This is a genomic window from Desulfosporosinus acididurans (assembly GCF_001029285.1).
In the GTDB taxonomy this organism is placed as follows: domain Bacteria; phylum Bacillota; class Desulfitobacteriia; order Desulfitobacteriales; family Desulfitobacteriaceae; genus Desulfosporosinus; species Desulfosporosinus acididurans.
Window position 1 is genome coordinate 1 of sequence record NZ_LDZY01000019.1, and the last position, 57,671, is coordinate 57,671.

General features: G+C 42.6%; 43 protein-coding genes, 3 pseudogenes and 1 riboswitch (1 of these 47 running past the window's edge). Of the genes and pseudogenes, 15 read left to right on the forward strand and 31 right to left on the reverse strand.

What is annotated here, in order from left to right; all coding sequences use genetic code 11:
- Positions 1 to 453, reverse strand: a pseudogene (locus DEAC_RS23005) (transposase); the annotation flags it as partial.
- Positions 454 to 584: 131 nt separating this feature from the next.
- On the opposite strand from DEAC_RS23005, the pseudogene DEAC_RS19950 reads away from it, so the two are divergent.
- The 5 genes and pseudogenes from DEAC_RS19950 to DEAC_RS22435 all read left to right on the forward strand — a co-directional run.
- Positions 585 to 1,238: pseudogene (locus DEAC_RS19950) on the forward strand (substrate-binding domain-containing protein); the annotation flags it as partial.
- 176 nt (positions 1,239 to 1,414) lie between these two features.
- The gene (locus tag DEAC_RS19955) at positions 1,415 to 2,584 is read left to right on the forward strand and encodes a cache domain-containing protein (protein WP_047811858.1); all 1,170 of its coding nucleotides are present in this window, start codon (positions 1,415 to 1,417) and stop codon (positions 2,582 to 2,584) included.
- Between the two features lie 207 nt (positions 2,585 to 2,791).
- Positions 2,792 to 3,691 carry a formate/nitrite transporter family protein gene (locus DEAC_RS19960; protein ID WP_047811859.1) on the forward strand — a complete coding sequence of 300 codons (900 nt, stop codon included), beginning with the start codon at positions 2,792 to 2,794 and terminating at the stop codon, positions 3,689 to 3,691.
- A 190-nt stretch (positions 3,692 to 3,881) separates the two neighbouring features.
- Positions 3,882 to 4,514 carry a sporulation membrane protein YtaF gene (ytaF, locus tag DEAC_RS19965; protein ID WP_047811860.1) on the forward strand — a complete coding sequence of 211 codons (633 nt, stop codon included), beginning with the start codon at positions 3,882 to 3,884 and terminating at the stop codon, positions 4,512 to 4,514.
- Between the two features lie 150 nt (positions 4,515 to 4,664).
- Positions 4,665 to 5,270 (forward strand): methyltransferase family protein, encoded by a 606-nt coding sequence (locus DEAC_RS22435; RefSeq protein ID WP_053006540.1) that lies wholly within the window; start codon positions 4,665 to 4,667, stop codon positions 5,268 to 5,270.
- 92 nt (positions 5,271 to 5,362) lie between these two features.
- On the opposite strand, the gene DEAC_RS19975 is transcribed toward DEAC_RS22435, so the two are convergent.
- Positions 5,363 to 7,417 (reverse strand): LTA synthase family protein, encoded by a 2,055-nt coding sequence (locus tag DEAC_RS19975; RefSeq protein WP_083996357.1) that lies wholly within the window; start codon positions 7,415 to 7,417, stop codon positions 5,363 to 5,365.
- 343 nt (positions 7,418 to 7,760) lie between these two features.
- The gene (locus tag DEAC_RS19980; protein WP_047811895.1) at positions 7,761 to 8,381 is read right to left on the reverse strand and encodes a GNAT family N-acetyltransferase; all 621 of its coding nucleotides are present in this window, start codon (positions 8,379 to 8,381) and stop codon (positions 7,761 to 7,763) included.
- A gap of 266 nt (positions 8,382 to 8,647) precedes the next feature.
- On the opposite strand from DEAC_RS19980, the gene DEAC_RS19985 reads away from it, so the two are divergent.
- Entirely contained in the window at positions 8,648 to 10,504 is a 1,857-nt protein-coding gene (locus DEAC_RS19985) for an ABC transporter ATP-binding protein (protein ID WP_083996360.1), read from the forward strand.
- 144 nt (positions 10,505 to 10,648) lie between these two features.
- Here the strand turns inward: DEAC_RS19985 and DEAC_RS19990 are convergent, their stop codons facing one another.
- Positions 10,649 to 10,972 carry a response regulator gene (locus tag DEAC_RS19990; RefSeq protein ID WP_047811861.1) on the reverse strand — a complete coding sequence of 108 codons (324 nt, stop codon included), beginning with the start codon at positions 10,970 to 10,972 and terminating at the stop codon, positions 10,649 to 10,651.
- Between the two features lie 243 nt (positions 10,973 to 11,215).
- On the opposite strand from DEAC_RS19990, the gene DEAC_RS19995 reads away from it, so the two are divergent.
- From DEAC_RS19995 to DEAC_RS20015, 5 genes are all read left to right on the forward strand, one after another.
- Entirely contained in the window at positions 11,216 to 11,599 is a 384-nt protein-coding gene (locus DEAC_RS19995) for a hypothetical protein (protein ID WP_047811862.1), read from the forward strand.
- A 256-nt stretch (positions 11,600 to 11,855) separates the two neighbouring features.
- Positions 11,856 to 12,128 (forward strand): citrate lyase acyl carrier protein, encoded by a 273-nt coding sequence (gene citD / locus DEAC_RS20000; RefSeq protein WP_047811863.1) that lies wholly within the window; start codon positions 11,856 to 11,858, stop codon positions 12,126 to 12,128.
- Positions 12,129 to 12,171: 43 nt separating this feature from the next.
- On the forward strand, positions 12,172 to 12,876 hold the full coding sequence (locus DEAC_RS20005) for an HpcH/HpaI aldolase/citrate lyase family protein (protein ID WP_053006541.1): 705 nt from the start codon (positions 12,172 to 12,174) through the stop codon (positions 12,874 to 12,876).
- Between the two features lie 31 nt (positions 12,877 to 12,907).
- Positions 12,908 to 14,449, forward strand: a complete 1,542-nt coding sequence (gene citF / locus DEAC_RS20010; protein WP_047811865.1) for a citrate lyase subunit alpha — start codon at positions 12,908 to 12,910, stop codon at positions 14,447 to 14,449.
- 1,054 nt (positions 14,450 to 15,503) lie between these two features.
- The gene (locus tag DEAC_RS20015; protein WP_047811866.1) at positions 15,504 to 17,003 is read left to right on the forward strand and encodes an Lsa family ABC-F type ribosomal protection protein; all 1,500 of its coding nucleotides are present in this window, start codon (positions 15,504 to 15,506) and stop codon (positions 17,001 to 17,003) included.
- Positions 17,004 to 17,089: 86 nt separating this feature from the next.
- On the opposite strand, the gene DEAC_RS20020 is transcribed toward DEAC_RS20015, so the two are convergent.
- The 4 genes from DEAC_RS20020 to DEAC_RS20035 all read right to left on the reverse strand — a co-directional run bounded on the left by DEAC_RS20020 (position 17,090) and on the right by DEAC_RS20035 (position 21,369).
- Positions 17,090 to 18,151, reverse strand: coding sequence for a DUF3231 family protein (locus DEAC_RS20020; RefSeq protein WP_047811867.1), 1,062 nt, complete (start codon positions 18,149 to 18,151; stop codon positions 17,090 to 17,092).
- A 157-nt stretch (positions 18,152 to 18,308) separates the two neighbouring features.
- Entirely contained in the window at positions 18,309 to 18,518 is a 210-nt protein-coding gene (locus DEAC_RS20025; protein WP_047811868.1) for a hypothetical protein, read from the reverse strand.
- 349 nt (positions 18,519 to 18,867) lie between these two features.
- Positions 18,868 to 20,112 (reverse strand): Nramp family divalent metal transporter, encoded by a 1,245-nt coding sequence (locus DEAC_RS20030; RefSeq protein ID WP_047811869.1) that lies wholly within the window; start codon positions 20,110 to 20,112, stop codon positions 18,868 to 18,870.
- Between the two features lie 15 nt (positions 20,113 to 20,127).
- Positions 20,128 to 21,369, reverse strand: a complete 1,242-nt coding sequence (locus tag DEAC_RS20035; protein WP_345788186.1) for a magnesium transporter — start codon at positions 21,367 to 21,369, stop codon at positions 20,128 to 20,130.
- A 252-nt stretch (positions 21,370 to 21,621) separates the two neighbouring features.
- Positions 21,622 to 21,780, reverse strand: a riboswitch (M-box (ykoK) riboswitch).
- Between the two features lie 454 nt (positions 21,781 to 22,234).
- On the opposite strand from DEAC_RS20035, the gene DEAC_RS20040 reads away from it, so the two are divergent.
- Positions 22,235 to 23,884 (forward strand): nitrite/sulfite reductase, encoded by a 1,650-nt coding sequence (locus DEAC_RS20040; protein WP_047811870.1) that lies wholly within the window; start codon positions 22,235 to 22,237, stop codon positions 23,882 to 23,884.
- Between the two features lie 59 nt (positions 23,885 to 23,943).
- Here DEAC_RS20040 and DEAC_RS20045 read toward each other — a convergent pair whose 3' ends face one another.
- A complete protein-coding gene (locus DEAC_RS20045; protein WP_047811871.1) occupies positions 23,944 to 24,912 on the reverse strand; it encodes a LysR family transcriptional regulator in 969 nt (322 codons plus the stop codon).
- A gap of 704 nt (positions 24,913 to 25,616) precedes the next feature.
- Between DEAC_RS20045 and DEAC_RS24965 the strand changes: the two genes are divergently transcribed.
- Entirely contained in the window at positions 25,617 to 25,727 is a 111-nt protein-coding gene (locus DEAC_RS24965) for a hypothetical protein (protein ID WP_486598913.1), read from the forward strand.
- A 16-nt stretch (positions 25,728 to 25,743) separates the two neighbouring features.
- Here the strand turns inward: DEAC_RS24965 and DEAC_RS20050 are convergent, their stop codons facing one another.
- The 13 genes from DEAC_RS20050 to DEAC_RS20110 all read right to left on the reverse strand — a co-directional run bounded on the left by DEAC_RS20050 (position 25,744) and on the right by DEAC_RS20110 (position 46,236).
- Positions 25,744 to 28,857, reverse strand: coding sequence for a molybdopterin-dependent oxidoreductase (locus DEAC_RS20050; protein ID WP_047811872.1), 3,114 nt, complete (start codon positions 28,855 to 28,857; stop codon positions 25,744 to 25,746).
- 3 nt (positions 28,858 to 28,860) lie between these two features.
- A complete protein-coding gene (nrfD, locus tag DEAC_RS20055) occupies positions 28,861 to 30,183 on the reverse strand; it encodes an NrfD/PsrC family molybdoenzyme membrane anchor subunit (protein WP_083996363.1) in 1,323 nt (440 codons plus the stop codon).
- Positions 30,184 to 30,219: 36 nt separating this feature from the next.
- On the reverse strand, positions 30,220 to 30,888 hold the full coding sequence (locus DEAC_RS20060) for a 4Fe-4S dicluster domain-containing protein (protein WP_053006542.1): 669 nt from the start codon (positions 30,886 to 30,888) through the stop codon (positions 30,220 to 30,222).
- A gap of 149 nt (positions 30,889 to 31,037) precedes the next feature.
- Positions 31,038 to 32,441, reverse strand: a complete 1,404-nt coding sequence (locus DEAC_RS20065) for a sigma-54-dependent transcriptional regulator (RefSeq protein ID WP_083996366.1) — start codon at positions 32,439 to 32,441, stop codon at positions 31,038 to 31,040.
- 18 nt (positions 32,442 to 32,459) lie between these two features.
- Positions 32,460 to 34,730, reverse strand: coding sequence for a PAS domain-containing sensor histidine kinase (locus DEAC_RS20070; protein ID WP_047811874.1), 2,271 nt, complete (start codon positions 34,728 to 34,730; stop codon positions 32,460 to 32,462).
- An 18-nt stretch (positions 34,731 to 34,748) separates the two neighbouring features.
- Positions 34,749 to 35,738, reverse strand: a complete 990-nt coding sequence (locus tag DEAC_RS20075) for an ABC transporter substrate-binding protein (RefSeq protein WP_047811875.1) — start codon at positions 35,736 to 35,738, stop codon at positions 34,749 to 34,751.
- Positions 35,739 to 36,231: 493 nt separating this feature from the next.
- Positions 36,232 to 38,055 (reverse strand): glutamine--fructose-6-phosphate transaminase (isomerizing), encoded by a 1,824-nt coding sequence (glmS, locus tag DEAC_RS20080; RefSeq protein ID WP_047811876.1) that lies wholly within the window; start codon positions 38,053 to 38,055, stop codon positions 36,232 to 36,234.
- A gap of 655 nt (positions 38,056 to 38,710) precedes the next feature.
- On the reverse strand, positions 38,711 to 40,048 hold the full coding sequence (glmM, locus tag DEAC_RS20085; RefSeq protein WP_047811877.1) for a phosphoglucosamine mutase: 1,338 nt from the start codon (positions 40,046 to 40,048) through the stop codon (positions 38,711 to 38,713).
- Positions 40,049 to 40,206: 158 nt separating this feature from the next.
- Positions 40,207 to 41,808, reverse strand: coding sequence for an NAD(P)/FAD-dependent oxidoreductase (locus tag DEAC_RS20090; protein WP_047811878.1), 1,602 nt, complete (start codon positions 41,806 to 41,808; stop codon positions 40,207 to 40,209).
- 15 nt (positions 41,809 to 41,823) lie between these two features.
- Positions 41,824 to 43,050 carry a CdaR family protein gene (locus DEAC_RS20095; RefSeq protein WP_047811879.1) on the reverse strand — a complete coding sequence of 409 codons (1,227 nt, stop codon included), beginning with the start codon at positions 43,048 to 43,050 and terminating at the stop codon, positions 41,824 to 41,826.
- 3 nt (positions 43,051 to 43,053) lie between these two features.
- Positions 43,054 to 43,866, reverse strand: a complete 813-nt coding sequence (gene cdaA, locus DEAC_RS20100; RefSeq protein WP_047811880.1) for a diadenylate cyclase CdaA — start codon at positions 43,864 to 43,866, stop codon at positions 43,054 to 43,056.
- Between the two features lie 97 nt (positions 43,867 to 43,963).
- Positions 43,964 to 44,986 carry a DUF1786 domain-containing protein gene (locus tag DEAC_RS20105; RefSeq protein WP_047811881.1) on the reverse strand — a complete coding sequence of 341 codons (1,023 nt, stop codon included), beginning with the start codon at positions 44,984 to 44,986 and terminating at the stop codon, positions 43,964 to 43,966.
- Between the two features lie 95 nt (positions 44,987 to 45,081).
- Positions 45,082 to 46,236: a DUF362 domain-containing protein gene (locus tag DEAC_RS20110; RefSeq protein WP_047811882.1), complete on the reverse strand. Its 1,155-nt coding sequence runs from the start codon at positions 46,234 to 46,236 to the stop codon at positions 45,082 to 45,084.
- Between the two features lie 285 nt (positions 46,237 to 46,521).
- Here DEAC_RS20110 and DEAC_RS20115 point away from each other — a divergent pair, with 285 nt between their 5' ends.
- The gene (locus tag DEAC_RS20115; RefSeq protein ID WP_047811883.1) at positions 46,522 to 47,517 is read left to right on the forward strand and encodes a CAP domain-containing protein; all 996 of its coding nucleotides are present in this window, start codon (positions 46,522 to 46,524) and stop codon (positions 47,515 to 47,517) included.
- A 159-nt stretch (positions 47,518 to 47,676) separates the two neighbouring features.
- On the opposite strand, the gene wecB is transcribed toward DEAC_RS20115, so the two are convergent.
- From wecB to DEAC_RS20130, 3 genes are all read right to left on the reverse strand, one after another.
- Entirely contained in the window at positions 47,677 to 48,759 is a 1,083-nt protein-coding gene (gene wecB, locus DEAC_RS20120) for a non-hydrolyzing UDP-N-acetylglucosamine 2-epimerase (RefSeq protein ID WP_047811884.1), read from the reverse strand.
- 22 nt (positions 48,760 to 48,781) lie between these two features.
- The gene (locus tag DEAC_RS20125; RefSeq protein ID WP_047811885.1) at positions 48,782 to 49,702 is read right to left on the reverse strand and encodes an NAD-dependent epimerase/dehydratase family protein; all 921 of its coding nucleotides are present in this window, start codon (positions 49,700 to 49,702) and stop codon (positions 48,782 to 48,784) included.
- A gap of 66 nt (positions 49,703 to 49,768) precedes the next feature.
- Positions 49,769 to 50,848: an NAD-binding protein gene (locus DEAC_RS20130; RefSeq protein WP_047811886.1), complete on the reverse strand. Its 1,080-nt coding sequence runs from the start codon at positions 50,846 to 50,848 to the stop codon at positions 49,769 to 49,771.
- Between the two features lie 227 nt (positions 50,849 to 51,075).
- On the opposite strand from DEAC_RS20130, the gene DEAC_RS20135 reads away from it, so the two are divergent.
- On the forward strand, positions 51,076 to 52,065 hold the full coding sequence (locus DEAC_RS20135) for a glycosyltransferase family 4 protein (protein WP_047811887.1): 990 nt from the start codon (positions 51,076 to 51,078) through the stop codon (positions 52,063 to 52,065).
- Positions 52,066 to 52,203: 138 nt separating this feature from the next.
- Here DEAC_RS20135 and DEAC_RS20140 read toward each other — a convergent pair whose 3' ends face one another.
- From DEAC_RS20140 to DEAC_RS20160, 6 genes and pseudogenes are all read right to left on the reverse strand, one after another.
- Positions 52,204 to 52,917, reverse strand: coding sequence for a glycosyltransferase family 2 protein (locus DEAC_RS20140; RefSeq protein WP_047811888.1), 714 nt, complete (start codon positions 52,915 to 52,917; stop codon positions 52,204 to 52,206).
- Positions 52,918 to 53,027: 110 nt separating this feature from the next.
- A complete protein-coding gene (locus DEAC_RS20145; protein WP_047811889.1) occupies positions 53,028 to 53,627 on the reverse strand; it encodes a class I SAM-dependent methyltransferase in 600 nt (199 codons plus the stop codon).
- Between the two features lie 45 nt (positions 53,628 to 53,672).
- On the reverse strand, positions 53,673 to 54,236 hold the full coding sequence (locus DEAC_RS24640) for a class I SAM-dependent methyltransferase (RefSeq protein ID WP_282434469.1): 564 nt from the start codon (positions 54,234 to 54,236) through the stop codon (positions 53,673 to 53,675).
- A gap of 66 nt (positions 54,237 to 54,302) precedes the next feature.
- A pseudogene (locus DEAC_RS24345) lies at positions 54,303 to 55,382 on the reverse strand (tetratricopeptide repeat-containing glycosyltransferase family 2 protein); the annotation flags it as partial.
- Between the two features lie 139 nt (positions 55,383 to 55,521).
- The gene (locus DEAC_RS20155; protein WP_047811890.1) at positions 55,522 to 56,619 is read right to left on the reverse strand and encodes a tetratricopeptide repeat-containing glycosyltransferase family 2 protein; all 1,098 of its coding nucleotides are present in this window, start codon (positions 56,617 to 56,619) and stop codon (positions 55,522 to 55,524) included.
- 138 nt (positions 56,620 to 56,757) lie between these two features.
- Positions 56,758 to 57,671: the 3' portion of a tetratricopeptide repeat-containing glycosyltransferase family 2 protein gene (locus DEAC_RS20160; RefSeq protein WP_152671454.1), read on the reverse strand. Its footprint extends 172 nt past the window's final position; 914 of the gene's 1,086 nt are visible here — the last part of the coding sequence; its start codon lies off the right edge, out of view; it ends in the stop codon at positions 56,758 to 56,760.

Genomic DNA, 57,671 nt, shown 5'->3' on the forward strand with positions numbered 1-57,671 from the left:
TTACGATCTCTCGCTTCAATATGAGTAGCATCGATGGCGATAACATCCCCATCGATGAAGCCTTCTTGAAACGCCTGAGAGACTAGTTCATTTTGAATGTTTCCTAAAGCAGAAGAGACATGGATTTTTTGAATCATCCGAGTATAAGAGGACTCACTAGGGACTGAATCTGCCATCGTAAAACCGCAGTTGAAACGGAATTCCAAGCTAATTTTTTAATCGTTTTCGTAAGTCTTTAATCGTAGGAATTCGTTCGATGACTCGAATGAATAAGGAGTAGATCATGGCAGAATAGTTAAGTCTTGTTGGAGCTCCGAGTATTGCTCTTTTGGAAACAACTCTCAACAACGAGGTGATGTCAAGTGTATCGAAAATGAGGGGATATGATTTTTTGGGAGACATTTCTAAAATTTCCTCCAAGGAAAATAGCCTTTCTTGGCGAATACTAAACATTGGGAGTACTCCTATCTACCTCTCGGTGTTGGTTTGGTCGCTTACACTTTTTCGAGGTTTTGGGGAGGTACTCCTCTTTTTGTCCTTAAAAAGATTAGTAATATCAATGGGTTCAAGTTATGAAACTAATTCATTTAGAAAAACAATTTCCCCACGTGCGCTTCTTACGCCGTTATGTGGGAAGTATTGACGGTTTAATGTCCCTTTACCGCGGGTTAGCCAATGCTGTCGCAGTCCATTTATGGGACAGCGACAGCAATGATTATAATCTTCCTTATGTGCGCAGGATTCTGCCAGGTCAACCGACTTACATCATTAACTTACTTTATCGGGTTGAAGGCTTTTATGTTGTTAAAGGAAATCCTAAAAATATCTTAACCTGGACTGACTTAACGAAACCCGGAGTTCGTTTTGTTAATCGGGAAGTAGGATCAGGGGCAAGGGTATTATTAGATGAGCAGTTAAGACTTCTAAAAATTCGCCGTCAGGATATTTGTGGGTATGGAGATGAGGAAATGACTCACCTGGCCATTGCCAGTAAAGTCGCCCGATCAGAAGCAGATGTTGGTTTAGGGATCGAGAAAGTTGCCATGCAAGTTAATGGTCTCGATTTTATCCCCTTACAGAAAGAGCGCTATGATCTTGTAATCCGCCAAGAAGATTTGGAACGTCCACATTTTCAGGCCTTAATGAGCATCCTAAAGTCACCGGCCTTTCAAAACGAAGTTTCGGGGATTGGAGGATATGATTTGTCTCTCATGGGACAAATTATTGCTGAAGTTTAAACATACCCTGTACTTATAATACCCTTTAGAAGAACTATCGTGGAATCACGATGGTTCAATTTTTTAGTCACTCTTTTTCGCCGAAACACTGCGTATTCTTGATCCGGTTGAAAGGTATTTCCATATTAATCGCGAATTTATTCTTAATTATTAGTTATCAGCGAAGAGGTGATTATTTGCGTTCACTAAAACAACAAATTCTTATCTTGCTGCTGGGTTCCCTCGTTTTATTAGCAGCATGCTTTATCGTTGTCCTCGGCTGGTATATGAAAGATAAAGCTGAAGCAGCTGCTTTTATAAAGGCCCAAACAGATTTAGCAACTTGTGAAGAAATAATTGATAAAACCTACCCCGGTACTTGGGCTGTCCAAAATGGAGAGCTTTACAAAGGGTCTGTAAAAATTAACCTAAATAATCAATTAGTTGATCATTTATCATCCCTTACCGGAGATACTGTTACTATTTTCTTGGGTAACACGAGAGTAGCTACGACAGTTCGTGGTTCGAACGACGAGCGAGCCATCGGGACCAAAGTCTCGGCCAGCGTGGCCCAAACCGTCTTGCAGGATGGCCAAACATTTATCGGCAAGGCTAACGTCCTTGGGCAGTGGTATGAAACCGGATACATGCCCCTGCGAGCCGAAAACGGTATTATTATAGGAATGTTTTATGTTGGAATTTCCCACGCCTACGATCAAAAAACCATTACCGGATCGCTGCTGACTCTCGCAGTCTTAGGATTGGCTTTAACATTCTTGGTATCCCTTATAGCCTGGTTCTTCCTGCAAAAATTTGTTATCAATCCCTTGCACGATATTACACTGGGAACCAGAGATGTGGCAACGGGACACTTAACCGAAAAAATTAAAGTCTCCGGAGCAAAGGAAATCGAAGAATTAGAAGACGCATTTAATCAAATGGTTGAGAAAATCCAATCATTAACGGATGAATTGAATCGGACATCAGATACCTTCGAAAATAATTTTGGGTCTAAGAGTAATCCCCCCGAAATTGACTTGGAAGCAGACGATGAATTCTATGCCCCCCCTACTGGCTTTACTGACGTCTCTAATCCGACCTCAATGGCAAACTCCCCGCCGACGTCTGATTCTCTTTGTGAAGAGGAGTTACCCAAAGGATTAAATCAGGCGACCCTTGAACATATCGTACAGTTCATTCAAACTACTCACCGGCCTCTTTCTGCCGAAGAAGTGGCCGAAAAGGTTAAGTTGACAAGAGTTACCGTCCGTCGTTATCTTGAATATCTTGAACAACAAGGTGTAGTAAAGTCTGAACAGAAATATGGCCGAGTCGGCCGCCCAGTTAAACTATTTATCTCGCTATAAAGCCCGATTGGGCTTTTTTTCTTTATTTACATAATTAAATTAGAATATTTTCCTTACTTACAATATTCATAAAAACACTTTTTAAATTTTCACAAACAAGACAATTCTGATAATTAGCTCTAAACTAAAAATATCTTAATCAGCTCTCTACTCTCCCCCTGAGTGCTGAGAAAGTTTATTGGAGATTAAGTAAAGGAGTGGCTAATTATGGAGACAAAGGGATTTTTAACACCGGCGGAAATCACCGAATCCACAATCCAGACAGGTATGAAAAAAGTTGCACTGCCTATACCGAAACAGATCCTCTTAGGCATTTTAGCAGGAGTATTTATAGCTTTTGCTGCAGAAGGCTCAAACATGGCAGCTTTTAATCTATTTGCCAAACCAGAGACCTATGGGCTCGGTAAAACTTTAGCCGGCGCTATCTTCGGAACTGGACTTATGCTCGTTATCCTAGCCGGAGGAGAACTATTCACCGGTAATACCCTAATCTCGGCTGGTGTTTTTGATGGTAAAATCAAAATTATGGAAATGCTTAAAAACTGGTTTTTCGTCTATATCGGCAATTTCATTGGTTCCGTATTTATTGCTTACCTTATGGTTCAATCCGGATTATTTAGCAGCAGTGCCGGTCTCCTGGGAGGAATTACGATTAAAATCGCCTCCTATAAAGTTGGACTCTCTTTTACCTCAGCCTTTTATCTGGGACTAATGTGCAACTGGCTGGTTTGTTTAGCAGTCTGGATGGCCTATGGGGCCAAAGATATGCTGGGAAAAATGTTTGCTATCTTCTTTCCAATATGGCTGTTTGTAACTTCCGGCTTTGAACATAGTGTAGCCAATATGTACTATATTCCTGCCGGAATCTTAGCAAAGTCAAACCCCAGCTGGGCAGCAGCCTCTCACCTCAACCCACAGGCCCTCGCAGGATTAAACTGGGAGACCTTCGTTATTAATAACTTAGTTCCGGTGACTCTCGGCAACATTGTCGGAGGGTGCGTATTTGTAGCAGGGATTTACTGGTTTATCTACAGAAAATCGGCGGCCGAAAAGGCTTCCCTATCGTCCTTAACAAGTCATGAGTTAGAAATGAACCCCGGGAAATAGTAATTAGCAACCTATCATAATTTCCATAATAGGATATTAGAAAAAACGAAATTAATCTGTTACGAATAAGCCGAGATTTCCCTCAATAAGAAATCTCGGCTTATTAATTTTGGGTTCAATAGCTATCTGGCACCACAGCTTTTCCCCTTGAATATTCTATCCATGGATTCAGGAGAAGGGGGAAAGTCCGATGCACATAGTATCTGCCTTATTAGTAGGTCTCGCGGCAAACCTTGATAATTTTGGAGTAGGTATAAGCTACGGAGTTCAAAAAATCCGAATTCCATTTCTCTCCAACTTTTTTATTGCCTTATTATCAGGAGCCATAACATTTATTGCCGTCTTTACCGGCCACTTCTTGAGTCACTTTATTGCCGTCGCAAATATGCTGGGTGCTGTCTTAATCATCCTTATCGGAATTTGGGTTACAGTACATAAGCCGGCTGTAGAACAGGCCTTACCGGCTGCTGTGCCCGTCATGAAGACCTATTCTATTTCTATTAAACCACTCAGTACCATTGTCAAAATCACAAAAAATCCTTCCATGGCAGACATTGATGCTAATGGGTTTATCTCGGCCAGAGAAGCCATAGCCCTTGGATTAACCCTGTCCTTTAATTGTATAGCTACCGGAATTGGGGCCGGCTTAACCGGGCTTGCTCCTTTGCCGTTAGCAATTTCAGTCTGCCTGTTCAGTCTGCTGACAATTAGTTCAGGCTATTGGGCTGGATGGAAAACGGCCTCAGACCGTCTCGAAGGTTACTCCCAATTCCTTTCCGGAGCAATGCTGATACTTATCGGGCTCTATGAATTATTAAATTAGCACGTAACACGCAAATCACTCAACGATGTCTGATTTCATAATATATGTAAGAGTACTCCTTACCTTTATCAGCGAACTGGTTCAGCTATAGCTGAACATCAGGACCCCCCCCACTTATATTTACCAATCAAAGGAGGTCTCTTGCCAAATATGTTCTGGAGATTCGTTTTCTTGATTATCTATTTAGCCTTTTTTCTTGTCCGCTCACGTTCTGGAATCAAGTTCCAAAATGCTGAAGAAGCAAACGATCAATTGAAGGACCTGGATCTTGCCGCCCAACGTGAGGGAAAAGTAAGCATGACCCTGCGTTCAATCCTTTCTTTAGTCATGCTGCTGAGTATCGTAATTTATGTCCTTAGCCCCTCCTGGCTGCAAGTTTTTAGCTTGTCCCTTCCCCTTTGGTTACGGCTTACAGGGTTAGCCTTATCCTTCACCACACTGCCTTGGCTTTATTGGTCGCATCTTGCTTTAGGCCGCCAATATTCGCCGGATCTTGATCTAAAACAGGATCACAAGCTTATTACGAAAGGTCCCTATAGCGTAATAAGGCATCCTATGTATACGATTCTCATCGTCTTTATGATCAGCATTTCACTCTTCTCAGCAAGTACTTTAATCCTCGTGCCTCATCTGGCAGCCATTATCCTGCTCCTATTACGCTTAGGCAAAGAAGAAGCTATGCTCATTGAAAAATTTGGTGAAGACTATCGGGAGTATATGTTAAAAACGGGACGCCTTCTGCCAAAATTAAATTAAGCTTGCATCCTTAGGATATGCAAGCTTAATTTAACATCTTCTTTCTCTGCCGCTTTCATTTGAGTAAGCAGTGAAGCGGCAGACTTACTTAGTCAATTTTTATAAACATTAGATTTAGAGATAACCTTGTTTCTGCTATCAGACAGTTTAACCTGGAAAGTTGCCTTTGCCATGCTTTGAGGCAGATCAATCGTTAAGGAATTAGGGGCGCAATAGGTAGTTTTGACAGCTTTACCGTTTAAATATACTTGATCATTTTCCACAAAGTTATTTCCTTCAATCATCAAAGAGCTTTCAGACGGCGTAACATTCGTAATTACCGGCAAAGCATCACCTTGGATATAACTAGTGTTCGACGGCGGCTTATGGTCTGGTTTAAGGTCATAACCATACTCTTTGCCAAATAATAAATCATATTGCAGCAATTCATAATCCTTAAAGGTATCTTCGGATATATTAGCTGCATTCCAATAATCCTTATTAATAATCACATCATTACCTTTTTGCATCAAATTCGCGAGCAGATCTGTCATAGGGCTGCCCGACTTTTGAGCAAGCTGAAGAGCAAAGGTTCCCATGAAATTTGATGACAATTTAAGGTTGTGATTTACGGTTGTCGAAAAGTTATTCCAAGTTACAAAGGGAACGCTGTGAAGGTTTAAATAATCTTGATAAGAATTGCCGTCTTTGATAAAACCAGCCTCTTTGTATACACTATAATTGTCACCAAGCATTGGCAGATGGTCACCATAAAATATGACCATTGTCGGTTGATTTATTTGTTTTAAGCCATCAATAAGCTGCTTCAGGGACTGGTCAACATCAGAAATTCTATTGGCATAGTTATCCAGAATCGCTTGAGACTGAGGACCTAGATTAGCACCGCTGGCTTTTATGGTATTTCCGGGATCCTCCGTAGAATCATAAGGGCCGTGGTCTTCCATGGAAACCGCATAGATAAAATCAGGTTTATCTGTTTCTTTTACCTCGTTCAGAATTTGTTGCGTAAGTACCGTATCGCGAATGTAGGGACCTTTGTATTCGGGATTGTTTAAAAATTCCTTCGTGATAAATTTATTAAAGCCCTCAAGTTGATAAACTTTATCCCTGCTATAGAACCAATCATCATAAGTATGGATGGCGGAGGTAGCGTAACCCTGCCGATTGAGAATTGTAGGCAAAGCCTCAATAGGCCGATTAACATATTGATCATAGGCGATAGAACCATTAGGCAAAAACTGCGTCGAAAAACCCGTCATGGCTTCAAACTCGGTATTAGCCGTGCCACCGCCGTAAACAGGCGAAACCATCGTCCCGCTTGTTTGGGATTTTTGCAGTGAGTGGAAGAAGGGTATAGGGTCCTGGTTAAAAGAAACATTTTTCATCAGAGTCGGATCCCAAAAAGCTTCGCTCATAACAAAAATAATATTAGGCTTAAAATCAGCATTCACGGGATAAGAGGACGTATTATTTTGGATAATAGTATTAATTGCATTCTCTTGATAGTTTTCTGGTTTAGTGACCTTTAAATATTCCGTATCCATAAGAAAACCAAGCATAGTTCCGTTTTGTTCATAATTCAGAGACTGACTATACGTAATCAGTTGTAAAGCAAAGACATTCTGAATGGAGTTAAAGAAAGAATAAAAAATAAATACGACAAAGAAAGAACAAAGAAATACGATAGACCGATAGCGTTGTTTTCTTTCTTTAGCAATATGTTTAAGTATGAAACGAATCAAAGCAACGGTAACAATAAGTAAGATTCCAAGGACAACAAAAACATTACGAAAATGATCAGAAATGCCCATCGCTTCTTTAGCCAAAAGAAAATCTGAGGGAAGCAGAGGGTCCCCTTTGAGTTTTAATTTTTGTTGGCTGATAAATCCCAAGGCTGAAAATAAAGCCAAAAAAATTGTTGCCGTTACTAAATATGCTCGTTTGGGTAAAATATAAAATATATTGATAATGCCAAACATCAGCAAATAGCTTAAGAAAAATTCGGAAGGATAACTCTTAATCCAAGTTATGGCCTTCATAATGCTTCCATTAGAAAAACTTTCCAAGGCCAGCAAGACAATTAAAGGAACAGTAAGAATAAATAAGATCTTGTTTTTAGTTATAATCTTCAAACCCCGGCTAAACACAAAAATCGTTCCTCCATTAATAAAAGTAAACACCAAACATTATAACAAATATAGTTCAAAAATAAGTGACAAATATTTGTAGAATTTGTGAAATATACGCTGCCAGTATTAATTATCTGCCAAAAGGGAAAACAATATGCCAATTTATTAAATTTATCAAAAAGCCTTAAAAAGCCTCAAAGGCTCACTTCTTAGTGTGCCTTTGTATTTAAAGGAGTATGTTAACATTTTATCCAGTTCACTATCTAAGTATTAAACAAACAAACCTGTTAAGCAAGCTATGTATAACGTTCAAATCTCATGAGTTTCATACATAATAGCCAATTTTCGTGTCTTAATTTATCTAAAGCAAGCGAGAAAAGGAAATTGACGCCTCAGAGGCTCCTTCCTTTTTCCACCCATCTTTGATGTAAAAACTTATAGCTCTTTGATTCCAAGGCAAGGCCGATAATCCAACTTTTTTAAAGCCTAGTTCTTTCATCTCTTTACAAAACTCAGCTGTTAATTCATTGGCTATGCCTAATCCCCGATAGCTTCTATCAACTGCCAGAGCCAATAGCCTTGGTTGTTGGGATAAGCAAACTTCCCGTTTTTCTCCAGAATTATTATCCTTCACAGAAAAGGAAAACAGCGCCTTCAGCGCCACATGTACGTGTCCAAGTCTCTTTGTTATATGCCTCCGAATAAAAGAGTCCTTAAGGAATCTGGAAATAGTAAGGTAAACTAGCATCATAAAGTTGTCTCGATAAAATTCCCGAAAAGGGTTATCGGAAGTCGTAGCTAAAATGAAGCCGATTACCTCATTCTTATACTTTGCTGCATAGCCAAAATTCGCGTCGGACTTAACGAATTCTGAAATAAAAAGCTCTAAAAATTTATATCCCATATGCCCTAGAAAGTGATTTTGAAAGGAGCGTTTATATAATCGAGCGACTAAAGGTATATCCTGACTTTGCAGATGCATAACGTCTATATTACATTTACAATTATGGTAATTAAGGCTATTATTTGGCACGTAAGCATATACCTCTCTTTTGAAAATTTCCGCTGATTCTTTATTCACTGGAAAAATAAAAGGATATGCTTTTAGGATAATTTATAAGTTTTAAGATATTGTCAAGTCACTATGGGATTTCTATGGAGATCCCTTTAAGATTCCAGAGTCATTCTCCATTATTGCCTTAATTTTTATATCAAAAATTGCTTAATGCAAGAGAGGTGTTGTTTCCTATGAGTATGGATTTTCGTGGTCTGGGGTTTGGCGCCGGTTCAGGGAACACGGGTTCAGGAGGAAAGCGCTGGCAGTTAAGAGAACTGGCGAAAAACGAACATCTCGACTGGTCTATCATCAAACGAGTTGTTAAAGCATTTATCCCTTATTGGCCTAAAGCCATCCTCGTGACAATCATCATTTTTATTACCGCTATAGGTGGTGTTCTGCCTGCTTGGTTAACCCAAAAGATCATAGATGATGGTATCCAGAAAGGGCAACTCCCTACCGTTATTTATTTAACTATGGAACTTATCGCGGCAGCAGTTATCACAGGATTACTTGGAGTTTGGCAAAACTGGCTTAGCAATCAAATTGCTCAAAACGTTATGGCAGATTATCGATTGGCTTTATTTCGCAACCTTCAGCGACAAACAGTAAATTTCTTTGCATCCCGTCAGTCCGGAGATCTTGTGTCTCGGATCATCAATGATGTTACAGCAATTCAAAATGTCATTACTTCAACCTTAGTAGGATTTATCAGCAATCTTCTTACCATCACAGTAACCTTGTTGTTGATGTTTAAAATGAATTGGCGGATGTCTGTATTGGCTGTTATTGTTGTACCTGGCTTTGTTATTCCAACGCAAAAGGTTGGCAGAATAAGGCAGAAAATTCAAGCGGAAATTCAGCAGTGGCTATCCGCGCTGACAGTTCAACTCAGTGAAGCCCTCGGAGTAAGCGGAGCGCTTCTGATTAGAATATTTAACCGTGAACCAAGAGAAGAAACGAAATTTCGTCTCGCCAATGAAAAATTACGAGATTTGCAAATACGCCAGGGACTAATTGGCCGCTGGCTGTTCATGTGGTTAGGTATGTTTTCTTCAATAGGTCCTGCCTTGTTGTGGGGTTATGGGGGCTGGTTAGTAATACACCAGGAAATGAATCTTGGTGTCATTGTCGCTTTCACAACGTTATTATCTAAATTGTATGGACCGTTAAGTCAGTTAGCCCAAATCCACGTTAATGTTCTCTCATCGATTGCTTTATTCCGAAGAATTTATTCAATTTTGGATATTGAACCAGAAGTTCAAGACGGCCCAAGAACTATTCCGCCTAACAGTGTTAAGGGACATCTTGAACTAAAAGATGTTTCCTTCTCTTATCAGCACGAACCTAAAGATGGGGAAACAAGGCTGGCTCTCTGCAACATTAACTTAACGGTAGAGCCCGGACAAACCGTTGCCCTTGTTGGCCCAAGCGGAGCTGGAAAAACTACACTCTTAAATTTGATACCTCGGTTCAGCGATCCAGTATCAGGCTGTCTCTTTTTAGATGGTATAGAATGTCATAGTCTATCCTTAGAATCTTTAAGAGCACAAATGGGCTTAGTACCCCAAGACCCTTTCTTTTTCCATGATACGGTCTACCATAACCTTCTTCTCGCCAACGAAAACGCTAGTCAAGAGGATATGGAAACGGCTTGCCAAGCAGCCCAAATTCATGACACCATTGCCAATTTACCTCAAGGTTATCATACTGTCGTCGGGGAACGAGGATATCGTCTCTCCGGGGGAGAACGACAGCGTTTAGCTATTGCGAGAGTACTGCTTCAAAGCCCCCGTATCGTTCTTTTAGATGAAGCAACGAGCGCTTTAGACACGGTTGTTGAACGAAAAATACAGGATGCATTGGCATTTTTATTAAAAGGAAGAACCGCAATCGTCATTGCCCACCGTCTATCGACGATACTGGCGGCTGACAAAATAATTGTTTTAGATAAAGGTGAGATAATCGCTTCTGGTACCCATCAGGAACTTGTAGAGAAAAACCCTTTGTACAAAAGGCTTTATGAAACTCAATTTTCCCTTCCCTAAATCCCCCCATTCTTGGCTACTTGATAACGTCCAATCCCTTTCGAGAATTCAACTGTCGTCTCATATACTTTACAATTTCCACATCAAGTTCTTGACTAATGGGTTAATAACTCATCTGCAGAACACGTTTTTCTCCTATCTCTATTATTCTGGAAAGTTTTCCATGATAAACCCAACCGCACCCAGTGAAATGGCATCTTTAACCTGGTGTTCATGCCCCAGAGAAGTAATAATGATAATTCTGGCGCTGTTATCAATTTCTTTAATCATTTTAATAACCTTAATTCCATCTAATTTGGGCACTGTAATATCCATAGTTACCATATCAGGCTTAAGCTCATTATAAAGCTGTACAGCAGACAACCCATTATCGGCTTCACCTACAACTTCAAAGCCACTAGTTTCTAAGAGGTTTTTAATAGAACGTCTCTTTAATGCCGAGTCGTCAACAATTAATGCTCTCTTCAATTACTTTACACCTCATGTTCTTCTTGTGAACAACATTTATTTCATATATTTTATTGTAACAATTTATCAACTGGTCGATAGTACACAAGGTCATTGATTTTAATGCCAAAAGCACTTCCCTTATCCTAATAGTGCTATTAGCACTCAAGATTATTTTAAATTTTCGCAATAAATCGTAAAGTTCATTTTTATATTATCTCGTTGTATAATATTCAATAAGATAGTTTTAGAGGTGTTCGTAATATGTCTTTTAATGACGACAAAAACAAGATGATCGAAACTTGCCAAGCCATCTTAGACTCTTGTGATAAGCCCTTTGTTTGGGAAGAAGAAGATTCTTATAAATATGGTAACTTTAAAAAGCCTTTTAATTTGTTTTTCCCTCACCCGCAAATTGATGGGGAGTTACAAAAGTTGTTTGAGAAATTTTCCAATTCTTCTTATTTATACGATCAGATTAAATCAACCTGTACCCTTGAGGCTGAATGGTCTGAGTCTGGAACATACGGTTTAGATAGGGATTTTACTTGTTACTTTAGCAAATTCGCTTTAAAACCTGAATATGTTGGACAAATCAAAGCATATTTTAATCAACGCCTCAACGAATTACAGAAGGAATCTTGCTAGAATGTAGTTATCATATAATTAAGGATTTTTTCTAATCTATGACAATGTTGTCTTTATTATATGAAACTCGGTTTCATATAATAAAACTTATAACATTAGATGACCTATTTTTCTTAATAGCTGCAATGAAAAACTCTTCTTTCCGCTTGATAATGTTATTGCATTTGGGTATGTTAGGAGTTGATGGTTTTTGTTAAATTAGAAGTATTTGGACATGACTAAATTGCTCAAAATGATGTACGAGGAGGAGTAAACGATGAAAATTAATAAAGCCGCGCAGGCTGGAGCTTTAGAATCCAGCGATGTACTTGTTACCGTTGAACCCAATCCTGAAGGCGGGATTAAAATTGAACTCGAAACAAAACGTGTTATTCAGAAACAATTTAGCAAGCAAATCGAAAAAGTGATCCTTGAGACTGCAGAACAAAGCGGCGTCGAAGATGTACTTATTAAAGCACAAGACAAAGGCGCATTAGATTATACCTTTAGGGCCAGGGTTCAAGCAGCGCTTCAACGGGCTTCTATTTAAGCCTTTTATAGATGACTAAGATAATATGAAAAGGAGTATCAAGATGAGTCAAAACAGGAGTATGCTTATTATTCCAGGAAATAGCCCCAAGGGGCTTCAAAACGCTCCGGTATTTAACCCGGATTTACTTGTCCTTGATCTGGCTGATGGTGTGCCGCTTGAAGATAAGGACAGCGCCCGCTTACTCGTTAAAGAAGCCATTGGTTTTATGGATTATGAAAATACCCAGGTTGTCGTAAGAATTAATTCCCTCCAATCGGGTTTCGGAGCCAAAGACATTGAGATCATTACCCCAGTTCAGCCTATTGCCTTTGTTATTCCACAAGGAAACGCAGAACAGCTTCAAGAGATTGAAATCCTTTTAGCAGAATCCGAAAAGAAGGCAGGACTCAAAGAAGGAAGTATTGGCTTGATCCCAGTAGTTGAAACCGTTAAGACCTTAGAACAAATGTCTTCACTTCTCAACGTATCACCCCGCATCAAAAGTGCCTTTTTCAATGCCGAAGGTCTTGCTCAAGAGCTTGGAATCGTTCGCAGTAAGGAGGGTGACGAGATCCTCTATGCCCGGAGTAAGTTTGCCATGACTTGCCGTGCCGCAGGCATGAATAGTTTTGATACTGCCTTTACTGACAGCAACGATTATGAGGGTTTAGAGAAAGATTGTCTTAAAGCCCGTAATCTCGGTTTCACTGGTAAAGCTGCCATTGATGGCCGGCAAATTGATACAATTCATAAAATCTTTGTTTAGTGAATCAAATGGAAACGAGGTGTAGTATCGCATGAAAAATAGTGTAGGACGTGAAATCCCAGAATATATTGAGAGCTATGGCCAAGTGAAACCCTTTGACGGAGCTCTGGCCAATTACGGCGAACGCACTAAAACATCAGTAAAACTGCGTTCTGTTAAACCTGGTGATAACAAACTCGTAGAAACTATTGATGAAGTACTCGATAAAGTCGGTATTCGTGATGGTATGACAGTATCCTTCCATCATCATCTCCGCAACGGAGACTTTGTCCTTAATCTGGTTATGGAAGCTATCGCCAAGCGCGGGGTTAAAGATATTACCGTTGCCGCAACCGGTATTTTCAAGATCCACGAACCACTTGTTGATTATATCAAGAGCGGAATTGTCACCGGAATTTCGGTAAACTATATCGCACCAGGTCCTGTTGCGACCGCTATTTCTAAAGGATTATTAAAAAAACCAGCAGTTCTCATGAGTCATGGCGGCCGTCCCCGGGCTATTGAGAGCGGCGACTTGCATATTGACGTTGCTTTTATCGCTGCGCCAACAGCAGACTCTTATGGCAACATGAACGGAGTTCAGGGGAAAGCGGCTTGCGGAACATTGGCTTATGCCGTTTCGGATGCCCAATATGCTGATCACGTCGTTGCCGTTACAGATAATCTTGTCCCTTATCCAGCTTGCCCTATTGAAATCAGCCAGGATTACGTTGATTATGTTGTTAAGGTTGAATCAATCGGCGATCCAAACGGAATTGTTTCCGGAACTCTGACTGTAACCAAAGATCCCGTAGGTTTGCGTATAGCTAAACTTGCAGCCCAAGTTATTGAAGCAACAGGTTATATTAAAGAAGGAATGTCTTTTCAAACGGGAGCAGGCGGAACTTCCTTAGCTGTTGCGGCTGAAGTTCGCAGGTTTATGAAGGAAAAGAATGTCGTTGGGAGCTTTGCTGCCGGAGGTATCACCGGTTATATGGTTGATATGCTTAACGATGGGTTATTCCGCTCCCTTTTTGATGTACAATGTTTTGACTTAAAAGCTATTGCTTCCATGCGTGACAATCCCAAACACCAAAAAATGAGCGGTTCACTTTACGGGAATCCCCATAATAGAGGTGCCGTCGTAAATAATCTTGATGTCATGATTTTGGGTGCCACCGAGATTGATACCGACTTTAATGTTAATGTCGTTACCGGTTCTGACGGGATTATTATTGGGGCTTCCGGCGGACATAATGATACTGCCGCAGGCTCAAAACTTGCCATCGTCGTCACAAACTTAACCAAAGGCCGTCTTCCGGTTGTTAAAGATCAGGTTACAACGGTCACAACTCCTGGAGAGACAATTGATGTTCTTGTGACAGAACGAGGGATAGCAGTTAACCCTGCACGGCAAGATCTTATTGACAAACTTAAAGATACTGACCTGCCAATCGTCCCGATTGAAGAATTAAAAAATATTGCTGAACGTTTAACCGGCAAGCCAGAACCCATTGAATTTTCCGATCAAGTCGTGGCTGTTGTTCAATATCGGGATGGAACGGTCATTGATGTCGTTCGAAAACCACTCTAAATTGTAAAACCAGATTTACCTTAGATAAACGTTTATTTCAAACATCTCAAAATCGATGCAGTTTTATATGAATATACCCGATTTGCTAAGGAACCCCGTGTTTTAACGACACGGGGTTCTTAACTTCGGATAAATATCTTATTAAAAACAAAACGGCCATCACCTTCTTAAAGTGACAGCCTGATTAGACGCATGTTTTGATTCTGTAGAAGTCATCCATGACTAGTTTTTAAATGTTGTGGTTTAATTACATAATCTCTTTTTCCCGGTAATCTTCGCACCAGTTTGAAAATCTGATAACACGAAGTAACGGTTACAACCGCACATGAGCCGAGAAATATACACAGCATAATCATTGAAATCCATGCTAACATAGTAACGCCCCCTTTAAACTTTTTTTGTTTAATCTTAAAACTTGCTCACAGAATGATAACCATACGCTGTTTGATTAGTTTATCTATTAGAATGTCTTTGAGATAGTGTTTACAATCACAAATCGTTAGACTAATCTCATGTCATATTTTTCTCTACCTTAAGCTTTATGGTTCACTTCCTTCTCATTTCTTTTACTTGTGCTAATAATAACATTCTCAAGCTTATATGTCTATAGGCAATTACTATTTTACTGATTAGAATTATCAATAGCAAATCTAATGTCTCGCACATGCCATACTGAGAAAAGGATTAACGCAATTTCCCATTGTCGTTATTTGTCTATCCAGCTACTTTTGCAATCAGTTATTTATCGTTAAGCAAACACAATTCGAAAGGCTCCTTGCTTTTATAAAAGATACGTAGTAGTATTAAAGAAATAACAGAAGATTGGAGTTGAAAAGATGCGTAATTTTTCTTGCTAAACAATCGGGCATGATGAAATAAGTATGGTTACCTAAAACCGCTTGTTTTGTTGTGCATATGCAAGAAAGTTACTATCTCTTTTCACTCAAATAATACCTCCCTGCCACACCTATGTAGGTTTGGTTTTGTTGTGTATTTGCGAGCTGCAAGAATTAACTTTCTTGCAGCTCTTAATTTTTCACAGGAGGATAAAACTATGTCGCTAATCAATGTTACAAATTTAACCTTTGCCTATGATGGCAGTTATGATAATGTCTTTGAGAATGTCAGCTTTCAGATTGACACAGATTGGAAACTGGGCTTTACGGGCAGAAACGGCAGAGGGAAAACAACATTTCTCCATTTATTGCTCGGCAACTATAAAAACAGCGGTCATATTTCTGCCAATGTCAACTTTGAATATTTTCCGTTCAATGTAGATGCTAAGGAAAATAAAACCCTCGATGTTATTAACGACCTTTTTCCAGATTATGTTCACTGGGAATTAATACGTGAACTCTCGCAGCTCGACGTTTCTGAGGAAGTTTTGTATCGCCCTTTCGAGACATTATCAAACGGAGAACAAACGAAAGTGCTGCTTGCAACGTTGTTTCTTAAGGAAAATAGTTTTCTCTTAATTGATGAGCCCACTAATCATCTTGATCTGACAGCCAGAAAACTGGTTAGCGACTATCTCAAGACCAAACGGGGATTTATTCTCGTCTCACATGACAGAGCTTTTCTAGATAACTGCATCGACCATATTCTTTCGATTAATAAGACTAACTTAGAAATCCAAAAAGGTAATTTTTCCTCTTGGTGGAAAAATAAACAAAAGCAAGATAGCTTTGAGCTTGCCGAAAATGAGAAGCTGAAAAAAGACATTGATCGTTTGAACGATTCTGCTAAGCGAACGAACAACTGGTCTGAGGAAGTGGAAAAGACTAAAAAAGGAACCAGGAATTCTGGAAGCAAGCCCGATAAAGGGTACATTGGTCACAAGGCAGCCAAAATGATGAAACGCTCTAAGTCAATGGAAAAGAGACAACAAGCGGCTATTGATGAAAAATCCATGCTTCTCAAAAATCTTGAAGACTCCGACAGCCTGAAGATTTCACCCCTGGCTTATCATAATGAACGGTTCGCTGAACTCGAAAATGTTTCCATATATTACGATGAAAAGGCGGTTTGCGAAGCAATAAGCTTCACAATTGAGCAAGGGGACCGGATTGCCCTTATTGGTAAAAACGGCTCAGGAAAATCAAGTCTTCTAAAACTAATTTGTGGCGAGCCTATAAACTATACGGGTAATATCCGCAAAGGAAGCCAACTTGTAATATCCTATGTTTCGCAGGACACCTCACATCTTCAAGGTAATTTAAAGGACTATGCTCAAGACAACGGAATTGACGAAAGCCTTTTTAAAACAATTTTGAGAAAGCTTGGTTTCGCCAGGGTTCAATTTGAAAAGAATATCGAAACATTCAGCGGCGGCCAGAAGAAAAAGGTACTGATTGCCAAAAGTTTATGCGAAAAAGCTCATCTCTATATTTGGGATGAACCACTTAACTTTATTGATGTAATTTCTCGTATACAAATCGAAGAGTTATTGCTTGAATACCAGCCAACTATTTTGTTTGTTGAGCATGATAGGTCATTCAGCGAGAACCTTGCGACAAAGTTTGTAAAATGTTTGGATACCTGTAGATCCCTCTAAAATCCTCTGAACAACTCAACTGCAGTTTCAATAATCTTATCCCAAAAGCGTATTCGTTGGTATGTAGAAAAGGATAGGCAAATTTACTAATGCAAACTATCGCGGTCTGTCGCATCAGGAACCTTTTCCAACCAACCATATTCCACCATTAATTCTGCTCCATTCTTGGCCAAGAAAAGAACATCAGTAACTAAACCTCGAAACGTTGATACTAAATCAGACCGAGCACTATTCGTGTCTGCAATTCCATATTCCGTTAAAATATAGCCTATAACAGAAGTCGAATGGGTTAGAATTAATCTATCACTTACTGAAGACTCTTTTGTGTCAGATATAAGAATTTTTGTCATTTTCGGCGTAGGAAGGCTCTCCTCCGACAAAAAAGCACTAAGGATTTTTAAATGATCTCTAGCCGTTCCAATTGCTTTAAGAAGATATTTCTTTATTTTCTCTGACTTAACGACCTGACTATACCCAACATGTAACGTCTCAATTAATTCTTTAGTTTCCACTAAGGCATAAAGATGGCTTATTTCCAGGGCATTGAGAGGTCTCTTCTTTCCAATAAGACTTCCAAAGTAATCCTTGTCATGAACATAGTCTACTCTGGAAGGAACCTGGATAATCGGGGGTTTATCAATAATTCCTTTTGCTAACAGTACATCAGTAGATTTTTGATGAACCTTTGTAGACGTATTAATGCATTCTACAAAAAACTTACGAAAATCCGAACGAGTTGACGCTGCCATAGCATTGCAATAGTAATACAAAACAAATTTTTGCATCAATCTAGTGTACTGGAGTGTAAATGATTCGGAGAAAAGCTCTTTGGCATTGACATCAACATCCTTCTCGCCAAAGGCATCAGGAATCGGGCAATTAATTGAATTCAACAAACCCTCCATAGATGTCACCCGTTGCGTTGAGACATCAAGAGCTTGCTGTAAAACCATTCGAATATCAGGATCTTTAGCTTTCGAAACATAATCTTTCAAAAAGCAAACAGACATACATTCTGCCAAATATCCAGACCAAAGATAACCGATTTCTGGTGAAGTTGGCAGAATATTAGACACGTTATGTTGAAAGGCTCCAAAAGAAACTTGTTCTTGTTGGGTTGATGCCTGATTGAATTCCTGTATGGTCATTATTTTTTACCCCCTGTTGAATGTAGTAGCTCTTTTACTAGCTTATCCTTCAAGAGGCTTTTTTATGGTTTCCACCCAGAGCAATAAACATCTAACTTTTCTAATAAGTTAAATTTTTAGGGAAAAAGGAGAGCATGACACTCTCCTTTTCTACTAGTCAAAGCAGCTCAAGTTCGTTCTGATCATATGCAAATTCATGAGTTGAAAAATCTAATTGGACAACAAGGAAGACTCCCATTTCATCACGATCAACACGAACAATGGTACCCTTGTGATCATTATTTGTTTTAACACGGTTACCTACTTGAAACTTCTTATCTTGCATTAAAAGAGGATTTGTTTCCAATTCAAATATACTTTTTGACATCTTTAGGCCCCCCCGTAATAAATACATCGTTGTGTTCTACCTTCAGCTCTTTAGTTAGCTGCATTTTTTACCACACCCTTTTATTGCTTAACAATGGCCGGGAACTTAGCAATTTTCTTTTAGGTGTCTTAATTTTATCTAAATTCTCAATTTTAATCTGTGATCTAAATCAAATATTTATATGACTTTAGTCATGGCTCATTGAGCATCATCAAAAACAAAACTCAAATTGAAGCTATAAATTATTAAAGAGTGATTGATAACTCTTTCAATCACTCTTTAATAATTTAATTGATTTCTTTATCTTGCAAAGATTTAAGTTTTCTTTTTTCTAACGTATATAACACTTTTAAATAAAGGGACCAATCAAAAGGGCAAGCGTTAAACCGATTAAAATTATCGTAGTAGTCCATCCAACTATATTATGAAATAACTTGTTCGTATGCTCTCCCATGATCTCCTTGTTATTGATTAAAAGCATCATACAAATTAGTACGACAGGCAGCAATACTCCGTTTAGAACCTGCGACCATAAACTTATCAATATAAGCGGCGCATTCGGTATAAGAATAATCCCCACAGCAATGATCAAGATCGCCGTAAATAATGTATAAAATTGAGGAGCTTCATTTAGTTTTTTATCAATACCTGCTTCAAAGCCAAATGCTTCACATACATAAAATGCTGTGGCAATCGGAAGTATCGTAGCCGAAAAGACCGAAGCTATAAATAGACCGAAAGCGAATATTTGAGACGCAAACGTCCCGGCAAAGGGTTCCAAGGCCAATGCTGCATCTTTTGCCTCTTCTATTTTAACACCATTCACATGGAGAGTTGATGCACAGGCAACCACTATAAAGAAGGCAACAACTACTGTGGCAATACTGCCAATAATTACGTCCCACATGGTAAATTTATAATCTTTAATTTCCAATCCTTTTTCTATTACGGCCGACTGCATGTAGAATTGCATCCATGGAGCTATCGTTGTCCCGATTAAGCCGATAACCATCGTAACATAATCGAAATTATATTCTATATCCGGGTGAATAATTGAGCTGCCAATTTCTCCCCAGTTCGGTTTTCCCATAATAGCCGATATGATGTAAGAAAGAAGGAACACACTGAAGATTAAAAATATCTTTTCAGCCATACGATAAGTGCCTTTGACAACCAGAAACCATACAGCAATAGCCACAAGTGGTACCGCTATATATTTGCTGACATCGAAAACCTGCATACTACCCGCTACACCGGCGAACTCCGTCGTTGTATTTCCGATGTCGGCAATGAGCAGACCAATAAAGATAAAAAATGTAATTTTCACCCCGGCGTTTTCCCTAATTAAATCAGCTAGTCCTTTTCCTGTGACCATACCCATTCTAGCGTTCATTTCCTGTACAACGACAAGGGCAACGAAGGCAGGAATCAATGTCCATAAAAGACTATATCCGTAGTGCGCTCCGGCCACCGAATACGTTGTAATCCCGCCGGCATCGTTATCAACACTCCCCGTGATAATACCCGGACCTAATACTGCCAAAAATAAAACCAGATTTCTTAATAAGGATGATTTCTTAGCTTGCGTCATCATGGTAATCACCTCCATCTAATTTCTTCTTTTTCTTACGACCAAATCCATGACATCATTAATAATGACCATACCAAGCATCTTCATTTTTTTGTCAACAACTGGAACTGAAAGCAAATTATATTTCGTTATTATTTCATTCAGTTTTTCAATCTTTTCATAATCGTATACATAGATAACATCTGTATGCATGATCTCCTTAAGTTTTACATCAAGTTCAGAAATAACAATATCCCTTAACGAGACTATCGCGATAAGTTTTTCATGATCATCAACAATATACAGATAATAAACCGTATCTGGTTCAGGTTTTAAGTGTCTTAACTCCCTTAACGTTTCGTTGACTGTCATGCTCTGATTAAGAGAAATATAATCTGTAGTCATTAAACTTCCTACCGTGTCATCCGGGTATTCCATCAATTCCCGAACTTCAAGAGATACTTCTTGTTCCATCTCATTTAACAGTTTCTCGGCATCTTCCTCTTCCATCTCATCAAGAATATCTGCGACTTCATCTGCCGGCATTTTCTCAAGAACGTCGGCTGCCTTTTCTACCGAAAGGTTTGCCAAGACGTGTAATTGCGCATCAGTTTCAAGTTCTTCCAGTACATCGGCAGCTTTCTCTTCGTCGAGAGAGTTAAAAATGGCAACCTGAGTATGCCTGTCATAATCTTCAATAATATCTGCTAGATCAGAGGGATGAAGGGTTAAAAGTTTATCATGTTCTTTGGAAAGCGTTAGTCCTACATGGATATAATCTACAGAAGCCACATCATCCCATAAAATCATTTTACTTGGTACGCGAATCCCAAAAGGCTTCAAAATCTTCTTTATCGGTTTAGCAATTCCAATACGTCTCAAAAGGCCATCGAAACCTACATCAACCGCAATCGTAAATATACCGCTTTTAAGAATTGCTAACCTTAAATCATTCACCCTTACAACTTTCCGACCATCCATATCGACGATTTGCTTGTCTAAAACATGCTTTTTCAGGAACATGGTATTCTCTTTGGCAACTGTCATTTCTTGTAACTGATCACACCGAATAATGTACTGACCCTTATCTTTAAAAATTGATATCCCTGAAAAGTCAATAACTCTAATTTCTCTCTCAAGCTTAACTTTAGCCGCAATCACTTTTGGACTAATCTCGTTTACATCAACAATTAAATCTAATAGTTTGCCTATTGTTTTATGATTACTCGAAATAACTTTATTACCTAATACCCGGCTAAGATAAAACGTTGATACTGACACAATAAATCCCTCCATTTCTTATATGGAGGGATTTTTGACAATAATATATTAGACTTAGATATATAAATAAATCAAAGTCAAAATTCCCCCCACGCTATATTCAAATAAAAGCATCTACCATCAGGGTCTGTGTCCATCATGAACAACCTCCATGTTTCAGACTATAAAGTTGCAATGCAACTGTTACAACTTGCGAAAAATAATAAAACCTTCGCCAGAACTTGAACAACATGGCGAAGGCATAATAATCCCTTGTTAAATCCCGTTCAAGTTTTAGCTCTGCAAGGCAGTGAAATTACATTAGGTTATGCCTTGTTTTTCGACATATCCTGTTGACCTTCTCGAGTTGTCTCCAACTCTCCGCGGCAGCAATCCATATCCTTGCGGTAGCCTCACCTACCGAGTAATTATTGACTTCGCGTTTATTATAATACTTTAGTCGCCTAATTACAAGCACACGAACTCAGTTTTTGTGCAATTTGTTTTGTTTTAGTGCATAAACCTTAAATATCTGTACTATGCTCAATGGATTCTTATTTTAAACCAGATATAGCCTTATTTCAAGGAGATATTGTATGAGATAATTGCCAACGAGATGGATTGCACCTCATAAATTAACTTATTACTTAAGAATAATTTCATTTATACATGACAATAATTATTAACATCCACAGTAGTCATTTTTATGAAATCAGATATAAAATACTAGCTCATCATTGAAAATTTAGCACAAGAAAACATATCGTCCCGGATAAAGTATTTCTTGAATTTTAAGAGATTTCTTATGGACAAATAGATTACTTTGGTTTATTATTTATTCATTGTTTTTATTCATACTATTTTTATCGGAATAGGTGGTATACTTATGCTGAACATTATCAACAAGTGGGCATTAAATGCCCAAAAACTTAATAGTTTTGAGTTAACTAAACTGGATACCGATGGACTCGACATCTTAGACAAACTTAACTATTTTCAGAAGGCGAGCTTTACTTCTATAAGCAATGAAGAAAGAGACCTACTTAAATGGGCAGGTATTTATATCCAACGTCCTCGCTCAGATGGATATTTTATGATGCGTGTCAAAATTCCCTTCGGAGTCATGATAAGTACCCAAGCGCGGGTTCTTGCCTCTATCTCTAAGGATTATGGCCGGGATATCTTAGATATTACCACCCGGCAATCAATTCAATTTCATTGGCTAAGGATAGAAGATATTCCAAGTATTCAGAGCAAGCTCGCCTCGGTAAACTTGAGTAGTGTCGAAGCCTGCGGAGACTGCCCTCGCAATATTATTGGAAACCCCCTGGCAGGAATAGATCCTCATGAAATCTTGGACACTCGTAAGATTCAAAATGAAGTTTACAACTTCTTTCAAGGAAATAGAGATTTCTCTAACCTTCCCCGAAAATTTAAAGTTTCTATCTCAGCCAATATCTTTGATACAGGTCATGCTGCGATTAATGACCTTGCCTTTACACCAGCCTCTAAATTAATTGATAATGAAATTGTTCAAGGTTTCCACGTTTACGTTGGCGGAGGGTTATCTGCCAAGCCCCATCTAGCAAAGAAACTGGATATTTTTCTGAAACCTGATGAGGTTCTCAAAGTAACAATTGGTGTTGCAAGCCTATTTCGTGATTTTGGCTATCGTCAAAGCCGACAGCATGCCCGCCTAAAATTTTTAGTCGCTGATTGGGGTGCCATGAAATTTAAGCAAGAACTTGAAAAGTTAGTTGGGCCTCTTTTAAGCGGAGGGGATGATTTAATCTGTGGTTGGAATGCGGGATATTTTAATGGCATTCATCAGCAAAAACAACCTGGGCTTCATTATTTTGGTTTGTCGGTCCCTCTTGGACGTCTAAGTGCAGATAATCTCAAGGATTTAGCAGACATTACCGACAAATACGGAGATGGAACAATACGAATTACAAATTCCCAAAACATAATACTTGCCGGTATTTCAGATAACCGCGTGATGTCCTTTTTACATGAGCCGCTGTTACATGTATTAACCCCTTTCCCAGAAACGTTCAAAGCTCATACCATTTCTTGTACTGGTAAGGATTTCTGCAATTTAGCCATTGTAGAAACAAAAAAATACGCTCGACAGATCTCCCAATACCTCGATAATACATTAAAATTAGATACTCCTATACGCATTCATATTACCGGTTGTCCCAATTCTTGCGGCCAAGTGCAACTTGCAGATATCGGACTGCGAGGAGCCAAATCTAAAAAAACAAGTCAAACGATTGAAGGTTTTGAACTACAAATCGGAGGTGTATTAGGCCCGGAGCCTCAGATCGGAACAAGTTTAAAAGGATTCATCCCTGCAGATATTGCACATGTCGTAATTGAACAATTAATTCGTTTTTATAAGGATCATAGAATAGATCATGAGTCTTTCAATACATTTATTAATCGAAATGGAACAGAAGAATTTCAGAGCATCCTTAATAACTTCCTCGACAGGATTTTTGTTCCGACAGAGTCTCGATACGGATTAACCTAGGACTTCTTGGAGGATAAACGCTAATCATATAAAATATCTACTCTCCTTTTCAATATATGTTACTTCGATGCAAGCAAATGTTTTTTACTCATCTGCTTCTCTATTTCGTAATAATCCATACTTAATATCTCTCCAATTAACTCATGATTATGCAGCAAGTTAATTAAGATAAGTTCCTCATCAGCACTCTTAATGTGAGCATATGAGAGAATATTAAGAGCGCGGCAAACGGGCGCATTTGGTATTTTTAATGTTTTAAAAATTTTTTGGTCACTCTCTTTACTGACAGTTAACGAAGAGATAATTGCAATCCCCAGCCCGGCTGCGACCGCTTGTTTGATCGCCTGAGTACTCCCTAACTCCATGGACAAATTCACTCGAGTTGGATCAATCCCCTTCTCTCTAAGCATGATCTCCATCACTCTGCGAGTTTCAGAGCCTGCCTCCCTGGTCACTAAACGCTCATTTAACAGTTCTTCGAGCGTAATAGTTGTTCTAGATGCCCAAGGGTGGAAATATGGAAGAGCGACTACCAGCTCATCTTCCCAAAAACGTTCAACATTCAGATCTGCGTGCTTGTCAATTTGGCCCTCGATTAAACCTATATGTATTTTTCTCTCCATGATCTCTTGATATATTGACTCTGTATTTCCGATCTTCACTTTAAACTCAACGTCAGGATGAGTTTCATATAAAAATGCTAAAAGACTTGGCAGAATATATTCTCCGATCACCAATGTTGTGCCAACACAGATTACTTTTTTCTGTCTCTTGGAAAGGTTTTTTATCTGTTCTCTGGCATTTGAAAGTACATCTAACACATTTCGAACATGTGCGTAGAAAATTTCGCCCTCTTTAGTCAAAGAAACCCCTTTATTGGACCTATTAAAAAATTTTGCCCCATATTCGTGTTCCAGGTTCTTAATTTGCAACGTAATATTTGGTTGACTCATGTGAAGTTTTTTTGCGGTTGACGTTATATTATGAGAGTCTGCTACCTCTTTAAATACCAGTAAATGTTCTTCCATGAGATTATGTCCCCCTAGCTGCAGTTTAATAGGATTCGAACGAACAAGTTTACGGAAAATCTTATTCTTTTGGAAATGATAAATCGTTTTCCCCCAAAGTAACGTTTTAAGAGCTAACTACTCCCGCTTAATTTTTAGTACTATAATTATAGCCATTATTAATTCGCTTAAGCGTGAGTAAAATCACGTTTAGATATTTATGTCAAAAACGAAAAGCCGGTTTTATCTGGTGCTTTATATCTCTGATATATCAAATCAAAAGCCTTAATAAAAGAAACGCTGTATAGCTGGGTAATTTATACCCGCTATTACAGCGTTTTTTTTATTAAGAATTGATAGAAAATCACCATTTTTCCTACGCTTATCTCTATAATCCTTTGAGGCGGGATCTTGTAACCTAGGCTATGCTTCGTATCGTTTCCCCTTATTGTTCTTGGCTGTAATTAAACATCACCCGGGTCGGAAGCAATCTGACAAATCGAAATACGTGAGATAACTATGATCTCGAGCACAGTTCAAAATTACCTCAAATGATATCATTCCATATATATGAACAAACTATAAGGCAAAGCCCTGAATACGAATCAGATAGGAGATCAGAGTTATGAATAAAGATCATTCTGTTGCTTTAGAGCATGGAGATTATGAAAATAATATAGACCTTGTCATTAAACATTGTAACTCCTGCAGCTTTTGGTAATCCCATGGACTACTTAACAAAAGTTTTAGAAAACAAATTTGAAGAAGGAATAAAATATCAATTTATTGATCAATGTGGCTGTGGAGGTTATGTTCTTCGCGTTTGGAGACTTTAAGGTAAGCTATCATGACTTATATTCGTATGATCTCAACTTTAGTATCGAGCGAAGCGACACCTCCGCCAATCGGATCCAGCAATGAGGTATTTTTCAGTTTGGGATCAATCATGAGCAAGCTGTTTCCTGAGAACCCGGTATCCCGCCCAAGGGCATAGCCCGTTTTCTGCTCAAAAGGCTTTTTGACGGTAAACGGTGTATGGTTATACGGTTTTAGCACAGGAGTTGATTTTCCGTCAATGATGACCGGATGCCCCCCATAAGCAGTATTACCATAGTTGTAGGGTGTTCCCACCGTTCCCGGGCGAATTCCGCCCGTAACCATGATGTGGCCGACAACCTCAATAAGTCCTGATTTGATCTTGACTTGATCACCGTCCTGCAACCCGCGCTTTTTAGCATCGATCGGATTAATCCAAAGAAAATTCTCAGGTTTAATCTCCCTTAACCAAACATCGCTGATCGTACGGTGAGTAGCAATATTCCTCGCCTTCCAGTTAAGAAAGTGAAGCGGCTCGCTTTGTTTGACTTCTTGTACATCATACGTACGAATGCTTTCGTATTTGGGCAAGCCATCAAAATATTGTCCTGTATAGGAATGTTTCGCTCCCGCCGTTTTTTCGTCATAGAATATAGTTTGCCCGTTAAGACGGTATTTGAGGAGAGGCCCCTCATATTCCGCACCTGGATCTTCAAAACGTCCGCCTCGGTTAAGAACCGTTACAACCTTGGCCCACTCTTCCGGTTTAACCGCACTGCGCCAGCTTTTTTCGTCAAAGAATTGGCCTAAAGCCGCCTTTCGGGCTTCGCTGAAGACCTGAAGTTCTTCGGTTGATGCATCAGGAACCGGAGTTTCAGCAAAAGCAATATTGGCAATCATTTTTAGGTAAAAGTCCTCAACCCGGTCTAACGGACTCCCATCCGCAAAGGCCTTCGCTCCGGCACCCGGTAAGCCTAGTTTCTTTAAGATCTCGATGAAAACATCTTGCGTATCGCGAGGCTCTGGATAAACGCGGGTCACAGGCTGCATGAAGTGTGTCACCTTCAAGGGGAAACTGGGAGTAATTGTTTTCCGGCCCCAGCGTTCCAGATAACTCAGGTCCGGTAAGACAAAATCCGCACAGGAGGTGCTTTCACTCAAAACGATATCAGAAGAAACCAGCAGAGGAATTTTTTGAGGATTAATTAAGGTCTGACGGGTCATATCCCCTGCCGGGAAGGTGAGTAATGGGTTGACCCGGTAAATGAAAAGGGCTTTCAAGGAATACGGATATCCTTCGGCAGCGCTTGGAATCACTTCTTCCGAAGAATTTCCGGCAATCGGGAACCAGGGACGTTTGGCAGGATAACCGTCTCGTTTAAAGAGACTGCTCTTTTCGTAGGCGGAGGAGCGGCGGCTGATCGGAATCCCCCAGGCCTGATGAGCATTCGGGACCTTTTTCAGATCATAGCGGCCTGTCATATCCTTATGCCGTGCTCCACCGGTCAGGCTTCCCCCCTGCCAATCATGATTGCCGATTAAATGATTCAGCATGTTCACAGCCCGTGCCGTATAATATCCGTTGGCGTGCATGGCAATGCCGCGATAAGCCATAATGGCGGCTTTCTTGCCGTGAGACGTAAATTCCTGGGCAAGTTCGATAATTTGTTCCTTCGTAATTCCTGCGATGTTCGCATATTCGTCTAAGGTTTGTTCCATGACCCGTTCTTTATAAAGAGTAAACGCCGATTTCACATGAATGCCATTAACTACACTATCGACTTCCAGATCGCCCTCAGCGGCCTGACTATGAGCAGCTGGAGTCCCATTTTGCAAAACTACAAATTCGGTATCATCCCCGATTCCCAGATCTTTTGCCCTTAGCTTCGGCTTTTTTTCATCCGAAACATTGATTAAATAGGTGGCATCGCTCCAGGTTGGTTCTCCATCTGCCTGGGCCGCTTTAAGGTTTGGGTTGCGCAAGTATCGCTCGTCATAGCGTTTGTTCTCAACAATCCAACGGCCTATGCCCAAGGCCAAGGCAGCATCTGTCCCTGCGAGAATCGGCACCCAGAGATCGGCTTTTTCAGCGGTCCGGCTCATCCGGGTATCAATAACAGCCATCTTCATACCCCGGGCTAAGGCATTCGTCAACATCGGCGCCAAAAACGTAGGACCCCGATTGGCGACCATGGGGTTTGTTCCCCAAACTAACAGGAATTCCGTGGCGTTCAGGTCGGCATAGAGTCTCTTTTTCGGTTGCTGAGTTATGAAGGAGTGAACTGTTCCAATGACCCCGTTGGCACCGCAGGCCCCGCCGTGATCATCAAAGTTGATACTGCCGAAGCCTTGAAACCAGACGCGGTCGCGCATAAAATCTCGGCGGTCTCCTCCAAGGCAGGCAATTTGATTTGACTTCGGACCAAAATCAGGGTGTTGAGTGTCAATGAGCACATCTTTGTATTTTCTATCAAACTCTTGAGCCGTCATTTGTCCTTTTTTAACGAGATCCCAATCGCCCATCACCTTTGCTTTGCCGACATAGGCCCAAAGGGATTTGAGACCCGGTGTTCCCAAATCGGAACTGCCATTAATAATTTCTTGAATCGCCTGCTCCCAGGTGATGCTTTTCCACTCTCCGCTTCCTCTGGGTCCGACCCGTTTAAGAGGTGTACGGACGCGTAAAGCGTCATAAGCGGTCTGTATCCCGGCTTGTCCTTTGAGGCAGGTTCTTCCGCCCCGAAACCCGCGGCCCTCCACGGCCAAGGTGGGCTTACCCTTCGCTGCGCTTAAAGCCGAAGTTCCATAAGGAACCGGACCAAACGGAATCGTCGTCAACGGGCTGTAGGGATTTCCCGCAATTTTTCGGACTAAGCTTGAATAGGGCCTTCCTTTTTCCCCTTCCTCAATGCAAGTCTTAATTGTACAGTGGGAATTGCACTGTTCGCAGGTAGTATAGATCACATTAGCCGCTGTGTAATCTTCATCTTGGCCGCCTACGCCGTGAGGGGTATCGAGCCAAGCATTATTCATCAATTGTCGCAGGGGATCTCCGAGGAACGGTCCGCCAAAAGCCACGGCACCTAAAACTCCCGAAGCTTTTAGAAAGTTCCGCCGGTTCAACTTCATCGAATCCTTTTTCTCTGCCATGGATTATTCCACTCCTTTCTCAAGACCCGCGTGCCCAAAATCTTGACCTGCATCGAATGCACCCAAGCCATCGGCAGCTTCTTGGGTCTTTGCCTCGTATTGATCAATGGGCAGGATTTTCTCGCCCAAAGTATAAATAATTATTCCCATCGCAATCAGTCCCAAGCTCGTTACCCATTCGGAAAGGGTCGGGTAATAATTCCCTGGCGGGAGTCCCTTCAAGACAGGGACGATAAAGGGAGGGACAATCATATTGAAGCGAACGCCAACGACTCCAACAATTGTCATGATCGCTGCGGCCAAAACCCACTTTACGGATTGGCGTGTTTTTTTGTAAAAGACAAGAATCAATGGAATCACCATGGCAAGTCCCATTTGAAAAACCCAAAAGGACCACCAGAATGGGCTGGCTGTCATCGTTTTAATCGTTAGGAGTTCTTCACTTTTAAGTCCGTAAAGGCCAATAAGGAATTCATACCACTCCAGTCCGAGCTCAATGGCCAGGAACATTCCCATCAAGGTTCCCAGGGACTGAACCATGGTCCGGTCATGAGGACGATGAAATACCCAATTCTTAATAACATAGAGGGCAATGGAGAGAGCTGTTCCGGAAACGAGAGCCGAAAGAATAAAGATGATGGGGAAAAGTCCACTGTTTAAAAAAGGACGTGCTTTGTCTACGGCAAAAATCGAACCCGTTCCTCCATGGACACCAAAGATTGCGAGGGGTATTCCCACACTTCCTAAAATTTTAAGCAGACGCTTGTCCCAGGCAAGTGATTCTTCTGAAACATCCGTATAGCCAAAAGTCAGGAACTTGGAAAGTTTGGCAAAACGCCCTTGCTCTTCAGACCGTTTGACCAGATCAGGGCGCATTGAATAATAGAGCTCGGTAACTAAGAGCAAGATATAAAGTATATAGAAGTGGATTTCCCACGCCATCGTACTCATGATGTTCCAATTGAGCAAAGAATTAAAGACATGGTCAGGACGGCCGATATCCAAGAAAATAAAGGCGATGGCGGTAATCATACTGGCAATCGCCGATAAAAGAGCTGAACGCCCAATTTCTTCATATTGCTTCATGCCAAAGGCAAAGATCAACGTCGAAAGGAGAAACGAGCCGGCACTCATGCCGATAAAATAAATATAAAAAGCAACCCAGGCTCCCCAGGGAACAGTGTTCGTCAAGTTCGTTGAGCTCATTCCCTCCAATAAATACCCTTTTACAAGAGAAATCATCCCGACAACAAAGATAATTCCTAAGACAGTCCACCACTCCCGCTCGATACGATGAAGCCTCGAACCGGCGCTTGTCGTTTGCATATCTATCCCCACTTTCTTGGTTTTCCTCTCCAAATGTCAGCGCAAGTAGATAACCCGCGGCTCAGTTCCTTGGTCCTCTTTCAAACGGTAAGCCCTAGAACTGGCAGCTAATTTGGAAACGACGCTGTTCGGATCATTCAAGTCTCCAAAATATCGGGCATCCCCAATGCACGTTTCTACACATGCCGGTTCTTCACCCCGCTCCAAACGGTGGAAACAAAAAGAACACTTGCGTACGACGCCTTCGGGAATCTTTCCATTTCTGCGGGGTCCGCGTTTTTTACCATATTCCGGAGCTTGAACATCATTGTAGCCTAACATTTCCTGTTCATAACTTGCGCCGTCATCATAGGAACGGGCTCCGTAAGGACAGGCACTAATACAGTACCGACAGCCAATACACCGATCATAATCAATGACAACAATCCCGTTGTCTGCTTTGTAAGAGGCCCTGACCGGACAAACCTGGACACAGGGCGCCTTATCACACTGCATGCAGGGGCGGGGAATATTAACCCGTTTTACATTAGGGAATATTCCGTCCTCCAGCTCCAACAGGACATTATAAGAAACCCCGGGTGGGGTACGATTCTCCGCCTTACACGAGACGGTACACGTATCACATCCGACACATTTTGTCAGATCAATGACCATCCCCCAGCGGGGCTGTTTTTTGGCGGTTTGAGCTGCATCTGAACTGCGCATGGGGTACCTCCTTTTTTTGTACAATAGTTCTTTTCTTGTGCTCATAAGCGACATAATATATTGCAATTACTGTACCAGAATAAAAAAGCCTTAAACCCTAGCTTTCTAGGATTTAAGGCTTTCTTTACTCTGACATTTTTACAGAGCAGCTATGACATATTTTCAGAGTCGTACTCGTCGAGCTTCCGATACAACTGACGTACACTGATTCCAAGGATCTTCGCAGCATGAGTCTTGTTGCCTTTGCAACAATCCAGAACCTTGACAATGTGCTCTTTTTCGAGCTGGGCTAGAGAAACAAGCCGCTCATTTTGCGGTTGGCCGAACGCGTGAAACTGCGGAATTAGGAGGTCCTTCCCCTCAATTTCCACTCCTTGGCTGAGGATGATACCCCTTTCAATCATATGGGCCAGTTCCCTCACATTTCCGGGAAAGGGATAACGGCGAAGGTCTTTCAAGGCTTCAGGTGTCATTTTCAGTGGTTTTACCCGGCTGTAGCGTTTGAGAAAATGCTCAACTAACGGTTCGATATCCTCCGGACGTTCCCGCAAAGGAGGAATCGTCAATTTCATGACATTCAGACGGTAGTATAGATCCTGGCGAAAATTAGCGTGTGCTACTTCCTTTTCCAGGACACGATTAGTCGCTGCAACCACTCGAACATTTACTTTGCGCAAGCGGGATTCACCGATTCGCCGGTATTCTCCACTTTCCAAAAAACGCAAGAGCTTAACTTGCAAGTTCAGCGGCATCTCCCCAATTTCATCAAGAAAAAGCGTTCCCTGATGCGCTACCTCGACAAGACCTTTTCTCTCCTGGGAAGCGCCGGTAAAGGCTCCTTTGACGTGCCCGAAAAGTTCAGATTCCAACAGGTTTTCTGGAAGCGCACCAGAGTTAATCGCAATATAGGGTTGCTCCGACCGTTTCCCCCAAAGATGCAGGGCCTTCGCGAATAACTCTTTACCGGTGCCGCTCTCTCCTTCAATTAAAACCGATATATCACTGTCCGCCAGCCGCTGGGTGAGTTCAATCCATTTCATCATTTCCGGGCTCTTCCCAATAATCTGGAAGCTCTCTTCCGGGTCGAAGCCGGAGGTTGTTACGGCTTGATTCACGAGAGCCTGACGGAGTCCGGTATTCGTCTCTTTGAGACGCTTTTTCTCCCAAGCCATTTCGGCCATGGTTTCCAGCTCCGCCAAGGCATATGGTTTACGCAAATAATCATAAGCCCCCAGCTTCATCGTCTCTATCGCCGTTTCGACGGTACCATGCCCGGTAAGCATCAGAATTTCCATCTCCGGGTTCACTTCTTTACTCCAACGCAGGAGCTCAACCCCGTTCATCTGCGGAAGATTGATATCATAAATCCCAAGATCGAAATTCCGAACCTCTAAAGCCTTCTGCGCTTCGAGGCTGTTCAAATAACCTTCAACAAAACATCCCTTGCGCTCAAAACGATCCACGAGCAAATCCAGCAAATCCTCTTCATCATCAACAATAATTAACCTCAAATTTTCCCACTCCGGGGTGTTGCCCCTCGCTCCTTCAGCCACTCCTTGTCACTCCTCATTTCACCCCGGCATTTTTATAACCGGCAAAGTAATCTGAACTTTCGTTCCCTGGCAAGGTTCACTTTCTATCTGAATCGTCCCTCCCATTCGAGCGATGATGCCGTAACTGATGGCCAGTCCCAGTCCTGTTCCCTTGCCCACCTCTTTGGTCGTAAAAAACGGATCAAAAATCTTGGACAAAAGCTCAGGCGCTATCCCCTCACCGTTATCATGAACTGTGATTTCCAGGATGCTTTCGCCTTTTTTGGCCCTTGTTTGAACCTCAATCTGAAGTTCTCCCTGCTCCGGAAGTGCATCCACGGCATTGCTGAGGATATTCACGAACACCTGAACAAGCTGCAGTGCATCTCCTTTAACCCCTGGCAACGGGCTTTCCCAGCGTTTCATGACCCGGATCTGCTTTTTTCGCAGTAGGATTTCAAGGAGCGCTAAACTTTCCTCAATCACCTGCTCCACGCCAATCTCTTCAACCTTCCACTCTGATTTTCGTGAAAAGTTTAAAAGGCTCTGGGTAATTCTTTGAGCTCTCCCGACATGCTTACGAATCGTCCGCAAAGAGCGCTTCATCCGTTCCGGTACGGTGCCTCCGTTTCCCACAAAAGGCTCGACGATCTGTTCTTCTAAATCTTCGGCATATCCTTGAATAATGGCTAATGGATTATTGATTTCATGGGCAAAACCTGAGGCCAATAAGCCCAGAGCCGAGAGTTTATCTGCTTGGATTATTAAATCCTCCATGCGGCGCTGTTCAGTAATATCCTCAATCACCATCAGATAACCCGGTTCATTGGGTCGGGCATGGTTTAAGGGATAAAGTCGATGTCTAAAGATCTTTTGCCTGGCTGCATTGCCTTCGTCCGGGCGATTCAGATAAGAAATTACATCCTCCTTCCAATCAGTGCCTGAAGAATTTTCCAGAGGGCAATTCTCGCAGGGTTTTTCTGAATTCCCAAAGAGCATATAGCACTTATCCTTCTGGGGAAGAGAAGAAAAACCTTCTCCTACCCAATGTTCCAGAACCGGATTCATCCAGGTGACCGAAAAATCTTTCTCCAAAAGAGCCAAACCCGCACCGATCCCATGCACAATCGTGTCTAAACGTTCTTTCTCCTGGATTAGATTTTCAGACTGAGCTTGCAGACGTTCCATCATAAAGTTAAACGTCCTGGCCAGCTGCCCCAACTCGTCTTTCCGATCTTCCGGAACCCGTTCCTCCAGGCGCCCGCGCGAAACAATCCATGCAGCCTCTTCAAGTCGCTCGACCGGACGGGTAATGGATAAACCGTATACGATACTTGCGGATATCGAGATCACCAAGATAAAGAGGATAAAGATCAGAAAGTGCGCTATTAACTGATTGATCGGAGCAAAAGCCACTGCAACAGGCTGCTCAACCATAACTCCCCAGCCATTGCGCGGCAGCACTTCATACCCACCGATCACTTCCTGACCGGTATAGCTGAGATACTGATTCAAAGCGGGCAATTCCTGCGGGTTTTTATACATAAGGAAATTCTGTACTGTATAGCTTTTGCGAACGTCTGCTTTTTCCAGAAGGCGAGTAACATCCGAATCTGCAATCAGGCGTCCCGAGGGATCGACCACGAAAAGATCAGCTTTCGGTAAGGGATTTGGCGTCTTTAAGGTTGTCAGTAACCCTCTCAGGCGGAGTTGAATCCCTATGCCACCCGAAAAATCCGCATCAGCATCCAAGGGCACAACAATCTTAACGGTGGGAATTCCGCTGCTCAAAAAATGAACATCACTATAGGAAGGTTTATCTAAGGTTAGGTTCTTGAGCAAATTGGGGTTCGCCCAATTCATTTCAGGCTGAAAGATCTGAAACCGACTCACTCCTCCAATAGCCTCACCTTGCGCATTCAGGAGGACGACTTCATCCGCCAGAGGAAATTCCTGTAAGAACCGGTAGAACTGAAGCTGCAACTGAGGATCATGACGGAGTCTGTCTACCTGAGAATCATCATTGGGATGTTCCGGATCCGTTAGATTGACCGCTAAACTTTTCAGAGATTCCTCGGTATGTTCAAGCGACAGATCAACTTCTTGAGCAATGCGAGCGACTAACAAATTGTTTTGTGTTTGAACACTGCGTTGCAAATCCAACTTGGCAAAATAAAGATAATAGCCGCTGATAAGGAGCACCGGAAGAATAGATGCTAAAACTCCGAAAAGAAGCGTCCGTACTCGGATACGATACCACCAAGGAAGATGGATCGATTCAGGACAAGTTTGAAGATCAAGACCCTTCATCGAACGTTACCTCCTCCCTCATTTCTGAATCGTATCCACTTGTACAGCAAAGCTCTGGCCGGTAGGGGATAATTTCTCACCAATCCTTTGGATAGCCAGGCGATTGACTTCCAGTTGAACCGAGTCCGGCATATCAAAAGGGATTGACTTTTTTTCTTTCAGCATACGAATGGCTAAACGCGCAGCCTGGTAACCCGAATCATGATAAGAAAGTCCGTAAGCTGCTGTATAGCCGGCAGCCACTTCGGTATCATAAAAGCCCATCACCGGAACCCGCTCTTGTAGTTCAAGATCACGGATTTTGCGGACGTTGCTTTCAATAGTATAACTCGGCAGAAGCAGTATCGCTTCGTTCTTTTGAAAATCATGGTTCTGCAAACGGCTTAAGCCCAACGTCTCACTAACAGGGATATCTTCATAACGGGTTTTAGAACCCAGGATCTTATGAACTTCGTCCAGGGCTTGTTGACTTGCTTGAATGCCCGGATCATAAACATTCAGGATTTTGGTCCGATCAGGAAAAAGAAGCTGCAGAAGTTCAAGACGTTTCCCGGTCAATTCCACATGCCCATTATCAATCCCGGAAACGGGTATTTCCCTTGCTTTAAATTCATCCGCAAGGTCTGAAGCTGAAGTCACTCCAATCATAAGAACCGGAATTTTCGATTTTTCATCGGAAGCATGCAGAATAGCCTCCGCCTCCGCGAAGCCTGCAGCCACCAAAAGGTCCGGGGCTTGGCGGACCAATTCCTTAGCCTCGACAGTAAGTTTCTGCGAATTACCCTCCGCATTCAAAACTTGAAAGCTCATCTTCCCCTCACCGTAGCCTAATTCAGCCAAGCCCTGCTTAAACCCCTCAAACTTGGCTGTTCTTGTAGAATCAGCAACTAAAATGCCAACCTTCGTTACCTGAGGAGAGGGGCTTTTTGCGGAACAACCGGTTAAAAGGATAAGTCCAAGAAAGCTTAGAAGGATCCCTTTGCGCCATCGAAAAAAAGAAAACTTCATACGTTACTCATGATCTCCTTAACGTTTTAGGTATTTTTAGCTTTTTCTATTGAGCGTCTCTATTCCTTTTCTCTACTTCACTGAATCGCTTTTCAGTCAAGTAAAAAAATATTTAAAGAAAAGTTAGTATCTTGAAATATAGTTTTATCAAAGTACCCTCATTAGCTTAACATATAGCAAGCACTAATGAAATTTTTTAAAAAACAATTTTATCTATCCTCCTCTATCTATTTTTCTATATATATTTATCTCTATCTGACCCATCAGAAACCGTCTTGATTACACTCCCTGTGGGGCTCTTTTTTTTATTTATATCTCTCTTTTTTGGGGTGATGGGTAGTTTCTTGGACACAAAAAAACCCGTGGAGGTTTACAAGATTGCTCCTGCTTACACCCCACGGGTTTCTGCATACATTATTTTTATTCTGCAGTCTTTATTTTCTTTCTGCAGTGATTATTATTATTGAACAAGTTGTCGCATTTTATTAACATTCTACTCAACCGTCACGCTCTTGGCCAAGTTTCTCGGCTTATCGACGTCACAGCCTCTGGCCACAGAGACATAATAAGCCAAAAGCTGGAGCGGAATAACTGTGAGAATCGGAGCAAGTTCATCTCTGGTCTCGGGAATATAGATAACCTGATCTACCGCCTTAGCTAGGCTGGTATTGCCTTTATAAGTCATCCCGAAAACTTTGGCATCACGAGCTTTTACTTCTTTGATATTGGAAACGGTTTTATCGAATACCTCCCGTTGGGTTGCCAGAGCAAGGACGGGGGTTTGTTCTGTGACGAGGGCCAACGTACCATGTTTCAATTCCCCTGCCGCATAGGCTTCAGCGTGAATATAGGAAATCTCCTTCATCTTGAGAGCACCTTCCATAGCAACCGCCCAGTCTAAGGAACGGCCCAGGAAGAACGCATCCTCAACGCCGACAAATGATTTGGCTAGTTCACGAATACTGCTCTCTTGGTCAAGTATTTCCTGCACTTGAGCAGGGATATTTTTTAAACCCTGAATAATTTCCCCGATCTTGTTTGCCGGTAAGGTTCCTTTGACTTGAGCAAGGTATAATCCGAGCAGCACCATTCCTTCTAATTGAGTTGTATAAGCTTTTGTTGAGGCTACTGCGATTTCAGGACCGGCCCAAGTAAAGATTACATCATGAGCCTCCCTGGACACCGTACTGCCTACAACATTGGTAATGGCAATTACACGTGCACCCCGGTTTTTAGCCTCCCGCAAAGCTGCCAAAGTATCCGCTGTCTCGCCGGACTGACTCACAACTACCACAAGGGTGTGTTCGTCTATTAATGGGGACCGATAGCGGAACTCTGAGGCAATGTCTACTTCCACTGGGAGATGTGCCCAGCGCTCGATCAAGGTCTTGCCGACTAACCCGGCATGCCAGGCTGTTCCACAAGCAACAATATAAACTTTATGAATTTGAGCGAGCTCATCCGAGGTCAAATCGACTTCCTGAAGAACAACCTTTTCCTCTTCCAGACGTCCCAGCATCGTATCTCGCAAGGCCCTAGGCTGCTCGTGAATTTCTTTAAGCATGAAGTGCTCATAACCGCCTTTTTCCGCTGCTACAGCATCCCACTTAACATGCATGACTTCTTTGACGCGGGGATTTCCGGCAAAATCCGTAATTTTTACCCCGGTTTCTTGGATAACAACCATTTCGCCGTCATCTAGAATATAGACCTGGCGGGTATGGTTAAGGATCGCGGTAATATCGCTCGCTACAAAAAACTCTCCTGTACCAAGCCCTACAACCATCGGGCTGTCCTTACGGGCCGCCACCAGCTTACCCGGTTCTTTGCGGCTGAGTACGACCATAGCAAAGGAACCGCGAATAATCGCTAAAACTTGGCGAACAGCTGCTTCCAAGTCTCCTTGGTAAAAATCTTCAACAAGGTGAGCTAAAACTTCCGTATCTGTTTCCGAGACAAATGAGTGCCCTTTTTCGATCAGCTGATCTTTTAATTCCAGATAATTCTCAATGATCCCATTATGGACAACAGCAAAATCAAGCCCGCAGTCCCCATGAGGATGGGCATTGACCTGGGAAGGACGACCGTGAGTTGCCCAGCGAGTATGGCCAATACCTATACAGGACTGAGAATAATTTTCTCCGATCTCCTTCTCTAAAGCGGCCAACTTGCCTACGCTTTTGGACACAGAGATACCCTGGGCATCCAACACGGCTACCCCAGCTGAATCATACCCGCGATATTCTAATTTTTTTAAACCTTCTACCAAAATAGGAATAGCAGTTTGCTTTCCCACATATCCAACGATACCACACATTTTATTTTTCTCCCCTCAATCTCATCGTTATAACTTCTTAAAATCGTTTTTCAAATACGAGAAAAAGCCGCCCTACCTCGGACGACTTCGTTGTTTCAGCTTTTGGACATTAATAGTCAAAGGGTCCACATAGGCAGACTAACCCCTTTTCTTGTTCACTCACCCTTTGTCCCGGAAATTGCTCTCTGGTTTTATGTAAGCGTAACGGTGACAAGCCACCGAGAGGGACCCGCCGAAAGATTCGATAACCCTCTTCCTCGTCGACCTTAAACGTAATAATAGATAAGGTCCTGGCGCTTAAACGTCTCTGAAACAACGCAATTCAATTTTACCCTAACCCGCAAACATAGAAATTCCTAACTGATCTTTTCTTATAGCATCACCCCTTTCAAAGAGCAAGCTTGATAAGGTCGAAATCCACGACCGAATCATTATCCCGTTTTTAAGGCCACCACTTCTACAATGGGAGGCCCTTCGTTCACTCCACTAAACAAAAGGTCCATGTGCCGGTCAGATACGTATGTTTTATCACAAAGTTCCATCCGAAAGGTCTCATAATAGATGCTGCCAAACCATTCTATGCTTCAGAACTCATATCTGTTCCAACACATGAACCAATTATACGCTATACTAAACAGGTTATTCAATGGTATCTTTATGCATCACACTTAATAATCATATCGATAACACTTTGGGCTAATTGCGTCAATTTTTCCTGATCCGGTCCTTCAACCATTACTCGAATCAAAGGTTCCGTTCCCGAAGGACGTACTAAAACACGGCCTCGCCCGCCCAATAACTCTTCGACTTCCTTCACTTTGGCTAGAACTCTCTCATCGGACATTAACCGTTCTTTATTGCTTACCCGAGTATTCAGAAGCACCTGAGGCAATCTCTGCATTTGCTTAGCCAACTGGGAAAGAGGAACTTGCCGTTCTTTGACCACCGACAGCAAATGAAGAGCAGTTAATAAGCCATCACCCGTGGTATTTTGATCTAAGAAAATGATATGGCCGGACTGTTCTCCGCCTAATCTGGCTCCCGTCCGCAGTAATTCCTCCATGACATAACGATCTCCCACTTGGGTTTCATAAACGGTTATGCCGGCTTCTTTAAGGGCTAAACGCAGCCCCAGATTGCTCATAACTGTTACAACTACGGCATTTTCCGCTAAGGTTCCTTTCTCCTTCTGGGCCAAAGCACAAATCACCATAATAAAGTCCCCATCCAGGATATTTCCATGCTCATCGACAGCAATCAAGCGATCAGCATCACCATCATTGGCCAGACCCAGATCAGCGCCATGCTCCAAAACAGCCCGCTGCAGTTCCTCAGGATGGGTCGATCCGCAGCCCGCATTGATATTTACACCGTCCGGATTATGGAAAATCGGAACGACTTCTACGCCAAATTCCCGCAGTGCCGCAGGTCCTACACAGGCTGCTGCGCCGTTGGCACAGTCTAAAACTACTTTAAGGCCATCGAGGCGCCCTACGGACTGCTTAAGAAAGTTTATGTACCGTTCTCCAGCATCCTTAACCTCAATAACCCGTCCGACCTCCCCGCCGATGGGGGAATCCCACGGTTTATCGTCATTTACAACAATACTTTCAATCTCATCTTCAATGGCATCGGGTAATTTAAATCCAGTGGAATCAAAAAATTTTATACCATTATCTTGAACAGGGTTATGGGACGCTGAAATTACCACGCCTGCACTAACGTCTAAGGTTCGCGTTAAATAAGCAATCGCAGGTGTCGGCAAAACGCCTACCTTTAACACATCCGCTCCAACAGAGCAGATTCCCGCGATTAAGGCAGCTTCAAGCATATCCCCTGAAATCCGGGTATCCTTGCCTATCACAATTCGAGGGTGTGGATGCTCCTTGCTCAAAACATACGCACCTGCTTGCCCAAGTTGAAAAGCAAGGCTTGGTGTCAGCTGGCTGTTGGCCACGCCGCGCACCCCATCGGTTCCAAAGAGTCGACCCAAATCCTTTCTCTCCCTTTCATCACTATTTTAACTCGATGAGCTTACATGAACATTATCTAATTATAACCATATGGACGAGATGTTCAACTTATTTTTTAACATGTCGTAATTAAGGTTTTGCATGGAAAGGCATACTTTAATCGCCTAACACTCCTATTCTACTCCATCAGCGCATAATGTGCCATAAGGTGCTCGGCCATTCTTAAGCCGTCTACCGCCGCACTTGTGATGCCGCCGGCATAACCGGCACCTTCTCCCGCCGGATATAATCCTGCCAGGTTTAAAGATTCCCCTCGCTCATTACGCACGATGCGCAGAGGAGAACTTGTCCTCGTTTCAATTCCCGTCAAGGTCGCTGAAGGCCCCGTAAACCCATGAATTTTCCGCTCAAATTCCTGCAAAGCTCTGCCAAGCACCTCCCCAATTTCCTGGGGCAGGACACTATGCAGATCACAGGACGTAATACCCGGCAGATAACTGGCAGGCAAGTCAAAATCATCTGATACCCGGCCCTCTAAAAAATCCTGTACTCGCTGTGCCGGGGCATGATAGCTGCCGCCTCCGGCAGCGAAAGCTTTACTTTCCCATGTTCGTTGAAACTCCAGGCCTGCCAAAGGATGCGAGGTCGTAAAATCATCAGTCCCAATAGTTACGACGATAGCACTATTGGCTGCGTTCGTATCCCGTGCATATTCGCTCATGCCATTAGTCACTAAGCCGCCTTCTTCCGAAGCAGCGGCAACAACCTTTCCTCCGGGACACATGCAAAAGGCATAGGCCCCCCGACCGGTCCCTGCGTCCTTATAGGTCAATTGATAATCCGCAGGGCCAACCAAAGGATGTTTCTCAACACCATACTGTGCTAAATTAATCAATGTCTGAGGGTGTTCGATACGCAAACCTATGGCAAACCCTTTTCTCTCCAAAGTAATGTTTTGCCCATGGAGGAATCTATAGACATCCCGAGCACTATGCCCTACGGCTAAAACGACTGCCTCAGCGGAAATTTCTTCTTGGCCGTTTACCATGACACTTTGCAGGTGACCTCCTGATGACTTTAAAGTTGTCACTTTAGCTCGAAACCGAACTTCGCCGCCAAGGGAAATGATTTCTTGGCGAATCCCCTTTACGACGTCTTTAAGAATGTCTGTACCGATGTGCGGTTTCGCCAGAAACAGGATCTCGGAGGGTGCACCGTGCTTAACGAAGGTTTCTAATACTTCTGTGATACGACGATCTTGGATACGAGTTGTCAGTTTCCCATCGGAGAACGTTCCCGCCCCTCCTTCGCCGAATTGAACATTACTCTCAGTGTCCAGGTTCCCCGTCTGCCAAAATTGCTGAACTTTTCGCGTCCGCTCGTCCACCGAATCTCCCCGTTCCAGCACTAAGGGCCGATACCCTTTACGGGCTAAGGCCAAGGCTGCAAAATATCCGGCCGGGCCCGAGCCGACGACGATAGGGCGATGTCGTAACTTTTTCACAGGCTTTGACCAGACTACAGGAACTTCCGGCGGAGCTTCTTTTAGTCCCGGAATTCTTGATATAAGCCGATATCCTTCTTTTTTAGGAATTTCCAGCGAAAACTGAACGGTATAATCAAAAACAAGATTAGGTTTCTTACGAGCATCTAAGGAACGGCGCAAGAAACGAAGTCCCTGAATCATTGCTTCAGGGACCTTTAACTTTCGGGCCATGACAGTTCTTAATAAACCATCATCCTCGACAGGAATTCTTAAACTTGTCCATATTAAATCCACGTTTATTATTCTCCTTTAAGCCTTCGCTTTAAGGCTATAGGTTACTTGTGGCGTTGTAATCATGGTAACTCCAGGTGGCAGCTGCCAGAGAAGCTGGGTATTAGGATAACTGCCTTCAGCTTGACCGGAAGCATCTACCCACAGCTGGATTTGAGTAGGCGTTAGGTTATTTACGACATCCGGAAGGCCTTCAACCACCACATCGACTGGCGATATTCCCTGATCAACCTGAAGATCTTTGCCAACATTTCGGATGTCAACAGGAACACCTGTAATAGTTTTTTGAATTGGTCCGGCCCCTATCTGAGCAATAACACTGATTGTCGTTCCATTGAGGAAGGAGACTCCCGACGGCAGGGTAACCTGATCCGGAGGAATCTGAAAGGTTTTGTCTTCAGTCAGGCCGCTAAGATCAACGGGGCCGATGGTCAGAGAATCGAAACCCTTTAAGGCCTGGGCACTGCCTGAAACCTGCACACTGGTAGGTGAAGCTATTACGGATTTAAGTACTTTCCCCTGAGCCACTGTACCGGTAGTTTTTACCTTGAGGGAGATCATCTTAGTAGACATACCTTTGGCTGTAATCGGAACAATAACATCGACACTGCTCGGATAAGCGGATAAGATATCGACACTAGGGTTAGGACCAAGAATAGGTTTGCCTGCTTTATCGCGAAAACTTACGGCCGGAGAAACTTCAACAGTATCATTGGCACCCGCTATGCTGACTTCTGCGGTGACTTTATTTAAGTTTGAAACAACCGAACTCGGTCCCCTGACATTTACCGCCGAAGGTTTAACAATAGGAGTCCCAACTTGGAACCCATCGGCAGGATTGCCAGACATAGCAACCTGAACCGGAAGAATTTTCTCCTGAACATTATCCAACGTTAGTTTTATGCTTGCCGGTTGACGATCCACTACAGTCGTTCCTACAGGGGCATTAATTATAACTGAATAGCTATGTTCTCCAGCTGTTGCCCCGGAAAGATCCACCTGAGCATATATGTCTTTAATATTGGCACTGGGATTAATTCCCTGGAAACGGACACTGATTAAAGGAAGCTGACTCATCACGACCATATTTTGCGGCAGGTTGGTAACGACCAAAGGAACCGTCAACGTTTGGTCAGATATTATTTTATCAGCACTTCCTTGATTCATAACAAAGAGCCAAAAAAGTATGGCAACTAAAAACGAAAGCAATTTAACACCGAGGTTTCGCCGTAAAACATCAATCACTAGCTACCACCTCCAAAAAGGAATTGTCGGGGAAGAGGTGCCATTCAGTTCAAGTTCCCTCAGCAACAATTCACGTAACATTTTATCGTCCATAAAACGAGTCAAAGCACCGTCAATTCCCACAGAAATCGCACCGGTTTCCTCTGAAACGACAAGAGCCAGGGCATCCGTAATTTCTGTCAAACCCAAAGCAGCCCGGTGTCGGGTACCTAAATCTTTCTGAATATTGGGGTTTTCCGAAAGAGGAAGGAAACACCCCGCAGCGGCCACACGATCTGAACGAATAATAACTGCCCCATCATGAAGCGGCGTATTAGGAATGAAAACATTGACTAAAAACTCGGAGGAGACTACCCCGTCAATTTTGATACCAGTCTCTACAAAATCCTGGACTCCGGTTTTTCGTTCAATGACGATCAAAGCTCCAATACGATTCTTCGAGAGCACTTGAGTACAGCGCACCAATTCCTCAACGACCTGTTCTAAAGAATTAATGCCGGGAGTTAAAGGATGGCGTGTTAAAAATCGTCCTCGGCCAAGCTGCTCCAAAAACTTTCTAAGCTCAGGCTGGAATACCACCGGAATAGCAATGACAAACATCTGGAACAATTTGTCAAGAATCCAGCTTAATGTACGCAGTTGAAAATATTTCGCCAAAAGGTAGGCAACAAGAAGCACCAAAACACCTTTGACCAACTGAACTGCCCGAGTTCGTTTAATGAGCATATAGAATTGGTAGAAGACCACTGTCACCACAAGAACATCAATAGCATCCAACCAGCCAAAATTACGAAATTGAGATAAAACCCCCGTCATGGTCTTCCCCCCTTCTTATATACTCTAAAAAGTCATTTCTTATTGATTCTCCACACATCGAAAAATACCTTGCCATTTAAAAATATTTTTATAGAGTTTAAATAATTTTTTGCCCTGCAAGAAGACCGAAACACCCTGTTAACATCATATCCCCATAGGGGGCCGCTTCATACCAATTTAAAGATTTTGCCATACTTCTTTTAGGACCAGTAACAGCCACAAATTCCCAGCCGGCTTTCATATCCGGATGTCCTGCTGCGCCATGACCTCCATGACGGAAAACTTCTTCATTGGTCAATTCCCCTGCCTGAAAACGTTTGATAAAGGCGGCCAATGTTTCAAGAGTCAACATACTCGTATGATGTTCAAAAATCCCATAAACACGTTCTCCCCGTATGGCAGCAGCAAGCGTATGGGAATTCCCGATATTAACCGCTAAAATACCCCGCTCCAGGTAAGGCTTCACCAAAGGATCGGCCATAATTCCCAAAAGCGCAGCAGTCCCGGTATCCGTAATTGCAGCACCCGGCAGGATCTCCCGCACAGCCCTCATCCGGGTATAGACTTCGGGGATTTCTTCTTTGAAAACCAGCGTTCTCAAATCTCCTCCCTGGAGTACAAAATCTTTCCATAACTGAAAGCGCAGCGTTCGATTGCTTTCTGTTCGGCTAAAGCCGTGATCCTGAACAGCTACGGCCCAATTCTGAGGGTAGTCTAAACCAAAAGCTCCCATCGCCTGCTTCAAGGCTAAGATATCAATATCTCCCATCCAGATAGAAGCTGCAGCATTGGGAGCCTCCGGACAGAGTTCAACTCCCATAGACTTAACTTTTTCCAAGTTATCATTAAATGTTAGGGCAGCTTGAGGGGCAGCATAGGCCTTGAGACCTAAGGCTAGGTGTTCTTTTAAAGCTTGGGTGCAGGCTCCGCCGCCCATCATATAGCCATGCAGAAAAATCTCCCTACCGTTTAAGCTGGCTTTTCGTATCTGAGCTGCCACGAACTGCGTACGACTGGGAACAATAAACTTAGGACAATTTTCTAACGCGACCCCAGATTGATAAAGAAGGATATCTTGTGTACCGGAACCAACATCAACAGCAATTAAATTATTACTCATTTCCAACACCTTCTCCAGCCATATCCGTAACCATCCTTTGGCTGCGGCATACAATCATCTTCGGACATACTACTAAACTTTAGTAGGGATTGCAATTATTTTAGTAATTTTCTTCCCATCAAGGGCTTAAAGATTTTCACAGCTTGCTGCGGGCAAAGCTCCTGACAGCAAAAACAGCGAATACACGCTTCTAAATCTACAACGGGGCGTTGATGCTCATTCATGCTCAGAGCTTTTGGCGGACAGTTATTGACACAGTCTTTGCACCCCACACAACTAGTATGGTCAAAAACAGGGCGCGGGCGAACACGATTAAGCACAAACTTCTTGGCTCTTTGGGGCATAGGCACCATATCCAAGAAGTTGGTCGAAACAGCTTTGGGTATTATAAAATCCTGAATGCGCCAAAGAGAACGAGCATCTCCTTTTATCCTAATTTCTTCCAAGCTGCTGATTAATCCCCGATTGCGGGCCGCCATCACTGTAGGTACCTTTTCTGGCTTTAAACCGATTAAATCAGCCGCGACAACATCTAGAGCGAAAGGGTCCCTACTTAAGATCAAAGCTCCAACATTACGTGGCCTGCCTGCTGATGGGCCGTCTCCTTCCATTGCTGTTATTCCATCCATAATACTAAAGGCTGGTTTGGCCCAAGCAGCAATATCCACTAAAAGATCGGCAAAATCAGCGATCTTAAACATTTTTAAATGATATTCTGCCTTAAGCAGACCGGGAATAACACCAAAAAGAATTTTCACAGCCCCTGTAAAGGTCATCATCCCGTGAGTTTTGAGCTTTGAAAGAGGGATAATCACATCTGCATTGAGAGCGCAATTTGTTACGGTCAGACTTTTAACTAATTTCCCTTCAGGATAGGGAATAGTTGTTTGGCCAATATCTTCATTAAGAAGTGCTCCCGTCCTTTCGGCGACGTCACGCAGGCCAGATCGGGCATAGACCGCTTGCAGAGCACTCAGAGTGTAAGGCCCCCCGGGACTGTCTCCAATGATCGGAATCCCGCCCGCTTCCTGAACCAGATGAACAACTGCCTCGACAACGCTGGGATGAGTCGTAACAGCTTCCTCCGGCCGCTTCTTCATCAGAAGATTAACTTTCAGCAATACCTTTTGACCGGGCTTCACAAACTCGGACATACCGCCCCATTCTGCCAAACCATCTCTCAAGCTCAGTTCAACATCGGCAGTATAATCCGGGCAATATTTTAAAACTACTTTTTCCTGTTCCTGCACTTAACTTTTCACCCTCTCCAGATCGTTAAAGAGATTCTCTCCTCCTCCTGGGAAAGCACTGAATTTAACGTCATGATTAACCTTTGCTTACTTATATATCCATTTGTAGAGTTTTTCCCTGCCGAAAACAGAGAATAGATGCCTTCATTATACAATGTTTTATATAGAGAAGGAAATTACCAGTAAACGGGAATTTGTCTTTTCATCCCCAAAATGTACCATTTGATGAAGCAACTTGTCATGTTATACTACTGTTGTCTTCAATTTTAATAGGAGGATACATACATGAATAAACGTTTTAAAGTGTTCGCAGGAATTCAAATGGCTTTACTCATGACCACGATTGCTATGCCGGCACAGGCCGCCCTGCTGATCGGCGGTTCACAATCCTTACCGGGGTCTGCTTCAGGTTCAGTGGTTACCCTCCGATCGACAGCACCTGCCGCGACGCAAGTATTTTCTGCTCCGACTACCACCACGACAGCTTCCGGAACTCAATCAACAACGTCTGTATCTACTACGCCCTCAACTCAGAATTCTGCTCCAACAGTCAACACCATGCCGACTACGACTAATTCCGGCAGTGTTGTTTCTTTAAAAAATATTTATCCGACCTCGATTCCTTCCACATCGGTGACTGTCCCTACTTCAACACAGGGAACGGGAACGTCAACAAACTACTCCTCAACGCCTTCAACCGTTCAATACCAACCGGTGACAGTAACAATTGGACAACCAAGCCTCGGAGGAAGCGTTGTTTCCTTAAAAAATATTAACCAGTCATCATCCTCTGTTCCGGTGACCTCGACACCTCCAACCTCTAACACTTCCCCGACATCCTCCTCAAGCTCTCCAACAACTACACCTACGACTCCCGCCATTCCTGCGGTTACTTCTTTGACACCCGATGAACAGCAAATGGTGGATATGATTAATCAAGAACGCGCCGCCGCCGGTGTTGCCCCCCTCAAGGTAGATTTTCGTTTAGTTTCAGTTGGACAAGCCAAGGCCGACGATATGAAAGCGAATAATTATTTTGACCATACATCACCCACTTACGGCAGCCCTTGGGCCATGATGCAGGAGGTAGGATTAACTGTTGGCTGGGCTGGAGAAAACATTGCCGGGAATGACTCTGTTTCCGGAGCTATGGCGGCTTTTATGCAAAGTCCTGGCCACAAGGCCAATATCCTTGATCCCCGCTTTACCCATGTGGGCGTAGGAATCGCTTACGGAAGTGCTTATGGTAATCTTTATGTTCAAGAATTTTTACAAGAATAGAAATCTGCGTACAGTTTCTTCGACACCACTAAATATAAAATACTGAAATAACGCATTTTAAAAACAAACTCCGCATTACCAGCAAACGCTGTGCGGAGTTTGTTTTTTTTGCTATGCTTGGAACTCTAACGTGCCCTGCTATTATCCTATTCCGGCTTGTCAGCAGACGTGATTAAAGAGAATTTTTACAACTGTACGGCTGACGTTTTGGACCAAGTACTCAGGCGGAGGTTCCCAATCCCACCCTTGACTTAAAACCGTTTTTACAGCCCGCGAGATGGCTTCCGGTTCACATCCCGCAATGAGATTGCTTCCTGACTCTATAGTTTCTGGTCGTTCCGTCACATCACGCAATGTTACATTCGGTACCTTATAGAGACAACACTCCTCCTGAACAGTTCCGCTGTCACTTAAAACACAGAAAGCATTTTGCTCCAAATGCACAAAATCAAACAACCCTAAGGGTTCAACGACTTGAATGCCTGTTCCGGCTAAAGTCCTTTTTTGCCTCTCTAACTGAGAACGGGTTCGCGGATGAAGACTGCAAATAAGGGGCATTCCGTATTCAGCAGCTAACCCATGCAGTGCAGTGATAAATTTGGCCATGCGTTCCTCATCGTCGACATTTTCAGCACGGTGTAACGTCACAAGGAAATACCTCTTGCTGTCCACGCCCAAAGTCTGCAGCGCTTGGCTTTGTTCAATCCTGTCCGAGTAATGCCTAAGCACTTCCCCGATTGGATTGCCCGTTACATAGATACGTTTTCCGTCAATCCCTTCCCTAAGCAGATTGGCCCGGCTTCGCTCTGTATAAGGCAGCAAAATATCACTGCAATGATCAACCACTCGCCGGTTAATTTCCTCCGGTACCCGGTCGTCATAACAACGGTTGCCCGCCTCCATATGGTAAACCGGAATACGCAGCCGTTTCGCCGCCATCGCAGTCAAGGCACTGTTGGTATCCCCTAAAATTAGCAGGCGGTCCGGCTTCTCCTGAACCATCACCTGTTCACACCGGCTCAATATCTCGCCGATTTGTCCCATCAGCGTTGAAGCCCTGCATTCCAGCAAATAGTCCGGGGGCCTCAGCTTTAAGTCAGCAAAAAATATAGCGCTTAATGTTCGGTCAAAATTTTGACCGGTATGCACGAAAATATGCTCACAAAGGCTATCCAAAATAGGAATGATCCGGCTTAAACGAATGATCTCAGGGCGCGTACCCAATATAGTCATTATCTTCATTGCTGGAGTTCCCTTCTAATTATTAACGGTCCTCTCCATAAATCTTCTTCATCCACTCCACGGTCATGGGTAAACCATCTTCCAGCACTACCTTGGGATCATGTCCCAGATCAGTCATCGCTTTGCGAATATCAGGCCGTTTACTAACCGTATTGTGCTTATCTTCCGGAAGATAACTAACTAATTTCGGATTGCCCTTCGTATATTTAAGCACTAAATCACTTAATTCTTTGACACTGCGGTATTCCTTTCCACCGATGTTATATACCTCTCCAGGCATAAAATTATTAGCAACGTTGGCCATTGTCGGGATTAAATCATCAACATACATAAAGACACGGTGATATCCTTCAAAAACATCGTAGGGTATACCCTTTAAGGCTCGATAAACAAAGAGGCAAACAACACTGCGGTAGGGGTGATAATATTCTCCAGGGCCATAAGCATTGAATAAACGCAATCTAACAATCGGGGACTGAAATTTTTTCTCAAAATTCAGAACCTGAACTTCATTGACCCATTTGGTTAAGGCATAATCATTATGCTGAATGATGGTCTTTTTCAAGGGTAAGTCTTCCGTCAACACAGGTTCTGCCGCTTCCCCATAGATTTCAGAGGAACTAGTAAATACCAGCCTGAAACCTTTTTTCAATTGCCACTCCAGAATGTTACGTGTCCCGATAACATTTGTTTTCCAAAGTGTGTCATAATAATGTTCTCCATTAATCCTGCCAAATTCAGCCGCTAATAGATAGACAAAATCATAATTTCGTTCAAAAACCCGTTCCAACTGACGATATTCTGCAATATCCGCCCTAAAATACTTATCTCCCTGATGGTGCTGTAAATCAACTTCCCAAACCTCATGCCCCCGGCTTTGCAGTACTCCTACTAAGGGTGAACCTAAAGTTCCCTTACTGCCGATTACCAATATTTTGGCCATCTTACTTACTCCTTTTCTCACTAATTAGACTTATTATATTTATAGAACCCGGCTATTCCCTGAAGGCTATAAGCCGTTATCTAATTCTAAAGGAAGCTCCATCTCTAAGGCCCTTTGCCGTTCCAATACTACCCCATCTGCAACGCTTCCTTCGTTTTCGTTCTCCTGATCATCCTTCACTCTAAAGCCGGCACTCCTAAGCTCAGCAGCGGTAAATAAAGGGTCCTCCACCCAAACAGTATTCCCGGCCGCTTCTAAAGCGCTGACCAAATCAACCCCTCTGCTATGCTTAAGATCCTTAACCCCAGTCTTATAGCTTACACCTCTGACTAAAACTTTCTTACCGCTCCCCACCTGACGCACTATCCTGCTTCTGTATTGCCGATCAGCCTGTTCCGCCCCTTCCAGCAAAGTTGAGTGACAAACAGATCGCAAGAAACGCATATCCTTGGGCAGGCACTCTCCGCCAATGCCCCAGTCGGTTTCAAGAAGTTCAACGTTATTTTTACTGTTTACAGCGCGTCTTAGCTCGTTATAATCCACTCCCTGGTCTGCACAATAACCGTAAATTTCTTCAGCAAATACCACATCTATATAACGTTTAACATTCTCGACGACCTTAGACAGCTCCGCCACCCTGATATCAGATACTTCCACCAGCCCAGGAACCAAGGGAGCATAGAACTGGCGTCCTTTTTCCAAACAGGCCTCCGTAAAGGCTCCTATTACCCGAGGGGTATCACAAACGGTTTTGTCAACGCCAAACATGACTCGATGGGGCACATGGATTAAATAAATATCAGTTCCCACGGTTAACCCTTTTTCCGCCAAGAATTCACGCACTCGCCGCATTGTTCCAGGAGGCAATGTCGATTCTACAGAAATTAAAGAGCCCGGACAGAGTACCATCTGGCCTAAAGCCGCAAATAGATTTTCCCCTTGATTACCCGTGGAGGGAGCCATTAACCAAACATCGATCTCAGTTAAATCCCGATAATCCCCAGTTACCCTATAACCTTGGCGCCTTAATTCATCAACTCTGCGCTCATTCACATCCACTCCGATTACATCTCCGGCAAATCTCTGACAAAGGAAGGCGAAAAGATTAAAACCGATATTCCCCAAACCCACGACACAAATTTTCATTTTTGGATCCATCCTCCTCTAGCTCATCACTATAAGGTATGGCAGTCCCCTTAATGTTGACACAACTCTGAATAAGCATTTAGCTGGAGGACTATGTCTAAGGGGCCAGCACACTTTTTGTTGAAATGTTGCTTCCTGTGCCGGGCTTACTGGCATAGGCTATACTATCCATCTTTAAAACCAAAAGCATTTACCTCAAAGTGAGTTATAAAAGGGGGGATGTCACCATGAAAATTGTGTTTCCGAATCATAGTCTGGGGACCGGCGGCGGAGCACGCTTTGTTTGTCAATTGGCCAATGCCCTGGCAGACAAAGGACACGACATTGAAATTGTTATACCCGAAGAAGGCTTAATTGTCTGGCCCTTACACGTGAAAATCACACGTGTTAAAGCGCTTATTCCGGAAGCTATACCTTCAGCAGATTTTATTATTCCGAACTTTTATACGACGGTTATGCCGGCTTGGGAATCGAAAAAGGGCCGGGTCGTCCGTTTAAGCCTTGGCTACGAGCCCCTGTGGGTTAAAGATGAGCTGGCTCTGCAAACCTATCAGATTGATGCCCCCATTCTCTCCATATCCCAGTGGCACCGCCAAATGATTTTAAATGGTACCGGACGAGACAGCACCGTGATCCACGGCGGAGTTGATCAGTCAATCTTTCATCCCTTGCCCAAACACTCGTCACTAACCGGCCGCAAGACTATCTTCTATATATCACGCTCTGAAAAATATGGTTATTTTTGGAAAGGTGGCAACGATTTTTGGGAAGCCTGTTCCCGTTTAAAAGACGAGCATCTTGAATTTGATGTTTATGTTGTTCACCCTGAACCGGATCAACTTGTTCCTCCTTTTCCTTGTGAACAGCGAACTCCGCAAAACGACCATGAGATGGCCAGACTCTATGCCCAAGCTGATCTTTATGTCTATACCTCGTATTTTGAGGCCTTTGGGCTGCCTCCATTAGAAGCTATGGCTTGCCAAACAGCCGTTGTAACTACCGATTGCGGCGGGAACCGTGATTATGCTAAGCATAATGAAAACTGTCTCGTTATTTCGCCGAGCCATGTAGCTCAACTAACCGAGGGCATAAAACAGTTACTGTTAAATGATGACCAACGGCAGGTCCTTGCCCGCAATGGATTTAAAGATGTCCGGCCATGGACTTGGCAGCGTACTGCCAATCAGGTAGAATCCTTCTTATTAGACCGGCTTTAACCCCTTTCTTTATATTTCAGATAACCTTCGTGAAGCGATATCCAATACTACTGAAAAAGGGCAGCAACCGCTTGAAAATGATTACGGTTACTGTCCTTGATAATAATGAACGCTAAACTCTCTGAGACACCTTGTATACTATAGTCTGTCCTCCCCCAGCCATTCCGGAAAAAGCTCCTTGGCCTTGGCTTTTACTCTGGCATCACAATTAACTCCATACAAGCTCATATTTTCGCCATGCCAGCGATACTTAAGGAGTTGTTCATCTATAAATCCACAAGGGCCATTTCGTAACAAGCGAAACCACATATCATAGTCATGAGCCGTCGGTAAAGTTTCGTCAAATCCTCCCGTCTTCTCTAAAGCAGACTTCCTCATCATGACGGTTGAACCGTTGATAAAACACGCATCCATAAGTCTTAAAACCATGTCATGAGTATTAGCCGTGTAAAACGAACGTATCAGATGGGTAATGTTTCCCAAAGCATCTATAATCATAAAGCTCGTATAACAAAAGCCAAGCGATGGATCACTCTCCAGCAAAAGAACCTGTTTAGCCGTCTTTTCAGGTTCAAACATATCATCGGCACTTAGCCAGCAAACGTATTTGCCAGCTGCTTGTTCTATTCCATAGTTCAAGGCGCTGGATGTTCCGCCGTTTTCCTTGTAGATATAGTGGACTTGCGTTAAATACGGCTTAATAACCTCTGCAGTGTTGTCTGTGGAACCATCATCGACAACTAGAATTTCAACGTTTTGGTAAGTCTGTTTCAGAGCGCTCTCAACAGCTTGGGTAATGTATCTGGCGTGATTGTACGTAGGAATAACCACGCTAACGAGCGGCATAATCATTTAATTTCCTCCAATTCGTAAAAGCACATTATTACAAAATTACAGAGCGACTTTCACCTAGGCGATGCATCCTTTTGAAACATGCAAAGCCTTGAACGGCTGACACCAAATCACAAATCTCTGATTGGAGAGCAATCCTTCCAAGCTAAAAGGGCATCTACAGGTTCAGCGTCTTTGCCGTAGATTTCCAAGAAAGCAAAATTTGATTGATCGTGAAACTTACTGAAAACAACAACGTGATACCCGAGCTTTTGGAAATCCTCAACCTCCCATCCCGATCGATGCCGCTGATAACTTTCTCCCCCTAATCCGTAATAATCAAATTCTTTTTGTTGGAAAAATCCTCTCGGAGTAAAGACGATAACTTTTTTGCAGGCAATCTCCTCAGATTGACGCAAAACATCAAGGGCAGCCTTTTTTTCAAAATGCTCAATGACATCAATTAAAGTTACGCTATCCAGGGTATTGGGCAAGAATAGTTCACTAAGCCGCTCAGCCGCAAAATTGAGTCTGATAATCTGCTCACCGAACTTAACTTTTTCTAAATATGGCCGATGAACATCAACACCTATTTTTATAGGGCAATGAAATTCTTTGAGAGTTACACACATACCGCAGCCCACATCCAAGAGCGAATGGGAATCCAACAGAAGTTCATTAATCGTAACAAGGAAATCTTTGTGGGTTACGGTTGAGATAGTTACTGTCATTGACCGAACACCCTTTCAAACGTTAATTCCTTTTATTTGGCCTCTTTATTCCTCCTGCCAGGATAATTGAACCTGCCGTTTCCGGCAAATCGTTAAACCGGGGCCAATCGGAATCGTCATTAATTCATAGTCCTTCGTATCTTGGGCCAATATCTCAACAGCTTGACAGGCAGTACCACTCCAATTCGGCTGCATCATAGCCTCATCGCTCGGATGAGTATCATGAAGCAGAATGAGTCCGTGAGGTGCGACATAAGGGAAAAACGTCTTAAAATCTTTTAGTACCGCCTCTTTAGAATGGTCGGCATCGATGAATAACATATCAATCTTTAGTGGGTTCACCTCTAATTCGCTGACAAATTCTTGGGTCGAACAGTTAACAAACCGCGTCTTTGGGGAATGTTGCATATAGTTACCGGCCTCTGGGGTCATATCTACTCCAATTAATTGTTCAGCAAAGGGTATAACTCTGTTAAAAAGAGCGCATTGAAATAAGCCAAGTTCCACATAAACCTTCGGTCTGTAAAGGCTCGCCAGGTGAACGATAAAGTCCTCGTGCCAGTTTAAACCTGGCAATTGATCTTTTAAAGCAATCTGCAAGTGATTCATACTCCATCCCCTTTTACTTGACTCAAAAGCTGACTCATGATTACTGACTTTTCTTTCGGCAGACCCTAATCCATACGTTTGCTCCAGATAATTCTTGTTGTGCAGAATTTGAGAATCTTCCGGTCGAAACGTTCTGGCCATTTCATTATGCTCATAGGCTAACTCATACTTGCCTAAGCGATCGTAGCAAACACACAACTGTAAATGAGGCAGCCATGTCCAGCAGGATTGAATCACGGGCCCCCATATGTCGCTTTTTTCTAGTTTCGTAGCTAGGCTATACCAAAAAGCGGCCTGTTCATATTTTTCAGCACTCAGGAAATAAAATCCTAAGCGACAACAAAACTCAGCTCTCGGAGCTGCAAATTCGAAGGATTTCAGATTATACTCCAGTTCTTTATCCCTGTCGCCCAACTGCTGAAAGCAATCAGTTAACCTCGCACAAGCTGAAAGTCTATCCTCCACCCATCCTTGTCCGGTGTTTAAAAATTTTTGATAGACTTCAACAGCACGATTATAAAGCTGATGTTCAAATAATTCATTGCCATAGTAATACAAATCCCGCGGAGTGAAGACCATGTCTTTTGCCTGACACTTTTCAAATATTCTCAAGTTGCGTTCGCTGATTTCAGCCGTACCCGTATGGGTCACACATATATCCGATTTAAGAATGTTTCCACTCACATCAATATATTCATGGACTGCTCCAACCCAACGAAAGTTACTGCTCCGCTTAACCAGGCGATTCCTCCTAAAACTATACGTTACGACTCCGAACTCATCGAACGATAAATTATAAGGCATATTGACAGCGTCAATGAACGGAGTCAAATTACTTTTTAAATTCAGGAATTTCTGACAATCTACCTCTGATAAAATATCATCGGCATCCAGCCATAGAATATAATCCATCCTTGCTTGAGCGAAAGCAAAATTACGGGCAGCAGAAAAATCATCAATCCACTCAAAATCATAGATTTGATCAGTGTATTGACGTACAATTTCCTTCGTGTTATCCGTCGACCCGGTATCAACGATAACAATTTCGTCTGGGATTCCCTTCACAGATTCTAAACAATTGGCAATGTTGCTTTCTTCATTGCGAACAATCATACAAAGACTGATGGTTATCGGACGCTTTTCCATCGTTTATATCACCTCAAAGTTTGGGTTTCGGCCATACTTTATCGTATTCATGAAACTAGAATATGGACACACTCGTTCAAAATAAAGAAGCCCTCTGGCATTTGGCTATTGCCTGAGGACTTTTAAAACTAGGTCTTATTTATCCTTCGGATTCCAATCCCAACACACCCTCTAAATATCTCTTATTATGAAGAATATGGGAGTCCTCCGGACGATACTTTAAGGCTAACTCATTATGCTTGTAGGCAAGCTCATGTTTTCCTAATTTGTCGTAACAGACACATAACTGCAGATGAGGAAGCCAGGTCCAACAGTCGTAGTTAACCTGACCCCATGAATCTATAGGCAACTCTACTTCTGTGGCAAGTTTATACCAAAAAACGGCCTGATCAAGCGCCTCTAATTGAAGAAAATAAAAACCAAGACGACAGCAAAATTCAGCCCGTGGAGTATCATACTCAAAGGATTTAAAACAATATTTGAACATATTTCCCTGCTCATGAAGAATCTCAAAACAATCCGCGAGCCTCCCGCAAGCAGAAATGTTATCCTCCACCCATCCTTTTCCGGTGGCCAAAAACTTAAGGTAATATTCGATCGCTCGATTATACATCTTGTGGTCTATTAGTTCATTGGCGTAATAATATAGATCCCGAGGAGAAAGAACTTCTCCCCTTGCTAAACGACTTTCATAAATCTTTAAATTTCGGTCAAGTTCACCCGGGCCTCCTCTGTGAGTAACTGCACAATCTGAGATTAAAACTTTCCCGTTAACCTCCAAATACTCATGTACCAACCCTATCCACTGAAAATTCATACTGCGCCTGACCAACCTGTTTCTGCGCAGGCTGCAAATAGGTTTTCCATGTTTGTCCAGAATCAAATGATAGGGCATGTTTACAGCATCTACCACAGGATCCAACGTTTTCTTAAGGGTTAAAAACTCCTTCTGATCCTGTTCAAGAAGCTCGTCATCTGCATCCAGCCAGAGAATGTAGTCCTTAGTTGCCTGACTGAAAGCGTAGTTCCTGGCGGAAGCAAAATCATCATTCCAGGCATAGTCAAAAATTCGGTCAGTATATTTTTTTACAATTTCTTTCGTGCGGTCCGTCGAACCGGTATCTACTATATTAATTTCATCCACAAGGTTATGCGCCGAATCTAGGCAGCGCTCGATATTGCTCTCTTCGTTTTTTACAATCATGCACAGACTGATGGTTATTTCTGTTTGTGGCATTGGATTATTTAGCCTCCCCAAAAATAAAGTCAATATATCGTATTCATAACAGGGGACAGCGGTGCATTTTCTTCGCGAAATATCGAGCTAAATAATTCAGTTAGGGGAATCGATTTTTAAGAAACATCCATGCTTTATCTAAGGGCTTAAAATATCTTCAAAATATTTTTTGTTGTAAAGAATCCGGGGATCTTGGGGACGGTAACCCCGGGCGATTTCATTATGTTTGTAAGCAAGGCTGTAGTTACCCAAACGATCATAGCAAAGGCATAACTGGATATGGGGAAGCCAAGTCCAACAGGCATGCTCCGCCGGACCCCAGTTCTCTCCAGGCCTTTCCAGCTTAGTAGCAAGGTTATACCAAAAAATACTCTTTTCGTACTGGCCATTTTCCAAGAAATAATTGCCCAGATGACAGCAGAACTCCGCCCTAGGAACATCATATTCGAAGGATTTAAAGAGAAATTGTAATTCATTGTCCTTCTCTTCAAGATGATGATAAATTCCGGCAAGACGTTGGCAGGCAGACAGTTTATTTTCAACCCATAAGTCCTCTTGCTGAAGAGCCTTTTGGTAGATCTCAACGGCACGATGGTATAAGCGGTGACTAAGCAGCTCATTGCCTATATAAAAGAGATCTCTTCCTGACAAGGGGTTCCCTTTAATCATCTGTTTTTCAAATATCCTGAGATTGCGATTCGGATCATCCCGGATTCCTAGATGAGTCACACAGACATCACTGTTCATAACATAACCGTCAATTTTCAAAAATTCATGGACGGCCCCAAACCATTGAAAGTTTTTACTGCGCTTTACCAATCTGTTGCGGCGAAGACTCATAGCAACCGTTTCATATTCATCGAGGTCCAATATATAAGGCATATTAACCACATCGATCAAAGGATCAAGGCTTTTTTTCAATATCAAAAATTTGTCACGATCGGACCCTGAGATAATGTCGTCTGCATCCAGCCAAAGGATATAGTCCATATTAGCTTTAGAAAAAGCAAAATTCCGTGCTTCAGCGAAATCATCTATCCACTCAAAATCAA

Excerpts from the sequence above, each read along its gene's own strand:
- DEAC_RS20005 (WP_053006541.1), top strand. The coding sequence starts at position 12,172 with ATGAGTCAAAACAGGAGTATGCTTATTATTCCAGGAAATAGCCCCAAG.
- nrfD (WP_083996363.1), bottom strand. The coding sequence starts at position 30,183 with ATGCAAACGACAAGCGCCGGTTCGAGGCTTCATCGTATCGAGCGGGAG.
- DEAC_RS24640 (WP_282434469.1), bottom strand. The coding sequence starts at position 54,236 with ATGAATCACTTGCAGATTGCTTTAAAAGATCAATTGCCAGGTTTAAAC.
- DEAC_RS20070 (WP_047811874.1), bottom strand. The coding sequence starts at position 34,730 with ATGAAGGGTCTTGATCTTCAAACTTGTCCTGAATCGATCCATCTTCCT.
- DEAC_RS20155 (WP_047811890.1), bottom strand. The coding sequence starts at position 56,619 with ATGCCACAAACAGAAATAACCATCAGTCTGTGCATGATTGTAAAAAAC.
- citD (WP_047811863.1), top strand. The coding sequence starts at position 11,856 with ATGAAAATTAATAAAGCCGCGCAGGCTGGAGCTTTAGAATCCAGCGAT.
- DEAC_RS24965 (WP_486598913.1), top strand. The coding sequence starts at position 25,617 with ATGGACTACTTAACAAAAGTTTTAGAAAACAAATTTGAAGAAGGAATA.
- wecB (WP_047811884.1), bottom strand. The coding sequence starts at position 48,759 with ATGAAGATAATGACTATATTGGGTACGCGCCCTGAGATCATTCGTTTA.
- cdaA (WP_047811880.1), bottom strand. The coding sequence starts at position 43,866 with ATGACGGGGGTTTTATCTCAATTTCGTAATTTTGGCTGGTTGGATGCT.
- DEAC_RS20045 (WP_047811871.1), bottom strand. The coding sequence starts at position 24,912 with ATGGAAGAACATTTACTGGTATTTAAAGAGGTAGCAGACTCTCATAAT.
- DEAC_RS19995 (WP_047811862.1), top strand. The coding sequence starts at position 11,216 with ATGTCTTTTAATGACGACAAAAACAAGATGATCGAAACTTGCCAAGCC.
- DEAC_RS20025 (WP_047811868.1), bottom strand. The coding sequence starts at position 18,518 with ATGTCAAAAAGTATATTTGAATTGGAAACAAATCCTCTTTTAATGCAA.
- glmS (WP_047811876.1), bottom strand. The coding sequence starts at position 38,055 with ATGTGTGGTATCGTTGGATATGTGGGAAAGCAAACTGCTATTCCTATT.
- citF (WP_047811865.1), top strand. The coding sequence starts at position 12,908 with ATGAAAAATAGTGTAGGACGTGAAATCCCAGAATATATTGAGAGCTAT.
- DEAC_RS20130 (WP_047811886.1), bottom strand. The coding sequence starts at position 50,848 with ATGAAAATTTGTGTCGTGGGTTTGGGGAATATCGGTTTTAATCTTTTC.
- DEAC_RS20050 (WP_047811872.1), bottom strand. The coding sequence starts at position 28,857 with ATGGCAGAGAAAAAGGATTCGATGAAGTTGAACCGGCGGAACTTTCTA.
- DEAC_RS20040 (WP_047811870.1), top strand. The coding sequence starts at position 22,235 with ATGCTGAACATTATCAACAAGTGGGCATTAAATGCCCAAAAACTTAAT.
- DEAC_RS19960 (WP_047811859.1), top strand. The coding sequence starts at position 2,792 with ATGGAGACAAAGGGATTTTTAACACCGGCGGAAATCACCGAATCCACA.
- DEAC_RS20015 (WP_047811866.1), top strand. The coding sequence starts at position 15,504 with ATGTCGCTAATCAATGTTACAAATTTAACCTTTGCCTATGATGGCAGT.
- DEAC_RS20075 (WP_047811875.1), bottom strand. The coding sequence starts at position 35,738 with ATGAAGTTTTCTTTTTTTCGATGGCGCAAAGGGATCCTTCTAAGCTTT.
- ytaF (WP_047811860.1), top strand. The coding sequence starts at position 3,882 with ATGCACATAGTATCTGCCTTATTAGTAGGTCTCGCGGCAAACCTTGAT.
- DEAC_RS19985 (WP_083996360.1), top strand. The coding sequence starts at position 8,648 with ATGAGTATGGATTTTCGTGGTCTGGGGTTTGGCGCCGGTTCAGGGAAC.
- DEAC_RS20060 (WP_053006542.1), bottom strand. The coding sequence starts at position 30,888 with ATGCGCAGTTCAGATGCAGCTCAAACCGCCAAAAAACAGCCCCGCTGG.
- DEAC_RS20020 (WP_047811867.1), bottom strand. The coding sequence starts at position 18,151 with ATGACCATACAGGAATTCAATCAGGCATCAACCCAACAAGAACAAGTT.
- DEAC_RS20105 (WP_047811881.1), bottom strand. The coding sequence starts at position 44,986 with ATGAGTAATAATTTAATTGCTGTTGATGTTGGTTCCGGTACACAAGAT.
- DEAC_RS22435 (WP_053006540.1), top strand. The coding sequence starts at position 4,665 with ATGTTCTGGAGATTCGTTTTCTTGATTATCTATTTAGCCTTTTTTCTT.
- DEAC_RS20140 (WP_047811888.1), bottom strand. The coding sequence starts at position 52,917 with ATGATTATGCCGCTCGTTAGCGTGGTTATTCCTACGTACAATCACGCC.
- DEAC_RS19980 (WP_047811895.1), bottom strand. The coding sequence starts at position 8,381 with ATGCATCTGCAAAGTCAGGATATACCTTTAGTCGCTCGATTATATAAA.
- DEAC_RS20030 (WP_047811869.1), bottom strand. The coding sequence starts at position 20,112 with ATGATGACGCAAGCTAAGAAATCATCCTTATTAAGAAATCTGGTTTTA.
- DEAC_RS20115 (WP_047811883.1), top strand. The coding sequence starts at position 46,522 with ATGAATAAACGTTTTAAAGTGTTCGCAGGAATTCAAATGGCTTTACTC.
- DEAC_RS20125 (WP_047811885.1), bottom strand. The coding sequence starts at position 49,702 with ATGGCCAAAATATTGGTAATCGGCAGTAAGGGAACTTTAGGTTCACCC.
- DEAC_RS20145 (WP_047811889.1), bottom strand. The coding sequence starts at position 53,627 with ATGACAGTAACTATCTCAACCGTAACCCACAAAGATTTCCTTGTTACG.
- DEAC_RS20135 (WP_047811887.1), top strand. The coding sequence starts at position 51,076 with ATGAAAATTGTGTTTCCGAATCATAGTCTGGGGACCGGCGGCGGAGCA.